Annotated in this window: 49 protein-coding genes and 1 tRNA gene (2 of these 50 cut by a window edge); 23 read left to right on the top strand and 27 right to left on the bottom strand. The window is 65.0% G+C overall.

The genetic code is table 11. The features are described from left to right. The 10 genes from ubiB to trxA all read left to right on the top strand — a co-directional run. On the top strand, nucleotides 1-1,191 hold the 3' portion of the coding sequence (gene ubiB / locus AB7535_RS36925; protein WP_085405033.1) for a 2-polyprenylphenol 6-hydroxylase. Its footprint begins 384 nt before the window's first position; 1,191 of the gene's 1,575 nt are visible here — the last part of the coding sequence; its start codon lies off the left edge, out of view; the stop codon is at nucleotides 1,189-1,191. Between the two features lie 57 nt (nucleotides 1,192-1,248). Beyond that, entirely contained in the window at nucleotides 1,249-2,700 is a 1,452-nt protein-coding gene (gene coaBC / locus AB7535_RS36920) for a bifunctional phosphopantothenoylcysteine decarboxylase/phosphopantothenate--cysteine ligase CoaBC (protein WP_354113234.1), read from the top strand. Further along, the gene (gene dut / locus AB7535_RS36915) at nucleotides 2,697-3,155 is read left to right on the top strand and encodes a dUTP diphosphatase (RefSeq protein WP_354113233.1); all 459 of its coding nucleotides are present in this window, start codon (nucleotides 2,697-2,699) and stop codon (nucleotides 3,153-3,155) included. The genes coaBC and dut overlap by 4 nt, the downstream gene beginning before the upstream one ends. Nucleotides 3,156-3,345: 190 nt before the next feature. Continuing rightward, the gene (locus tag AB7535_RS36910) at nucleotides 3,346-5,850 is read left to right on the top strand and encodes a sensor histidine kinase (RefSeq protein ID WP_063980160.1); all 2,505 of its coding nucleotides are present in this window, start codon (nucleotides 3,346-3,348) and stop codon (nucleotides 5,848-5,850) included. Next, complete coding sequence (gene tsaE / locus AB7535_RS36905; protein WP_439037536.1) at nucleotides 5,847-7,427, top strand: tRNA (adenosine(37)-N6)-threonylcarbamoyltransferase complex ATPase subunit type 1 TsaE; 1,581 nt, start codon at nucleotides 5,847-5,849, stop codon at nucleotides 7,425-7,427. Before AB7535_RS36910 ends, tsaE begins: the two co-directional genes overlap by 4 nt. 89 nt (nucleotides 7,428-7,516) lie before the next feature. Next, a complete protein-coding gene (locus AB7535_RS36900) occupies nucleotides 7,517-7,834 on the top strand; it encodes a PilZ domain-containing protein (RefSeq protein WP_014490931.1) in 318 nt (105 codons plus the stop codon). A gap of 155 nt (nucleotides 7,835-7,989) precedes the next feature. Then, nucleotides 7,990-8,712: a nucleotidyltransferase family protein gene (locus tag AB7535_RS36895; protein ID WP_304492178.1), complete on the top strand. Its 723-nt coding sequence runs from the start codon at nucleotides 7,990-7,992 to the stop codon at nucleotides 8,710-8,712. A gap of 243 nt (nucleotides 8,713-8,955) precedes the next feature. Beyond that, nucleotides 8,956-12,102, top strand: a complete 3,147-nt coding sequence (addB, locus tag AB7535_RS36890) for a double-strand break repair protein AddB (RefSeq protein WP_354113231.1) — start codon at nucleotides 8,956-8,958, stop codon at nucleotides 12,100-12,102. Beyond that, the gene (gene addA / locus AB7535_RS36885; RefSeq protein WP_354113230.1) at nucleotides 12,096-15,605 is read left to right on the top strand and encodes a double-strand break repair helicase AddA; all 3,510 of its coding nucleotides are present in this window, start codon (nucleotides 12,096-12,098) and stop codon (nucleotides 15,603-15,605) included. The genes addB and addA overlap by 7 nt, the downstream gene beginning before the upstream one ends. Before the next feature lie 67 nt (nucleotides 15,606-15,672). Beyond that, nucleotides 15,673-15,993, top strand: a complete 321-nt coding sequence (trxA, locus tag AB7535_RS36880; RefSeq protein WP_007598398.1) for a thioredoxin — start codon at nucleotides 15,673-15,675, stop codon at nucleotides 15,991-15,993. 74 nt (nucleotides 15,994-16,067) lie between these two features. Here the strand turns inward: trxA and AB7535_RS36875 are convergent, their stop codons facing one another. The 13 genes from AB7535_RS36875 to aroA all read right to left on the bottom strand — a co-directional run bounded on the left by AB7535_RS36875 (nucleotide 16,068) and on the right by aroA (nucleotide 28,897). After that, nucleotides 16,068-16,496, bottom strand: coding sequence for an SRPBCC family protein (locus AB7535_RS36875; protein ID WP_354113229.1), 429 nt, complete (start codon nucleotides 16,494-16,496; stop codon nucleotides 16,068-16,070). 80 nt (nucleotides 16,497-16,576) lie between these two features. Further along, nucleotides 16,577-17,317 (bottom strand): metallophosphoesterase family protein, encoded by a 741-nt coding sequence (locus AB7535_RS36870; protein WP_354113228.1) that lies wholly within the window; start codon nucleotides 17,315-17,317, stop codon nucleotides 16,577-16,579. A gap of 163 nt (nucleotides 17,318-17,480) precedes the next feature. Beyond that, nucleotides 17,481-18,824 carry a bifunctional folylpolyglutamate synthase/dihydrofolate synthase gene (locus tag AB7535_RS36865; protein WP_354113227.1) on the bottom strand — a complete coding sequence of 448 codons (1,344 nt, stop codon included), beginning with the start codon at nucleotides 18,822-18,824 and terminating at the stop codon, nucleotides 17,481-17,483. Beyond that, nucleotides 18,821-19,762, bottom strand: coding sequence for an acetyl-CoA carboxylase, carboxyltransferase subunit beta (gene accD, locus AB7535_RS36860; RefSeq protein WP_028149802.1), 942 nt, complete (start codon nucleotides 19,760-19,762; stop codon nucleotides 18,821-18,823). The genes AB7535_RS36865 and accD overlap by 4 nt, the downstream gene beginning before the upstream one ends. A gap of 112 nt (nucleotides 19,763-19,874) precedes the next feature. Continuing rightward, complete coding sequence (gene trpA, locus AB7535_RS36855; RefSeq protein WP_354113226.1) at nucleotides 19,875-20,711, bottom strand: tryptophan synthase subunit alpha; 837 nt, start codon at nucleotides 20,709-20,711, stop codon at nucleotides 19,875-19,877. Further along, nucleotides 20,708-21,925: a tryptophan synthase subunit beta gene (gene trpB, locus AB7535_RS36850; RefSeq protein ID WP_028149800.1), complete on the bottom strand. Its 1,218-nt coding sequence runs from the start codon at nucleotides 21,923-21,925 to the stop codon at nucleotides 20,708-20,710. The genes trpA and trpB overlap by 4 nt, the downstream gene beginning before the upstream one ends. After that, nucleotides 21,922-22,593, bottom strand: coding sequence for a phosphoribosylanthranilate isomerase (locus AB7535_RS36845; protein WP_135214039.1), 672 nt, complete (start codon nucleotides 22,591-22,593; stop codon nucleotides 21,922-21,924). The genes trpB and AB7535_RS36845 overlap by 4 nt, the downstream gene beginning before the upstream one ends. A gap of 66 nt (nucleotides 22,594-22,659) precedes the next feature. Continuing rightward, a complete protein-coding gene (locus AB7535_RS36840; RefSeq protein WP_071917042.1) occupies nucleotides 22,660-23,052 on the bottom strand; it encodes a lipopolysaccharide assembly protein LapA domain-containing protein in 393 nt (130 codons plus the stop codon). A gap of 71 nt (nucleotides 23,053-23,123) precedes the next feature. Beyond that, nucleotides 23,124-23,429, bottom strand: coding sequence for an integration host factor subunit beta (locus AB7535_RS36835; RefSeq protein WP_007598410.1), 306 nt, complete (start codon nucleotides 23,427-23,429; stop codon nucleotides 23,124-23,126). 171 nt (nucleotides 23,430-23,600) lie between these two features. Beyond that, nucleotides 23,601-24,581, bottom strand: a complete 981-nt coding sequence (sppA, locus tag AB7535_RS36830) for a signal peptide peptidase SppA (protein ID WP_354113225.1) — start codon at nucleotides 24,579-24,581, stop codon at nucleotides 23,601-23,603. Nucleotides 24,582-24,954: 373 nt separating this feature from the next. After that, nucleotides 24,955-26,658, bottom strand: a complete 1,704-nt coding sequence (rpsA, locus tag AB7535_RS36825) for a 30S ribosomal protein S1 (protein WP_063980172.1) — start codon at nucleotides 26,656-26,658, stop codon at nucleotides 24,955-24,957. A gap of 266 nt (nucleotides 26,659-26,924) precedes the next feature. Continuing rightward, nucleotides 26,925-27,563 carry a (d)CMP kinase gene (gene cmk, locus AB7535_RS36820; RefSeq protein WP_028149796.1) on the bottom strand — a complete coding sequence of 213 codons (639 nt, stop codon included), beginning with the start codon at nucleotides 27,561-27,563 and terminating at the stop codon, nucleotides 26,925-26,927. Beyond that, nucleotides 27,560-28,897: a 3-phosphoshikimate 1-carboxyvinyltransferase gene (gene aroA, locus AB7535_RS36815; RefSeq protein ID WP_354113224.1), complete on the bottom strand. Its 1,338-nt coding sequence runs from the start codon at nucleotides 28,895-28,897 to the stop codon at nucleotides 27,560-27,562. The genes cmk and aroA overlap by 4 nt, the downstream gene beginning before the upstream one ends. Nucleotides 28,898-29,067: 170 nt before the next feature. On the opposite strand from aroA, the gene AB7535_RS36810 reads away from it, so the two are divergent. The 3 genes from AB7535_RS36810 to AB7535_RS36800 all read left to right on the top strand — a co-directional run bounded on the left by AB7535_RS36810 (nucleotide 29,068) and on the right by AB7535_RS36800 (nucleotide 30,029). Continuing rightward, a complete protein-coding gene (locus AB7535_RS36810; protein ID WP_063980175.1) occupies nucleotides 29,068-29,475 on the top strand; it encodes a TIGR02300 family protein in 408 nt (135 codons plus the stop codon). A gap of 96 nt (nucleotides 29,476-29,571) precedes the next feature. After that, nucleotides 29,572-29,647 (top strand) — tRNA-Ala (locus AB7535_RS36805). 145 nt (nucleotides 29,648-29,792) lie between these two features. Beyond that, nucleotides 29,793-30,029 (top strand): GIY-YIG nuclease family protein, encoded by a 237-nt coding sequence (locus AB7535_RS36800; protein WP_166063842.1) that lies wholly within the window; start codon nucleotides 29,793-29,795, stop codon nucleotides 30,027-30,029. 47 nt (nucleotides 30,030-30,076) lie between these two features. Here the strand turns inward: AB7535_RS36800 and AB7535_RS36795 are convergent, their stop codons facing one another. Continuing rightward, entirely contained in the window at nucleotides 30,077-30,535 is a 459-nt protein-coding gene (locus AB7535_RS36795) for a MarR family winged helix-turn-helix transcriptional regulator (RefSeq protein ID WP_166063841.1), read from the bottom strand. 154 nt (nucleotides 30,536-30,689) lie between these two features. Here AB7535_RS36795 and AB7535_RS36790 point away from each other — a divergent pair, with 154 nt between their 5' ends. The 9 genes from AB7535_RS36790 to AB7535_RS36750 all read left to right on the top strand — a co-directional run bounded on the left by AB7535_RS36790 (nucleotide 30,690) and on the right by AB7535_RS36750 (nucleotide 39,500). After that, nucleotides 30,690-31,115 (top strand): organic hydroperoxide resistance protein, encoded by a 426-nt coding sequence (locus AB7535_RS36790; RefSeq protein WP_014490914.1) that lies wholly within the window; start codon nucleotides 30,690-30,692, stop codon nucleotides 31,113-31,115. Nucleotides 31,116-31,300: 185 nt separating this feature from the next. Beyond that, nucleotides 31,301-32,503: a CaiB/BaiF CoA transferase family protein gene (locus tag AB7535_RS36785; RefSeq protein WP_354113223.1), complete on the top strand. Its 1,203-nt coding sequence runs from the start codon at nucleotides 31,301-31,303 to the stop codon at nucleotides 32,501-32,503. Nucleotides 32,504-32,723: 220 nt separating this feature from the next. After that, nucleotides 32,724-34,040: a sn-glycerol-3-phosphate ABC transporter substrate-binding protein UgpB gene (ugpB, locus tag AB7535_RS36780; RefSeq protein ID WP_135214036.1), complete on the top strand. Its 1,317-nt coding sequence runs from the start codon at nucleotides 32,724-32,726 to the stop codon at nucleotides 34,038-34,040. A gap of 47 nt (nucleotides 34,041-34,087) precedes the next feature. Then, nucleotides 34,088-34,969, top strand: a complete 882-nt coding sequence (gene ugpA / locus AB7535_RS36775; RefSeq protein WP_063980179.1) for a sn-glycerol-3-phosphate ABC transporter permease UgpA — start codon at nucleotides 34,088-34,090, stop codon at nucleotides 34,967-34,969. After that, on the top strand, nucleotides 34,969-35,817 hold the full coding sequence (ugpE, locus tag AB7535_RS36770; RefSeq protein WP_063980180.1) for a sn-glycerol-3-phosphate ABC transporter permease UgpE: 849 nt from the start codon (nucleotides 34,969-34,971) through the stop codon (nucleotides 35,815-35,817). Before ugpA ends, ugpE begins: the two co-directional genes overlap by 1 nt. Before the next feature lie 20 nt (nucleotides 35,818-35,837). Then, a complete protein-coding gene (locus AB7535_RS36765) occupies nucleotides 35,838-36,923 on the top strand; it encodes a sn-glycerol-3-phosphate import ATP-binding protein UgpC (protein ID WP_135214035.1) in 1,086 nt (361 codons plus the stop codon). A gap of 308 nt (nucleotides 36,924-37,231) precedes the next feature. Beyond that, nucleotides 37,232-37,657, top strand: a complete 426-nt coding sequence (locus AB7535_RS36760; protein WP_014438749.1) for an Hsp20 family protein — start codon at nucleotides 37,232-37,234, stop codon at nucleotides 37,655-37,657. A 51-nt stretch (nucleotides 37,658-37,708) separates the two neighbouring features. Continuing rightward, nucleotides 37,709-37,981, top strand: coding sequence for a DUF1150 family protein (locus AB7535_RS36755; protein ID WP_011083553.1), 273 nt, complete (start codon nucleotides 37,709-37,711; stop codon nucleotides 37,979-37,981). A 253-nt stretch (nucleotides 37,982-38,234) separates the two neighbouring features. Further along, nucleotides 38,235-39,500 carry a tetratricopeptide repeat protein gene (locus AB7535_RS36750; RefSeq protein WP_439037535.1) on the top strand — a complete coding sequence of 422 codons (1,266 nt, stop codon included), beginning with the start codon at nucleotides 38,235-38,237 and terminating at the stop codon, nucleotides 39,498-39,500. On the opposite strand, the gene AB7535_RS36745 is transcribed toward AB7535_RS36750, so the two are convergent. The 4 genes from AB7535_RS36745 to AB7535_RS36730 all read right to left on the bottom strand — a co-directional run bounded on the left by AB7535_RS36745 (nucleotide 39,497) and on the right by AB7535_RS36730 (nucleotide 44,088). Then, nucleotides 39,497-40,348, bottom strand: a complete 852-nt coding sequence (locus AB7535_RS36745; RefSeq protein ID WP_354113221.1) for a DUF1194 domain-containing protein — start codon at nucleotides 40,346-40,348, stop codon at nucleotides 39,497-39,499. The genes AB7535_RS36750 and AB7535_RS36745 overlap by 4 nt on opposite strands. A gap of 173 nt (nucleotides 40,349-40,521) precedes the next feature. Beyond that, the gene (locus tag AB7535_RS36740; RefSeq protein WP_354113220.1) at nucleotides 40,522-42,060 is read right to left on the bottom strand and encodes an AMP-binding protein; all 1,539 of its coding nucleotides are present in this window, start codon (nucleotides 42,058-42,060) and stop codon (nucleotides 40,522-40,524) included. 57 nt (nucleotides 42,061-42,117) lie between these two features. Further along, the gene (locus tag AB7535_RS36735; protein WP_063980184.1) at nucleotides 42,118-43,248 is read right to left on the bottom strand and encodes a DUF5938 domain-containing protein; all 1,131 of its coding nucleotides are present in this window, start codon (nucleotides 43,246-43,248) and stop codon (nucleotides 42,118-42,120) included. 36 nt (nucleotides 43,249-43,284) lie between these two features. Continuing rightward, a complete protein-coding gene (locus tag AB7535_RS36730) occupies nucleotides 43,285-44,088 on the bottom strand; it encodes an SDR family NAD(P)-dependent oxidoreductase (protein ID WP_354113219.1) in 804 nt (267 codons plus the stop codon). A 281-nt stretch (nucleotides 44,089-44,369) separates the two neighbouring features. On the opposite strand from AB7535_RS36730, the gene AB7535_RS36725 reads away from it, so the two are divergent. Continuing rightward, nucleotides 44,370-45,008 carry a TetR/AcrR family transcriptional regulator gene (locus tag AB7535_RS36725; protein ID WP_085405011.1) on the top strand — a complete coding sequence of 213 codons (639 nt, stop codon included), beginning with the start codon at nucleotides 44,370-44,372 and terminating at the stop codon, nucleotides 45,006-45,008. A gap of 187 nt (nucleotides 45,009-45,195) precedes the next feature. On the opposite strand, the gene AB7535_RS36720 is transcribed toward AB7535_RS36725, so the two are convergent. The 9 genes from AB7535_RS36720 to lptC all read right to left on the bottom strand — a co-directional run. Beyond that, nucleotides 45,196-46,308 (bottom strand): tetratricopeptide repeat protein, encoded by a 1,113-nt coding sequence (locus AB7535_RS36720; RefSeq protein ID WP_354113218.1) that lies wholly within the window; start codon nucleotides 46,306-46,308, stop codon nucleotides 45,196-45,198. A 218-nt stretch (nucleotides 46,309-46,526) separates the two neighbouring features. Then, the gene (locus AB7535_RS36715; protein WP_354113217.1) at nucleotides 46,527-50,039 is read right to left on the bottom strand and encodes a two-partner secretion domain-containing protein; all 3,513 of its coding nucleotides are present in this window, start codon (nucleotides 50,037-50,039) and stop codon (nucleotides 46,527-46,529) included. 19 nt (nucleotides 50,040-50,058) lie between these two features. Beyond that, nucleotides 50,059-51,747, bottom strand: coding sequence for a ShlB/FhaC/HecB family hemolysin secretion/activation protein (locus AB7535_RS36710; RefSeq protein ID WP_439037534.1), 1,689 nt, complete (start codon nucleotides 51,745-51,747; stop codon nucleotides 50,059-50,061). A gap of 322 nt (nucleotides 51,748-52,069) precedes the next feature. After that, a complete protein-coding gene (gene ptsN, locus AB7535_RS36705) occupies nucleotides 52,070-52,531 on the bottom strand; it encodes a PTS IIA-like nitrogen regulatory protein PtsN (RefSeq protein WP_008141251.1) in 462 nt (153 codons plus the stop codon). A gap of 221 nt (nucleotides 52,532-52,752) precedes the next feature. Further along, a complete protein-coding gene (hpf, locus tag AB7535_RS36700; protein WP_063980189.1) occupies nucleotides 52,753-53,352 on the bottom strand; it encodes a ribosome hibernation-promoting factor, HPF/YfiA family in 600 nt (199 codons plus the stop codon). A gap of 84 nt (nucleotides 53,353-53,436) precedes the next feature. After that, the gene (rpoN, locus tag AB7535_RS36695; RefSeq protein WP_354113215.1) at nucleotides 53,437-55,050 is read right to left on the bottom strand and encodes an RNA polymerase factor sigma-54; all 1,614 of its coding nucleotides are present in this window, start codon (nucleotides 55,048-55,050) and stop codon (nucleotides 53,437-53,439) included. Between the two features lie 90 nt (nucleotides 55,051-55,140). After that, nucleotides 55,141-56,148 carry an LPS export ABC transporter ATP-binding protein gene (lptB, locus tag AB7535_RS36690; protein WP_354113214.1) on the bottom strand — a complete coding sequence of 336 codons (1,008 nt, stop codon included), beginning with the start codon at nucleotides 56,146-56,148 and terminating at the stop codon, nucleotides 55,141-55,143. Nucleotides 56,149-56,394: 246 nt separating this feature from the next. Continuing rightward, nucleotides 56,395-57,111: an LptA/OstA family protein gene (locus AB7535_RS36685; RefSeq protein ID WP_166347306.1), complete on the bottom strand. Its 717-nt coding sequence runs from the start codon at nucleotides 57,109-57,111 to the stop codon at nucleotides 56,395-56,397. Nucleotides 57,112-57,116: 5 nt separating this feature from the next. After that, a protein-coding gene (lptC, locus tag AB7535_RS36680; RefSeq protein WP_063985962.1) for an LPS export ABC transporter periplasmic protein LptC crosses the window boundary here: on the bottom strand, nucleotides 57,117-57,671 show its 3' portion. Its footprint extends 177 nt past the window's final position; 555 of the gene's 732 nt are visible here — the last part of the coding sequence; its start codon lies beyond the right edge, outside the window; the stop codon is at nucleotides 57,117-57,119.

Below are 57,671 nucleotides of genomic sequence, written 5' to 3'. Positions count from 1 at the left end.
GCGGCAGCCTCGATCGCGCAGGTGCATCGCGGCGAAGTCTTGCGCGACGGCATCCGCAAGCCGGTCGCCGTAAAAGTGCTGCGGCCCAACGTGGCCTCGCGATTCCGCCGCGATCTCTCCGATTTCTTCTACGTCGCGCACAAGGCCGAGACCTATTCGAGCGAGGCGCGGCGTTTGCGCCTGATCGAAGTCATCAACACCATGTCGCGCTCGGTCGCGATGGAGATGGACCTGCGGCTGGAAGCGGCTGCAATGTCGGAGATGGCGGAGAACACGGGCGACGATCCTGATTTTCGCGTGCCGACCGTCGATTGGGACCGCACCACGCACAACGTGCTGACGATGGAGTGGATCGACGGCATCGCGCTGAACGATCACAAGCGCCTGGCAGAGGCGCAGGTCGACCTGCCCGATCTCGGCCGCAAGGTGATCCAGAGTTTTCTGCGCCACGCGCTCCGCGACGGCTTCTTCCACGCCGACATGCATCCGGGCAATCTGTTCCTCGATGACGCCGGCCGTCTGGTCGCGGTCGATTTCGGCATCATGGGCCGGCTCGGGATGAAGGAGCGGCGCTTCCTCGCCGAGATCCTGCTCGGCTTCATCACGCGCGATTATCGCCGCGTCGCCGAGGTGCATTTCGAGGCGGGCTATGTGCCAGCGCACCACTCGGTCGAGAACTTTGCGCAAGCGATCCGCGCCATCGGTGAGCCCATTCACAACCGCACGGCGGAAGAGATCTCGATGGCGCGGCTGCTGACGCTGCTGCTCGAGGTCACCGGTCTGTTCGACATGACGACGCGGCCCGAGCTGATCCTGCTGCAGAAGACCATGGTGGTGGTCGAGGGCGTGGCGCGCGCCTTCGATCCCAAGCTCGACATCTGGAAGGTCGCCGACCCCGTGGTGCGCGAATGGATCGAGCGCAATCTGGGCCCGCTCGGCCGGGTGCAGGGCGCGCTCTCCGGCGGCAGCGATCTCGCCCGCGTGCTGATGCGCCTGCCCGACATCGCGCAACGCTCGGTCGCGGTGCTCGAGCAGCTCGAGACCATGACGCGGGAAGGCATCCGGCTGTCGCCGGAGAGCATCGCCGCGATGGGCCGCAGCGAAGGCCGCAAGAACCGCTGGCGCACCGTGGCGCTCTGGATCATTGCCGCCACCTTCATCGGAATCCTGATCGCCGTCCGGAATCTATGATTGCACTGCAATCACGGAAACGATAGCATCGCTATCATTCCGTGCTGGAGGGGCGTCATGGCAAGCCTGACCATCCGCAAGCTCGACGAGGGCGTCAAAACCTATTTGCGCCTTCGCTCGGCCAGAAACCGCAGGTCGGTCGAAGAAGAGGTCCGGGTCATCCTCGGGGAGCTGATCGAGGGCCGCGAGGAGCCGCTGACGCCGTTTGCGCTGCCGCCGGCCCAATCCACCGCCCCCACGCCGCAACGGACCGGCGCTCTCCCCGAGGCCAGCGTCACCCTGATCATCGGCGGCGGTATCGCGGCCTACAAGTCGCTCGACCTGATCCGCCGGCTCAAGGAACGCCGGATCGAGGTCCGTTGCGTCCTGACTAAGGCGGCGCAGCAATTCGTCACGCCGCTGGCTGTCAGCGCACTGTCGCATGAGCGCGTCTACACCGACCTGTTCGACCCCCAGAGCGAGTTCGACGCCGGGCACATTCGCCTGGCGCGCGACTGCGACCTGATCGTCGTCGCACCCGCGACCGCCGACCTCCTGGCGAAGATGGCCAATGGCCATGCCGACGATCTCGCCAGCGCCATCCTGCTTGCGACCAACCGCAAGGTGCTGCTGGCGCCGGCGATGAACCCACTGATGTGGAACAATGCCGCGACCCGCCGCAACGTCACGCAGCTTCAGCGTGACGGTGTAGTGCTGATCGGCCCGAATTCCGGCGAAATGGCCGAGGCCGGCGAAGCCGGAATCGGCCGCATGTCCGAGGCGATCGAGATCGCCACCGCCGCCGAGCGGCTGCTGCGGCCGCCGGTGCCGCGCCCGCTCGCCGGGAAGCGCGTGCTGATCACCGCAGGTCCCACCCACGAGCCGATCGACCCGGTGCGCTACATCGCCAACCGCTCGTCCGGCAAGCAGGGCTTTGCCATCGCCGCCGCCGCGCAGGCCGCCGGCGCCGAGGTGATCTTGGTCAGCGGCCCGGTCGATCTCGGTGATCCCCCCGGCGTGACGGTGAAGCGGGTGGAATCGGCCCGGCAGATGCTGGCGCAGGTGCAGGCGGCGCTTCCCGCCGACATCGCGATCTTCGCGGCCGCGGTCGCCGACTGGCGGGTCGCCAGTGAGGGCGGGCAGAAGCTGAAGAAGACCTCGGCCGGCATGCCGCCGCTTCAGCTGGTCGAGAATCCCGACATCCTCGCCACGATCTCGAAGCTGACCGACCGGCGCCCGCCGCTGGTGATCGGCTTTGCCGCCGAGACCGAGCACCTCATCGACAACGCCAAGTCCAAGCTGGCCCGCAAGGGCTGCGACTGGATTGTCGCCAACGACGTCTCGCCGGCGACCGGCGTGATGGGCGGCGACCGCAACACCGTGCATCTGATCAGTCGCAAGAATGGTGAGGAGGACGGCGAGATCGCAGTTGATTCCTGGCCGGTGATGACCAAGGAACAGGTCGCCATCGAGCTGGTCGCGCATGTCGCAAAGAGCGTGACCGACAAATCCCGGGAGCCGACATCTTGAGCACGAAAGTCACGGTCGAACTGCAGCAACTGGCCCACGCCGAAGGCCTTCCGCTGCCGGCCTATCAGACCTCCGAAGCCGCCGGCCTCGACCTGATGGCCGCAGTTCCCGACAGCGAGCCGCTGACGCTCGCCCCCGGCCAATATGCGCTGGTGCCGACGGGCCTCGCGATCGCGCTGCCGCCCGGCCACGAGGCGCAGGTGCGGCCGCGCTCGGGCCTTGCCGCCAAGCACGGCGTCACCGTGCTGAACTCGCCCGGCACGATCGATGCGGACTATCGCGGCGAGATCAAGGTGATCCTGATCAACCACGGCGCGGCGCCCTTCGTGGTCAAGCGCGGCGAGCGCATCGCGCAGATGGTGATCGCGCCGGTGGTGCAGGCCGCGCTGGTTCCCGTGGCGACATTGTCCGCGACCGATCGCGGCGCCGGCGGCTTCGGCTCGACCGGCCGCTAACACACGACAACTCCAGCCGAATCATCCCGAAGAACGACGTGGATTGGAACTGCGCGCCCGGCATTTTTGTGGGACCGCCTTTGCGTTCACGATCTGGACTCTTACCGCTGGAGTCACGGTGGGGGTATTGTCGTTTGATTCGCGCGCGACGGGGGTCGCCGCGCGCAAATTCGTGCGATCTGGGGCAACTATGTCAGGCGTGATCGTGTCGATGCGTCGGACGCTGCTGTCGTGCACATCATTGGCGCGCAACGGCTTGTTGGGAGGCGCTCTCGCGGCGCTGCTGCCGGCTGCGCCGGCTGAGGCTGCCGACCTCGTCGACACACTTTCCATAATGCTGGACTTCAACCGGCAGGAACTCGCGGTGCTGGCCACCGCGCTCGCGCTGCTCGGCTTCTCGGTCGTGGCCGCGATCCTGTTGATGCGCACGCGCGTGCGCACGGCGAACAACGAGGCGCGGCTGCGCGCGCGGATCGGGGAACTGCAACTCCAGTCCGATCGGTTCGGCGCGTTGCTGTTCGCCGAGCCGCAGATCCTGATCTCCTGGCCGGCCGGCGACAATCGCGCGCAGATTTCCGGCGACATCTCCATGGTGCTGCCGCGCGATTCCTCCCCCCAGCGCGTCCTCGCGTTCGGAACATGGCTGCCGCCGGAGCCCGCTCTCCAAATGGATCACGCGGTCGATGCGCTGCGTGACCGAGGCGACGGGTTCCAGCTGACGCTGACCACCGCACACGGCCACACGCTGGAGGCCATCGGCCGCGCCATCGGCGGCCAAGCCATTGTCAGGATTCGCGAACTCTCCGGACTCCGGCGCGATCTGGCCGAGACCAATCTGCGTTACAAGGCACTTGCCGACGAGACCGAGATGCTGCGCGGCTTTGCCGCCGCCGCCCCCTGGCCGATCTGGGCCAAGGCCGAGAACGGCGCGCTGAGCTACGCCAATCCGGCCTATGTGCGCGCGACCGAGGCAAGCAGCGTCACCGACGCCCAGCAGCGCAAGCTCGAGTTGCTCGACAGTGCCGACCGGACCGCGATGGAGCGGGGCCTGAAGGATGCGGCCAGTTTCACCTCGCGGCTGCCGATCGTGATCGGCGGTGAGCGGCGGATCTACGACGTCCGGGCGGTCAATGTCGGCAGCGGCAATGTCGGCGTCGCCATCGATGCCAGCGAGGCGGATGCGTTGAGCTCGGCGCTGGTGCGGATGGCGGAGGCGCATCGGCGCACGCTCGACCAGCTCTCCTCAGGCGTTGCCGTGTTCGACGGCCAGCGACGGCTCGCCTTCTACAACGATTCCTACCGCCGGCTGTGGGACCTCGACCGCATCTTCCTCGACGCCAATCCCGACGATTCCAGCGTGCTCGACCAACTCCGCGCAGCGCGCAAGCTGCCGGAGCAGCCGGACTTCCGCGCCTGGAAGGCCAAGCTGCACGAGGCCTATCGCGCGGTCGAGGCCGCCAAGGACACCTGGTACCTGCCCGACGGCCGCGCGCTATCCGTCGTCACCACGCCGAATCCGGAAGGCGGCGTCACCTATCTGTTCGACGACGTCACCGAAAGCCTCGAGCTCGCCCGCCGCTTCGACGGCATGATCCGCGTCCAGCGCGAGACGCTGGACAGCCTCGCCGAGGGCGTCGCGGTGTTCGGCAGCAACGGCAGGGCGCAGCTGTTCAACCCGGCCTTCGTCCGGATGTGGAAGCTGTCGAGCGACGCCATGCGCGACGAGCCGCACATCCAGACGGTCGAAGGCTGGTGCCATCAGCTGTTCGACGACCCGCAAGTCTGGCGGCAGATCCGCGAGGCCGTCACCTCGATCGAGAGCCGCGCCGACGTGCCGCTGAAGCTGGAGCGCAAGGACGGCAGCGTGCTCGACGGCATGATCCGTCCGCTGCATGACGGCGCGACCATGCTGACGTTCCAGGACATCACCGACACCGAGAATGTCGAGCGTGCGCTGCGCGAGCGCAACGAGGCACTTGAGGCCGCCGACCAGATGAAGGTGGATTTCGTCCACCACGTCTCCTACGAGCTGCGCTCGCCGCTCACCACCATCATCGGCTTCGCGCATTTCCTCAGCGATCCCTCGACCGGGCCGCTGACGCCGAAACAGGCCGAATATCTCGACTACGTCACCAAATCCACCAACGCCCTGCTGGCGCTGACCAACAACATCCTGGATCTCGCCACGATCGACGCCGGCGCCATGAAGCTGGAACTCGGCCCGGTCGACGTCAGCAAGGCCATTGAGCTCGCCGCCGAGGGCATCCAGGACCGCCTCGCCACCGACCGCATCCGTCTCAAGGTCGAGATCGCGCCCGATATCGGCAGCTTCGTCGGCGACGAGAAGCGCGTGGTGCAGGTGCTCTATAACCTCCTCGCCAACGCCGTCGGGTTTTCTCCACAGGATTCCACCGTCGGCATCAGCGCACGCCGCACCGAACGCAGCGTGGTCTTCACTGTGACAGATTCCGGGCCTGGAATACCTGCCGACATGAAGGACAAGGTGTTCAACTGGTTCGAAAGCCGCTCGCAGGGGTCGCGTCACCGCGGCGCTGGGCTCGGCCTGTCGCTGGTGCGCTCCTTCGTCGAGCTGCATGGCGGCAAGGTGCGGGTGGATTCGATCGTGGGCAGAGGCACGGTCGTGATCTGCGACTTCCCGACCGACCAGGCGGCGCATCGCGACGCCGCCGAATGACTGAACCGACCACATTATCCGTCGCGCTTGTCAACGAGACGGCCACCGCGCAATTGATGGCCGACCTCGCGCTGCTGGTCGGCCCCGGCGACGTCATCACCCTCACCGGCGATCTCGGTGCCGGCAAGACTGCGGCTGCGCGCGCCATGATCCGCTATCTCGCCGGCGACGAGGCGCTGGAAGTCCCGAGCCCCACCTTCACGCTGGTGCAGGGTTACGAGCTGCCGCCGTTTCCGGTGATGCATGCCGATCTCTACCGCGTCGAGGACGAGAGCGAACTTGAGGAGATCGGCCTGTCGCCGCTTCCCGATGCCACGCTCGTCCTGATCGAATGGCCGGAGCGCGCGCCGTCGGCGATGCCGGAAGACCGCATCGACATCGCACTGACGCACCGGCCGGCGCTGGGCTCGAATGCACGCGCCGCCGACATCACAGGTTACGGCAAGGCCGCCGCGCAAGTCGCGCGGCTGAAGGCGCTGCGGGAATTCCTCGAGGAATCCGGCTACATGGATGCAAGGCGCAAGCACATGGCCGGTGATGCCTCGACCCGCTCCTATGCGCGACTGCTGCGCGACGACGAGATCGTCATCCTCATGAACTTTCCGCAGCGGCCCGACGGCGCTGCGATGTACAACGGAAAATCCTACAGCGCGGCGGTGCATCTTGCCGAGAACATCAAGCCGTTCGTTGCCGTCGACGAAGGCCTGCGCGTGGCGGGAGTCTCAGCGCCCGCGATCCACCATTACGATCTCGACCACGGCTTCCTGATCTCCGAGGATTTCGGCAGCGACGGCGTGATCGAAGGCGATCCGCCGCGCCCGATCGCCGAACGTTACGAAGCTGCGACCGACGTGCTGGCCGTGCTGCACAGCAAGACATTGCCGGAGACGCTGCGGCTGGCGGATCAGACCTACACCATTCCTGCCTTAGACACCGAGGCGCTGCTGATCGAGATCGGGTTGATGCCGGAATGGTATCTGCCCGACCGCAATGCGCCGCTGAGCGACGAGAAGCGCGCGGAGTTTTTCGCGATGTGGCGCGAGCTGCTGAAGAAACCGCTGGCCGCGCCGAGGACGTGGATCATCCGCGACTACCACTCGCCCAATCTGATCTGGCTCGGGATGCGCACCGGCATCGCGCGCGTCGGTGTGATCGACTTCCAGGACACCGTGCTCGGACCGCGATCCTACGACGTCGTCTCGCTGCTCCAAGATGCCCGCATCGACGTGCCCGAAAACCTCGAGCTGACACTGCTGTCGCGCTACATCAAGGCGCGGCGCACGGCCGATGCGAGCTTCGATCCGGCCGGCTTCGCCGAGCTCTACGCCATCATGTCGGCGCAGCGGAACACGCGCCTGCTCGGCACCTTCGCCCGCCTCAACCGCCGCGACGGTAAGCCGCATTATCTGCGCCACCAGCCGCGGATCTGGACCTACCTCCAGCGCTCGCTGGCACATCCCGCGCTGGCTCACCTGCGCGACTGGTATCTCGCCAACGTCCCGCCGCCCCGGGGGGCGTCCCAAGAGCCGTCCGAAGAGCAGCCCCAAAATCAGCCCCAAAATCAGCCCCAAGCCTGATTCGCGGCCCGATTTACCGCCTGTTAGCCATCGCATCGGTATCATCGCCCGCAGGCAGCCGGACAAGGGCGGGGCTGGAGCAAGGGCAGATGGCGGTCAAGACGGACCATCGTGGCAACAGCCGGGTTGTTTTCGAGCGCGGGATACCGGCCCAGATGATGGGGATCGACGGCACCTGGCGGCGCGAGTGCACCATGGAGGACGTCTCCGAGAGCGGTGCCAAGCTGACCATCGACGGCTCGGTCGAGGGCCTGCATCTGAAGGAATTTTTTCTCCTGCTGTCGTCCACCGGACTTGCGTACCGTCGCTGTGAGCTGGCGTGGGTCAACGGCGACCAGATCGGCGTCAATTTTCTCAAGCTCGGCGACAAGAAGAAGAAGGCGCGTTCCACATCCGTTGGGGCGTGACGGCCACACCCGTCGTACAACCGTCACGGCAGGTGGTTAAGGCGGTTAAGACGCGGTGCGGCCAATTGCGGTCCGTGTTAGGATTGCTGCGTACGTGAACTTCAAAAGTTCTCAAGTCCAGGATTCCGGGAAAGACGAGTCTGAGAAAGCGAACGATGTCCGTCAAACCGACCAAAGCCATGGTGCTCGCTGCGGGGTTCGGGCTGCGCATGCGTCCGTTGACGGAGAAGATGCCGAAGCCGCTCGTGCCGGTGGCCGGCCAGCCGCTGCTGGACCATGTGCTCGACAAGCTCGGCGACGCCGGCGTGACCGAGGCGATCGTCAATGTGCACTATCTGCCGGACCAGATCATCAACCACACCGCATCCCGCCAGCATCCGCGCGTGACCATCTCGGACGAGCGCGACCAGGTGCTCGGCACCGGCGGTGGCGTGGTCAAGGCGCTGCCGCTGCTCGGCGACGCGCCGTTCTTCCATGTCAATTCCGACACGCTGTGGATCGACGGCGTGCGCTCGAACCTGGCGCGGCTTGCGGAAAACTTCGACCCTGAGCGCATGGACATCCTGCTCTTGATGGCGCCGACCGCGACCAGCATCGGCTATAGCGGCCGCGGCGATTACGGCATGCTGCCCGACGGCGCCCTGCGCAAGCGCAAGGAAAAAGAGGTCGTTCCGTTCGTCTATGCCGGCGCGGCGATCCTGTCGCCCTCGATCTTCGCCAACGCACCGCAGGGCGAGTTCTCGCTGACCAGGATGTTCGACCGCGCCAACGAGCAGGAGCGGCTGTTCGGCCTCCGCCTCGACGGCGTCTGGATGCATGTCGGCACGCCCGATGCCGTGCATGCGGCGGAAGAGGCGTTTCTGGAGAGCGTGGCGTAAGCCGCCTTCGTGTCCCGGACGCGGTGCGGCGCGAAGTGCCGCTCCGCAGAGCCGGGACCCAGCAAGCTCACAGATTCGACCAAGCAGCATAGGCCCCGGCTCAGCAACGCGTCATTTCATGCCGCGTTGCGTCCGGGGCACGAGAGCGGTGTAAAGCGAACAGCGGGGACTATCTCCCCTCCACCCATATCCATTTGAATCCGCCTCCCTATATTGGCGCCTGATTCCCGAATCAGGCAGCCCATGCGCGTTTTCAGCGTTCCCATCTCAGTTCCGTTCCTGCGCACGGTCGTCTCGAGCCTGCTCGACGGCCGGCTGGTCGACGGATTCGAGGCGCGCAAGGAACCGGCGCGGCTCGCGGATGCCACGCTGTACCTGCCGACAAGGCGCGCCATGCGCGTCGTGCGCGAGATCTTTCTCGAGGAGATGAAGGCAGATGCGGTGGTGCTGCCGCGCATCGTCGCGCTCGGCGACATCGACGAGGACGAACTCGCTTTCGCCGACGAGGGCGAGCAGTTCTCTGGCGGAGCGCCGCTCGACATTCCGCCACGGCTTGGCGAGCTCGAACGGCGGCTGACGCTGGCGCAGCTCGTGGCCGCCTGGGCCAAAGGCCCGGTGCTGTCCCCGCTGGTGGTCGGCGGCCCCGCCTCGACGCTCGCGCTGGCCGGCGACCTCGCACGCCTGATCGACGACATGGTGACGCGCGGCGTCGACTGGAGCGCGCTCGACGGCCTCGTGCCCGACATGCTCGACCGCTACTGGCAGCACTCGCTCGAATTTTTGCGGATCGCGCGCATCGCGTGGCCCGGTCATCTCGCGGAGATCAACCGGATCGAGCCCGCGGCACGGCGCGATCTCCTCATCGCGGCGGAAGCGAAGCGGCTGACCGCGCATCCCCATGGTCCGGTGATCGCCGCCGGCTCGACCGGCTCGATGCCGGCCACCGCAAAATTCCTGCATGCGGTCGCATCGCTGCCGCATGGTGCCGTGGTGCTGCCCGGCCTCGATACCGACCTCGACGACGACGCCTGGCGCAGCATCGGCGGCGTGCGCGATTCGCTCGGCAAGTTCGCCGAGCATCCGGCGTCGAACCATCCGCAATATGCGATGCATGCACTGCTGGAGCGCTTTGGCATCAGGCGCGGCGATGTCGAGCTGCTTCAACCGGCAGCGGACGGCGGCCGCGATCTGCTCGCCTCCGAATCGATGCGGCCATCTGCCAAGACGGAAGTCTGGCACGACCGGCTGAAGCAACCGGATGTCGCAGCGAAGATCGCCGGCGGCATGTCAAACCTCGCGGTGGTCGAGGCGCCCAATCCCGAAATGGAGGCCCTCGCGATCGCCATTGCGATGCGCGAGGCGCGGCATCTCGACAAATCGGCGGCACTGGTGACGCCGGACCGCGCGCTGGCGCGGCGGGTGATGGCCGCGCTCACGCGATGGGATCTCGCCTTCGACGATTCCGGCGGCGACGTGCTGATGGAAACGTCGGCCGGCGTTTTTGCGCGTCTGGCATCGGAAGCGGCGACCAAGGGATTGGAGCCGCCGACGCTATTGGCGATGCTGAAGCATCCGTTGTGCCGGCTTGGCCGGCTGCCTGGCGCATGGAAGGCGGCGATCGAGGGCCTCGAGCTTGCGGTCTTGCGCGGCACGCGGCCGCCTGCGGGCACCGCGGGCCTGCTGCGCGAATTCAATCGTTTCCGCGAGGAGCTGGCAAAGCTGTGGCGCAAGGAGGTCTCTGCGCTCCACCACGCGGAGCCACGTGCGCGTCTGAAGGCAGAGGACCTCGATCGCATCCAGGCGCTGATCGATGCCCTGCGACAAGCGTTGGCGCCGATCGAGAGTCTCGCGTCATCGAAACCGTACGACTTCGCCGAGCTCGCGCACCGGCACCGCGAGATCATGATCGAGCTGTCGCGCGACGAGCAGGACATCCCGCTCGCCTTCGAGGAGCGCGAGGGCCTGGCGCTCGCAGCCGCCTTTGACGACCTCCTGCGCGGCGGCACCACCAGCGGATTGATGGTGGCGCTGCCTGACTATGCCGACGTCTTCCAGACCGCGTTCAGCGACCGGGCCGTGCGGCGGCGGGACAGACCCGGCGCGCGGCTGCAGATCTACGGCCCGCTGGAATCGCGCCTGATGCAGGCCGACCGGATCATCATCGGCGGCCTGATCGAAGGCGTCTGGCCGCCGGCGCCGCGCATCGATCCCTGGCTCAGCCGGCCGATGCGGCACGAGCTTGGCCTCGATCTGCCGGAACGCCGCATCGGCCTCTCCGCACACGACTTCGCGCAACTGCTCGGCGGCGACGAGGTGATCCTCACCCATTCCGCCAAGGCCGGCGGCGCACCGGCGGTCGCCTCGCGCTTCCTGCACCGGTTAGAGGCGGTCGCAGGCGACGAGCTCTGGAAGACGGCGATTCGCGCCGGCGAGAAATACGTGCAGTTCGCGGGCGCGCTGGATCAGCCCGCCGAGGTCAGGCCGGTCAAGCAGCCCGAACCGCGGCCGCCGCGCGCGACGCGACCGCTGAAGATGTCGGTCACCGCGATCGAGGACTGGCTGCGTGATCCCTACACGATCTACGCAAAGCACATTTTGCGGCTCGATGCGCTCGACCCCGTCGACATGCCGCTGTCGGCCGCCGACCGCGGCTCGGCGATTCACGATGCGCTCGGCGAGTTCACGGAAAGCTACGCCACGCGCCTGCCCGACGATCCCGCGCGCGTGCTGCGCGCGATCGGCGAAAAGTATTTTGCGCCGCTGATGGAGCGCCCCGAAGCGCGCGCGCTGTGGTGGCCGCGTTTCCAGCGCATCGCGCGCTGGTTTGGCGAATGGGAGACGGCACGCCGCGACGTGATCGAGGTCATCACGGCAGAAACGCGTGGCGAGATCTCGATCCGGCTCGACCACGACCGCAGCTTCCAGCTCTCCGCCCGCGCCGACCGCATCGAGCGGCGCCAGGGCGGCAGCTATGCCATCCTCGACTACAAGACCGGGCAGCCGCCGACCGGCAAGCAGGTCCGCATGGGCCTGTCGCCGCAGCTGACGCTGGAAGCGGCGATCCTGCGCGAGGGCGGATTCCCTGACATCGACGCGGGTTCGTCCGTCAGCCAGCTCGTCTATGTGCGCCTGAGCGGCAACAATCCGCCCGGCGAGGAGCGCATCCTCGAGCTCAAGTATAGGCAAGGCGACGAACCGCAGCCGCCGGATACGGCCGCCGCCGAAGCACGGGCCAAGCTGGAGGCGCTGATCCGTGCCTTCGACGACGAGAATCAGGCGTACACCTCGCTGAACCTGCCGATGTGGACCAACCGCTACGGCACTTATGACGACCTCGCCCGCATCAAGGAATGGTCCGCGGCCGGCGGCCTGGGGATCGAGGAATGGTGAAGCTGCCGCGTCCCATTCCCGACGAAGTGCGTGCGCGGCAGGCGCGCGCGTCCGATCCGACAGCGTCGGCCTTCGTGTCGGCCAATGCCGGCTCGGGCAAGACCCATGTGCTGGTGCAGCGCGTGATCCGCCTGCTGCTGTCGGGCGTGCCGCCGGAAAAGATCCTCTGCATCACCTTCACCAAGGCCGCCGCCGCCAACATGGCCGAACGCGTGTTCACGACGCTCGGCCATTGGGTGACGCTGGACGACAACGCGCTCGACGCGGCGATTAAGGCGGTCGGCATTCCACATCCCGATCGAAAAATACGCCGCGAAGCGCGAAAGCTGTTTGCCTGCGCGCTGGAGACGCCGGGCGGACTGAAGGTGCAGACCATCCACGCGTTGTGCACCCGCCTGCTCCAGCAGTTTCCGTTCGAGGCCAACGTACCGGCGCGCTTTGCCGTGATCGACGAGCGCGACCAGACCGACATGATGGAGCGCGCCAATCTGAAGGTGCTGCTCGAGGCCGCGCGCGATCCGGAGACCGTCACCGGCCGCGCGCTGCTCACCGCGATGGCCAGCGCCGCCGACGTCACTTTCAAGGAGGTCGTGCGCGAGGCCTGTCTCAGCCGCGACCATTTCATGGCCTGGACCGACGAGGCCGGCAACGCAGAGGCTGCCGCTGCGCAATTGGCGTCGGTGCTGGGCGTTGATGCGAGCGATCGGATCGAGGACGTCGAAACGGAGATTCTCGACGGTCCATTCCTGCCGCGGTCGCGCTGGGACGACATCGCCTTCGCGCTGGATGACGGCACCTCTTCCGACAAGAGCCAGGCCGCTCGTTTCCGCGAGGCCAAGGTGTTTTCCGGCGCGGCACAGGTCGATGCCTATCTCGGCGTCTTCCTCACCGACGAAAAGCTGCCGCGCAAGGCGGTGCTGACGAAGAAGTTTGGCGATCACAACCCATCCGTCGCCCGCCTGTTCGAGAACGAGGGGCAGCGCCTCGGCGGATTGATCGAGAAGCGCCGCGCGGTGACCATGCGTGACCGCACCGCGGCCCTGCTGCACATCGCGACCGCGGCCGCCGCAAACTACCGCCGTGAGAAGCAGGAGCGCGGGCTGCTCGACTACGACGACCTCATCGACAAGACGCTGGCGATGCTGAACCGCGTCTCCTCGGGCTGGGTGCATTACAAGCTCGACCGCGGCGTCGATCACGTCCTGATCGACGAGGCCCAGGATACGAGCCCGCGGCAGTGGGACATCGTCGCGCATATCATTTCCGAGTTCACCGCCGGCGAAGGCGCACGCGAGGGGCTGAACCGTACCGTCTTTGCCGTCGGCGACGAAAAGCAGTCGATCTTCTCCTTTCAGGGTGCCCAGCCCCGAGAATTCGACGCACGCCGGCGCGAGCTGCACCGCAAGTTCACCGCCGCCGGGCTGAAATTCGATCCGGTCGCCTTCACCTATTCGTTCCGCTCGGGCGCGGCGATCCTGCACTCGGTCGACCACGTCTTCCGCGAGCCCCAGATCTACAAGAGCATCCATTCGGTCGAGATCGGCCATCCCCTGCACAATGCGCTCGCCGATGCGGGCCCGAGCGTGATCGAGCTGTGGGATCTCGCCGAGCCCGATGACAGGCAGGAGATCGAGGGCTGGCGCGCGCCGTTCGATGGCGTCGCCGCCACCAGCCCCGAGGTGAAGCTCGCCCGCCGCATCCAGACCGAGATCAAGCAACTGGTCGAGAGCGGCACGCTGACGGGACACGAAGGCGAGCGCCGGCCCTTGCGTTACGGCGACATGCTGATCCTGGTGCGTCGGCGCGGCAACGCGTTCGACGCCGTGATCCAGGCGCTGAAGCACGCCAATGTTCCGGTCGCCGGCGCCGACCGGCTGAAGCTGACCGAGCACATCGCGATCATCGACCTGATGAATCTCGCGGACGCGCTGCTGCTGCCGCAGGACGATCTCGCGCTCGCGGTTGCGCTGAAGAGCCCTCTGTTCGGGCTCGATGACGACGACCTGTTTCAGCTCGCCTGGGGCCGCAAGGGGTCGCTGCGCCGCGCGCTTGCCGAACATGCCGCCACAAGCGAGACGTTCGCCACGGCGCTGCGGCGGCTTGAAGCCTGCGAAGCGCGGTCGCGCGACGAGACTCCGTTCACCTTCTACGCCTGGCTGCTCGGCGGCGACGGCGGACGCGCGCGGATCCTGCGCCGGCTCGGCCATGAGGCTAACGACGCGATCGACGAGTTCCTGGAGCTGGCGCTGAACTACGAGCGCAAGGCACCGGCCTCCCTGCAGGGTTTCATGGCCTGGCTGCGCTCGGCCGACACCGAGGTCAAGCGCGACATGGAGATCTCGCGCGACGAGGTGCGGGTGATGACGGTGCACGGCGCCAAGGGCCTGGAAGCCTCCGTTGTGTTCATGGTCGACACGACATCATCGCCCGCGGATTCGCAGCGGGTCCGGCTGATCCACGTGCCGCGCGGCAATGGCGGCGAGGTCGTGGTCTGGGCCGGGCGCAAGGCCGATGATCCCAAGCCCGTCGCCGACGCACGCAAGGCGATGATCGAGGAGACCGAGGACGAGTATCGCCGCCTGCTCTATGTCGCGATGACGCGCGCGGCCGATCGGCTGATCGTCGGCGGCTGCATGCCCGGCAACATGAAGACGGTGCGCAAGCTGAGCTGGTACGACCTCATCGACACCGGGCTCACCGGCTCGGGCCTGGACAAGCAGACGATCGAGACGCCGCTCGGCAAGGTGACCCGATTCGCCCGGCCGGCGGATGTCGCGGCGCTGGGCACGCCTGCGATGTCGGTGGACCAATCGATCGCATTGCCGGACTGGCTGCGGACGCCGTTACCGCACGAGAGCGTCGATGACGATCCAGTGCGCCCCTCCGGCCAGTCGGCCGAGGACGGCCGTAGCGTGCGGTCAGGCGAATCGGTGCAGTCGCGCGCGGTGGCGCTGCAGCGCGGCACGCTGGTGCACCGGCTGCTGCAATCCCTCCCCGACATCGCCCCCGAGCGCCGGCGCGAGGCCGCGCTTGGCTTCATGGCGCGCAACGCGCCCGGCTGGACGGAGGCCGACCGGACCGCGCTGGCCGACAAGGTTCTCGCCCTGATCGCCGAACCACGCTTTGCCCCGGTGTTTGCCGCCGGCAGCCGTGCCGAGGTCTCGATCGTCGGCCGATTGGACCGGCCGGGGCGGCCGCCAGCGCTGGTGTCGGGGCAGATTGACCGGCTGGTCGTCCGTCCGGACGAGGTTTTGATCGTCGATTTCAAGACCAACCAGGCGGCGCCCAAGAGCGCCGCGGAGGCGCCCGCCGCCTATGTCCGGCAGCTTGCGCTGTACCGGGCGGTGCTGGCGCGGCTTTATGCCCAAAAGCCGATCAGGGCCGTCCTGCTCTGGACCGAGGCCCTTGAATATATGGAGATTTCAGCCCCCGCGCTGGACGCGGCGCTGGCATCCCTTCATCTCAGTGCGAGCGTCCTTGACCCGGCAAGGGGCCGTTCATAGGTTGACGGCATGATCCCGGGCGCGATTCCCATGCGCGCCGATTCTTTCAACCGAGTGAGGTACTCCCATGGCCGTTGGCAAGGTTTCCGACACCGATTTCGAAGCCGAAGTGCTCAAGGCGAACGGCCCCGTGGTCGTCGATTTCTGGGCCGAATGGTGCGGCCCCTGCCGCATGATCGCACCTGCGCTTGACGAGATCGCCGGCGCGATGGGCGACAAGGTCAAGATCGTGAAGCTCAACGTCGACGAGAGCCCGAAGACCGCGTCGAAATACGGCGTGATGTCGATCCCGACGCTGATGATCTTCAAGGGCGGCGAGATGGCCTCCCGCCAGGTTGGTGCCGCGCCGAAGGCGAAGCTTCAGCAGTGGATCACCTCCGCGGTCTGATCCGCGGCGCGTGTCACTGAGAATTCTTCAACGGCCGGCAACACGCCGGCCGTTTTATTTTTGCTCGACGGCAATCATGCCGATCTCGTTTCGGCGAGTTTGGCGAGACTGGCGAGAACATCGGGAAAGTCCGACGCGACGGCGGGACCGATCTCGGACGCTTGCGGCCCTCGCGCGTCGACGGCGTAAACGATGCGCGTGCGTCCTGCCCCAAGGGATTCGATGCGATGGGCGACCTTGATGACGAGATCGCCGACCCGCGTTTCGTCGATGAAGCACGCGTTCTCGCGGACCTCGATCAGCTGCGAGCGCAGCGCCTCCTCGCCGGGAGGCTTCATCGTGAACCAGGTCCCGGCCGCAAATGGCCCGTCAATGTCGATCTGCTCGATACCTGCGTTCCAGGTTTTCCAACCGGGCACATCGCGGAAGATGCTCCAGATCGTCTGCGGGGCTGCCGATGTCTCGACCGCGTATTCGCCCCGCCAGACATTGTCGTCGTTCATCGCACGCTGCCCTCTTTAATATGTACGGTCATAATACGCGCGCTTATTAAGGAGTCGAGGCAACCCGGGACGAAGCGCCTCTATCCGATCCACCCCGTCGCCAATGCATTCGCCAGCTCCGGCTGGCCATTGCGGCGCGCGAGTGCAGCCATCGCCTCGTGGTCATATGCGATGTGCCGGAACGTCACCTGCCATGCACTCCCGACAAGCTCGAGGATCGCGTAGCGCGCGTGCGGCGTGGCGGCTTCGACGACATGCGGGAATGGATGCACGTCGCGATAGCCGGGGCTGCCGACGCTGCCGGGATTGACGATCATCCGGCCGTCGCGCAACCGCACCGCGCGGGCAAGATGGGTGTGGGCGCAGAGGATCAGCGATTGCGTGATGCCTTGCGCGAACTGCTCGATGCGGTCGAGCGGCGATAGCGCAACGGTGCCGTCGGGATGCACGGTGTCGAGCCAATAGACCTCGTCGTCATCGGGCGTCGCGTGGCAGAGGAAGACCTGCTCGCGAAACACCCGCGTCATCGGCTGCGCGCGCAGCCAGTCGAGTTGCTCGGCGTTGAGCGCTGCATGGGCCGGACGGTCCCACGAGCCCATCTTTTCCGGCGGGCGGTCGAGCAGGTAGCGGTCGTGATTGCCGAGCACGTGCACGGCGTCGAGCTGCATCAGGATCTCGATGGTTCGTCGCGCATCGAGCGGGCCGCTCAGCATGTCGCCGAGATTGACGATGTCGGCGATGCCCTGCGCGCGGATGTCGGCAAGCACCGCCTCCAGCGCGAGATGGTTTCCGTGGACGTCGGCAATCGCGGCAAAACGCATTGGCATTCTCATCACTCTCGTGCCCCGGACGCAGCGCAGCGCTTCCCTCGCGATGCGAAGCATCGTCGAGTGCGGTGCGCTGCAGAGCCGGGGCCCATGTGGCCTCTGGGTCCCGGCTCTGCGCAGCAACGCTTACGCGTTGCAGCGCGTCCGGGACAAGAGACTATGCAGGAGGCGTGCCGTTGATGCCCAGCACATGGCCGGCAAGATAAAGCGAGCCGGTGATCAGGATGCGCGGCGGCACCTCGTAGGCGAGCTTCGCCAAGCCGCGCAGCGCGGCTTCGATGCCGGGCACGGTCTCGACGCGCATGCCGAGGCTGCGCGCCGCATCCGCGAGGCGGTCGACCGGCATCGCATTCTCGGTGTCGGGAATCGGCACCGCGATGATATGACGGGTCAGGCCGGCGAAATTGGCGAGAAATGCTCGCGCGTCCTTGTTGGCCATCATGCCCGCGATCACGACCAGCGGCCGCGATACCCGCTCCTCGAGATCGCCGAGCGCGGCTGCCGCGACGCGCCCGCCTTCGGCATTGTGGCCGCCGTCGAGCCAGATCTCCGAGCCCTGCGGTCCGAGCGCGAGCAGCTCGCCCGAGGTGATGCGCTGCATCCGCGCCGGCCATTCGGCGCCGACGATGCCCGCCTCGAACGCCGCCTGGTTGACCTTGAAAGCCGGAATCGCGCGCAGCGTCGCGATCGCAAGGCCGGCATTGTCGAACTGGTGGCGGCCGAACAGGCGCGGCGCCGCCAGATCCATCAGGCCGCGCTCGTCGGAATAGACCAGGCGCCCGTGCTCGACATTGACGTGCCAGCTCTCGCCCGCGGCAAGCAGCGGCGCGCGCATGCGCTTCGCCTGCGCCTCGATCACGGCCATCGCCTCGCCCGTCTGCTCGGCGCAAATCACGGGCACGCCGCGCTTGATGATCGCCGCCTTCTCGCCGGCGATGGAGGTCAGCGTATCGCCGAGGAAATCCATGTGGTCCATGCTGATGGGCGTAATCACGCAGGCTGCCGGTGTGTCGACCACATTGGTCGAATCGAGCCGGCCGCCGAGGCCGACCTCAAGCAGCACGACATCGGCAGGGTTCTGCGCGAACAGATGGAAGGCAGCCGCGGTCTTCAGCTCGAACACGGTCGCGGCTTCGCCGGCATTGACCCGCTCGACCTCTTCAAGCGCCGCGCGCAACTCGTCGTCGCCGACGTGCACCCCGCCGCCGACGCGGCCGAGCCGGAAGCATTCGTTGATGCGGACGAGATAGGGCGAGGTGTAGGCATGGACACGCAGGCCGGCGGCCTCCAGCGTCGCGCGCAGATAAGCGAGCGTCGAGCCCTTGCCGTTGGTGCCGGCGATGTGAATCACCGGCGGCACCTTGCGTTCGGGGTGGTCGAGCCGCTCGAGCAGGCGGTGCATCCGCTCCAGCCCGAGATCGATACGCTTCTGATGCAGGGCCGACAGCCGCCCGATCAATTCACCGAGCGGCGGCTTTGCGCTGTCAGAGGACGCGTTCACGCGTGCGGCGCGGCCGGCGCCGTCTCGGCGGCCGAGACGATCTGCGCCGGACTGACGACCGGCTGCACCGATTTCGATGCGCCTTCCTGCGCCGGCGCCTTGGTCAGCAGGCGGCACAGCCGCGCCAGGGTCGGACGCAGTTCGTGACGATGCACGACCATGTCGACCATGCCGTGATCCTTCAGATATTCGGCACGCTGGAAGCCTTCTGGCAATTTCTCGCGGATGGTCTGCTCGATCACGCGCGCGCCGGCAAAGCCGATCAGCGCGCCGGGCTCGGCGATCTGCACGTCACCCAGCATCGCATAGGACGCGGTGACGCCGCCGGTGGTCGGGTTGGTCAGCACGACAATGTAGGGCTGTTTCGCCTCGCGCAGCATCTGCACCGCAACCGTCGTGCGCGGCATCTGCATCAGCGACAGGATGCCTTCCTGCATGCGCGCGCCGCCCGATGCGGCGAACACGATGAACGGCGACTTCTTCTCGACGGCGAGCTCCAGCCCGCGCACGATCGCTTCGCCCGCGGCCATGCCGAGCGAGCCGCCCATGAAATCGAAATCCTGCACGGCAACGACGACGGCGGCGCCTTCGAGCTTGCCGTAGCCGACCTTGATCGCGTCGTTCAGATTGGTGCGCGCGCGGGCATCCTTGATGCGGTCGACATACTTTTTCTCGTCACGGAACTTGAGCGGATCGGGCGTGACGTCGGGCAGCGCGACGTCGTACCAGGTCTCGTTGTCGAAGATCGACTTCAGACGTGCCACCGCGCCCATGCGCATGTGGTAGTTCGAGCCGGGGATGACGAACTGGTTGGCCTCGACGTCCTTGTAGAACACGAGCTGTCCGGAATCCGGGCACTTGATCCACAGATTCTCCGGCGTCTCCCGCCGCAGCATGTTGCGGATCTTCGGCCGGACCACATTGGTAAGCCAGTTCATGGTTTGCTCCGATGTGCGAGCCCCGCGGAGGGGCCGCCTGAAGGATATATGGCGGCCGGGCCTCTGCCCGGCAAGCCGCCGTGTTCGCCCGCCCCCAAAGCGGAATTATGGCCTATTCGGCCGCAGCTTTCGCGCCCTTGACACCTTGGGCCAGGGCCGCCGTCAGCTCGGCCACGGCGTTAACGGTTTTGGCGGTCGCGCGACCCTCGGCATCGAGGCTGTTCTTGAGTGCATCGACCAGTGCCGTGCCGACCACCGAACCATCGGCCTTCTCGGCAATGGCGCGCGCCGCCTCTGGCGTGCGGATGCCAAAACCAACGCAGATCGGCAGCTTGGTATGCCGCTTGATGCGCGCGACAGCTTCACCAACGGCGTTGGCGTCCGCCGCCGCTGCACCGGTGATGCCGGCGATAGAGACGTAATAGACAAAGCCTGATGTGTTCGCGAGCACCGCGGGCAGGCGCTTGTCGTCGGTGGTCGGGGTCGCGAGGCGAATGAAGTTCAGGCCCGCCTTCAGCGCGGGAATGCAGAGCTCGTCGTCTTCCTCCGGCGGCAAATCGACGATGATCAGGCCGTCAACGCCGGCCGTCTTGGCATCGGCCAAAAACTTGTCGACGCCGTAAATGTAGATCGGATTGTAATAGCCCATCAGCACCAGCGGCGTGACGTTGTCGCCCTTGCGGAAGTCGCGCACCAGTTCCAGCGTCTTCTTCAAGGTCATGCCATTCTTGAGCGCGCGCAGACCTGCAGCCTGAATCGAGGGACCATCGGCCATCGGATCGGTGAAGGGAATGCCGAGCTCGATGACGTCGGCGCCTGCCTTGGGCAGCGCCTTGACGATATCGAGCGACGTCGCGAGATCGGGATCGCCGGCCATCACATAGGTGACGAAGGCCGAGCGGCCCGCTTTCTTCAGCTCGGCGAAACGGGTGTCGATACGCGTGGTCACTTGCTCTTGCCCCTCAGGATGTCGCCGACCTGCGGGACGTCCTTGTCGCCGCGGCCGGAGAGATTGACGACCATCAGGTGATCTCTCGGCCGCTTCGGCGCGAGCTCCATCACTTTGGCGATGGCATGCGCGGGCTCGAGCGCGGGGATGATGCCTTCCAGCCGCGACAGCAATTGGAATGCTGCGAGCGCCTCGTCATCGGTCGCGGAGAGATAGTTGACGCGGCCGATCTCGTGCAGCCAGGAATGCTCGGGGCCGATGCCGGGATAGTCGAGGCCGGCGGAGATCGAATGCGCGTCCTGGATCTGGCCGTCCGCATCCATCAAGAGATAAGTGCGGTTGCCGTGCAGCACGCCGGGACGGCCGCCTGCGATCGAGGCCGCATGCAGTTGCGTGAGCCCATGGCCGGCGGCTTCGACGCCAAAGATTTCGACGGAGGGATCGTCGAGGAACGGATGAAACAGGCCCATCGCGTTCGAGCCGCCGCCGATGCAGGCGACCAGCGAATCCGGCAGGCGTCCCTCGACCTCCTGCATCTGCGTCTTGGTCTCGTTGCCGATGATCGACTGGAAGTCGCGCACCAGCGTCGGATAGGGATGCGGGCCCGCCACCGTGCCGATGCAATAGAACGTGTTGTGCACGTTGGTGACCCAGTCGCGCAGCGCCTCGTTCATGGCGTCCTTCAGCGTGCGCGTGCCCGACTGCACCGGGACCACGGTTGCGCCCAGCATCTCCATGCGGATGACGTTGGGCTGCTGCCGCTCGACGTCGACGGCGCCCATATAGACCACGCATTCGAGGCCGAAGCGCGCGCACAGCGTCGCGGTAGCAACGCCGTGCTGGCCGGCGCCGGTCTCGGCGATGATGCGCTTCTTGCCCATGCGCCGTGCCAGCATGATCTGGCCGAGCACGTTGTTCACCTTGTGCGAACCGGTGTGGTTGAGCTCTTCGCGCTTGAGGTAGATCTTGGCGCCGCCAAGATGCTCGGTGAGGCGCTCGGCGAAATAGAGCGGCGAAGGCCGGCCGACATAGTTCTTGAGATAGCCGTTCATCTCGGCCTGGAACGCCGGATCGGCCTTGGCCGCGGTGTAGGCCTTCTCCAGATCCAGGATCAGCGGCATCAGGGTTTCGGCGACGAAGCGGCCGCCGAAAATGCCGAAGTGCCCGCGCTCGTCGGGACCGCTGCGGTAGGAATTTGGTTTGGCGATGTTCATCGAACGCTCAACTCTTGACTTGCATCTTGGGTGGCGCGCGCGGCGCGAATGAAGGCCTTGATCATCTCGGGATCCTTGACGCCGGAGGCGCTCTCGACACCGGAGGAGACGTCGACGCCGCCGGCGCGCGTGACCCGAAGAGCCTCGGCGACGTTGTGGGCATCAAGTCCGCCCGAGACCATATACGGCAGCTTGAGTTCCAGGTTTTCGAGCAGATGCCAATCGAAGGCCGCGCCGAGTCCGCCGGGACGTGTCGCGTCCTTTGGCGCACGCGCGTCGAACAGGATGCGATCGGCAACCTCTGCGTAGCCAGGCAGCACGGCGAGATCGGCGGCGGTTGCGACCGGCACCGCTTTCATCACCGGACGGCCAAACCGCTGCTTGATGTCGCGCAGGCGCGCGACGCTCTCCTTGCCGTGGAGCTGAAGGATATCCGGCGACAACGCGTCCATGATGTTGTCGAGCGTGGCGTCATCGGCATCGACCGTGAGCGCGACCTTGAGCGCGCGCCGCTTCACCTGGCGGCCGAGGTCGCGGCCAAGCTCCAGAGAGACATGCCGCGGCGACGGCGGAAAGAACACGAACCCCACCATGTCTGCGCCGGCGTCGAGCGCTGTTTCGAGCGTCTCGCGCGTGGACAGGCCGCAGATTTTGACGAGCAGGGACATGGTCTCAAAGCAGGTGAAGGCCGCGGGTCTGCGGCCGGAAAACCGGGTTTTCGGTTGCGGCCGCTTCTACAACGTCGCGCGCTGCTTGTCTCGCCCGATGGGCCCGTAAAGGCCAACCCCGGAGGGAACGGGGAGGCGCTGGGGCTGGGGCTTCGCTGCGGCCGCCTGGGCCCGCAGATCGGCCAATTCGGTCCTGGCAGCCCGTGCCTCCGCATCATTCCGGCGCGCCGCGCGCCGCCAGCGCCGCTGGCCGAACCAGACAGCACAGCCGCCCGCGAGGACCCCGAGGGCCGCCACCAGGATGAGGAGCAGGAACAGCGGCAACGTCACCGAGAATGACGGGTCGTTCGTAATGAAGGGATCGAATGAGACCGTGACGAAATGCCGGTTGGCGACGGCAAAGGTCACCAGGATCAGGCCCAACGGAATCACGATCAGCGCGGTCAGGAACTTTCGCATCTCGCTTCGCTCGCCTTGAATCAAGCTTCCGGCCGCATCGCTCGCGACCGCGGAAAACCCTGACGCCGGTCTCAGTCTGGCGCGCCTGGATCCGGATGGTCGCGGTTCAGCCGTTCGCGCATTTCCTTGCCGGTTTTGAAGAACGGAACGCTCTTCTGATCGACGGGTACATGGGCGCCGGTGCGCGGATTGCGCCCTGCGCGCGCAGGGCGATGCTTGACCGAGAAGGCACCGAAGCCGCGCAACTCGACGCGATCACCGCGCGCGAGAGCCGCTACGATCTCTTCGAGAATCGCATTCACAATGTTCTCGACATCCCGCTGGTACAGATGCGGGTTGTGCTCGGCGATACGCTGAACAAGTTCGGATTTGATCATCGAGAGATAGGACCCGGAAGCGTGCGGATGACCATTTCCGTGAAAATACTGTGATCTGTCAAGACGCTAAATGAAGGTTGAGCGTCGGGAAAATGCGTGACAAATGCCGAAAAAGCGGGCTGCCCCGCCACCCGCCAGACGGGAAAAGCCTCTGAAGCTCGCCCGGTTCCATCAATTTGACGCTGCCGGCTGCCACAGGGCCAGCATTCCATCCATTCCAAGCCGATCGACGGCCTGCGCGACGCCGGTTTGCCCGATCTGATGCGCAATCGAGCCTAAACCAAGCGCTTCCAGCGTGACGACAGCAGCCGTTTTGAGGAACGGCAGATCGCCAAAGCGGGGCTGGAGCTTGTAATCGCGGACGGTGAGGCCCTTCTTGACGCCCTTCTGCTCGACCAGCCAGGTCACGGCGGTCTTCTCGTCGCCGAGCTGATCGATCAGCTTGAGATCGACCGCCTGGCGTCCGGTGAAGACGCGGCCATCGGCGACTTTTTCGAGCTGCGTGTCATCCATGCCACGCCGCTCCTTCACCAATCCCTTGAACCAGGCATAGGAATCCTTCACCAGCGCATCGAGCGCGGCGCGTGCCTCGGGGCTGGTCGGCTCAAAACCGTTCGGCGCGGCCTTCAGCGGCGAGGATTTGACCTCCTCGACCTTCACACCGACGGTCTTCAGCAGCTCCGTGACGTTGGGAAACTGGAACAGCACGCCGATCGAACCGACCAGCGAGCTCTGCTGGGCAATGATGTGGTCGCTTGCGATCGCGGTGATGTAACCGCCGGACGCGGCGAGGCCTTCGACCACGACGACAAGCGGCTTCTTCGCCTTCAGCCGCACAAGCGAGTCATAAAGCTGCTCGGAGCCGGCGGTGGTGCCACCCGGCGAGTTGATGTGAATGATGACGGCGGCGGCCTGCGAGTTCTCCAGTCGCTCCAGCGCCTGGGTGCGATCGGAGTCGCTGCGGATCAGGCCATCGATCTGGACCCGCGCGATCGAGCCGGCGGATGCGAACGTGCCGCGCGCACCGGGTGTTGCGATCAGCGCGAAGCCCGCAATCGCCGCGATCGCGATCAGCGCAGCCATCACGCGCCAGAACGTCAGCTTACGACGAATCCTGCGGCGATCGACGATGATGTCCGAATCGAGCGACATCGGAATATCTCCAAATGAAAGGCTGGGCGCGTTGTGCCGTCACAGCGTGACCATTGGCTTATCTGGATACATCAATTGCGGCGTAATTTGAAGAAAACAAGGCTGCGTGAGGCCGGGATGGTAGCCAAGCACTCAGATGTCATCCCCGCCTAGTGCGCAATTGCGCACGGGGCGCGGGGACCCATAACCACAAGAAGGAGTGTGACGCGAGGCGCCCACTCCGAGTCTTCGTCAAACCACTCCCTGTGGGTATGGGTCCCCGGATCGGCGCTCCGCTTCGCTGCGCTTGTCCGGGACGACAATGGTATGCTGCCGCAACAAAAAAGCCCCGGCTCGCGCCGGGGCTTTGATGGTTGCGAAACAGGCGTTTCGCTTACTTGTCGCGGTTCTTGAGCGCGGTGCCGAGGATGTCACCGAGCGTCGCCCCCGAATCGGAGGAGCCGTACTGCGCGATGGCTTCCTTCTCTTCGGCGACTTCGAGCGCCTTGATCGACACCTGGACCTTGCGGGCCTTCTTGTCGAACTGGATCACGCGGGCATCGACCTTCTCGCCGACGGCGAAGCGCTCGGCGCGCTGGTCGTTGCGGTCACGGGCGAGCTCCGAACGCTTGATGAAGGTCGAGAAGTCGGTACCGGTGATCTTCACCTCGATGCCGCTTTCCTTCACTTCGAGCACTTCGCAGGTCACGACCGCGCCCTTCTTGACATCGCCCGGCTCGGCGAAGGGGTCGCCTTCGAGCTGCTTGATGCCGAGCGAGATACGCTCCTTCTCGACGTCCACATCGAGCACCACGGCTTTCACCACGTCGCCCTTCTTGTAGTTGTCGATCACCTGCTCGCCCGGAAGCTTCCAGTCGAGGTCGGAGAGATGGACCATGCCGTCGACGTCGCCCTCGAGGCCCAGGAACAGACCGAACTCGGTCTTGTTCTTGACCTCGCCTTCGACCACCGAACCGGTCGGGTGACCTTCGACGAAGACCTCCCAGGGGTTGCGCATGGTCTGCTTGAGGCCGAGCGAGATGCGGCGCTTGACGGAATCGACTTCCAGCACCTGCACTTCGACTTCCTGCGAGGTCGAAACGATCTTGCCGGGGTGCATGTTCTTCTTGGTCCACGACATCTCGGAGACGTGGATCAGGCCTTCGATGCCCGGCTCGAGCTCGACGAACGCACCGTAGTCAGTGATGTTGGTGACGCGGCCGGTGAAGCGGGCACCCAGCGGGTACTTGGCTTCGATGCCCTGCCACGGATCGTCCAGCAGCTGCTTCATGCCCAGCGAGATGCGGTGCGTCTCGTGGTTGATCTTGATGATCTTGACCTTCACAGTCTGGCCGATCGAGAGCACCTCGGTCGGGTGGTTGACGCGGCGCCACGCGATGTCGGTGACGTGCAGCAGACCGTCGATACCGCCGAGATCAACGAACGCACCGTAATCAGTGATGTTCTTGACCACGCCGTCGATGACCTGACCCTCTTCGAGGTTCTGCACCAGCTCCTGACGCTGCTCGGCGCGGGTCTCTTCCAGCACCGTGCGGCGGGAGACGACGATATTGCCGCGGCGGCGATCCATCTTGAGGATCTGGAACGGCTGCGAGTTGTTCATCAGCGGCGCAACGTCGCGGATCGGACGGATGTCGACCTGCGAGCGCGGCAGGAAAGCCACGGCACCGTCGAGGTCGACGGTGAAGCCGCCCTTGACCTGGTTGAAGATGACGCCGTTGACCTTCTCGTTGTTCTGGAAGGCCTTCTCGAGCTTGCCCCAGCTCTCCTCGCGGCGCGCCTTGTCGCGCGACAGCACGGCTTCGCCGAGGGCGTTCTCGATGCGATCGAGGAACACTTCGACCTCGTCGCCGACCTTGATCTCGCTCTCACGGCCGGGGCCGGAAAATTCGCGCAGGGCGACGCGGCCCTCGGTCTTCAGGCCGACGTCGATGACGGCCATGTCTTTTTCAATTGCAACCACCTTGCCCTTGACGACGGAGCTCTCCTGCAGGTTGCCACCTGCGAAGGACTCGTCGAGCATCGCGGCGAAATCGTCGCGCGACGGGCTATAGGTATCAGCAGAAATCGAAGCCATTTGTTCTCCAGTTGCGGATGTCGTGCCGGCCGTTGGGTTCATGGGCGCATCGCACACGCAGTGTCGGAAGGTCCGCGAGACCTTCGAGCGACCGCTCGTTGCTCCGGCATGGAGGCGGAACAGCGGAGGCGGGCCGGCTGAAGCCCGCGCGTTCGATACGTGGAAATCTTGGTCCGGAGCCTGGATCGCGCCGGGCCCAAACAGGGGACCGGGGTTATCGACCTCAAAGAGCGGGAGCGGGCGCTTCCTCCAATGACGGCGGCGGCTTAACCCCGCGACCGGCCCGCTCGGACGGCCTCGATAATGTCGATGGCGGCCCGGACGCCGCCTTCTATATCCAGTTGGGAGTTATCTAGCAAGTAAGCATCCGGGGCCGGTTTCAAGGGCGCAATCGGCCGGTTCTTGTCGCGCTCGTCGCGCCGGATGATGTCAGCGAGCACTGCCGCCTCGTCCGCCTCCTCGCCCCTCGCCTTGGCCTCCATGGTCCGGCGGTGGGCGCGGACCCTGGGGTCGGCCACGACGAAGATCTTCACGTCGGCATGGGGGCAGATCACGGTTCCAATGTCCCGGCCGTCGAGCACGGCGCCGGGCGGATCGGCGGCGAATTGCCGCTGGAAATTGAGCAGGACCTCGCGAACCCTGGGGATCGCCGAGACGATCGAGGCGCCCTCGCCGGCCTCCTGGGTCTTCAGGGCGGGATTGCCGAACTTTTCGGGATCAAGCTCCAGCGCAGCCTGCACCGCAGCCGCCTCGTCCCGGAGATCATGACCGGATTCCATCACGGCGTAGGCCACCGCGCGATAAATGACGCCGGTATCGAGATGACGATAACCGTAATGATGGGCGAGCCGCTTGCCGAGCGTCCCCTTGCCCGAGGCCGCGGGCCCGTCGATGGCGATGATCATGAAAACTCGGCCCCAAGCGAACGCATCATCGGGATGAAGTCCGGGAAACTGGTGGCGATGAAGGCGGTGTCGTCGACGGTTACGGGCTGGTCGGAGGCGCAGCCCATCACCAGCGCGGACATCGCGATGCGATGATCCATGTGCGTGGCGACTGTCCCGCCGCCCGGGACGTGGCCGCGCCCCTCGACGATCAGATCGTCGCCGGAGACCTCGACCTTCACGCCGTTGACACGGAGCATGGCGGCGGTGGCCTCCAGGCGGTCGGACTCCTTGACGCGCAGCTCGTGCAGGCCGCGCATGATCGTCGTGCCCTCGGCGAAGGAAGCCGCCACCGCCAGCACCAGATATTCGTCGATCATCGAGGGCGCCCGTTCCGGCGGCACCTCGACGCCGCGCAGTTTCGACGCGCGCACGCGCAGCTGCGCCATCGGCTCGCCGGCATCGTCGCGGACTTGGCTTTCCTCGATCGAGGCGCCCATTTCGCGCAGCGTGGTGAACAGGCCGGTGCGCAGCGGATTGGTCATGACGTCGGACAGGAGGACATCCGAGCCTTCGACGATCAGCGCCGCGACGACCGGAAAGGCCGCCGAAGAGGGATCGGCGGGCACCACGACGGTGGCGCCATGCAACTCGGGCTGGCCAATGAGCGTGATGCGGCGGCCGTGCTGACCCTCCTGCGCGGAGGTGATGTCGGCGCCAAAGTGCTTCAGCATCAGCTCGGTATGGTCGCGGCTAGCCTCAGTCTCAATCACAGTGGTGGTGCCTGGCGCAGCCAGGCCCGCCAGCAGCACGGCCGATTTGATCTGGGCCGAGGCGACCGGGGTCTTGTAGGTGATCGGCAGCGGATCGCGCGCGCCCTGGACGGTCAGCGGCAGACGGCCGCCCTCGTCGCCGGACACCACTTTGGCGCCCATCTTCTCGAGCGGATCGAGGATCCGGCGCATGGGGCGGCTGCGCAGAGAGGCATCGCCGTCGAAAACCGCCGAAATCGGGCAGCCGGCGACGGCGCCCATGACGAGCCGGCAGCCGGTGCCGGAGTTGCCGAAATCAAGCGGCGCCCTGGGCTCGGCAAAGCCGGCGACGCCCACGCCGTTCACCTTCCAGGCGAAATCGCCGGTGCGCTCGACCCTGGCGCCCAGCGCCTGCATGGATTTGGCGGTGTTGAGGACGTCCTCGCCCTCGAGCAGGCCCGAAATCCGGGTCTCGCCGACCGCGAGCGCGCCCAGGATGAGGGCGCGGTGGGAGATCGACTTGTCCCCGGGGACCCGTACTTTCCCGGTCAGGGGACCGCTCGCGCGCGACTGAAGCGGCGTCGGCTTGTCGGAATCAGTCAAGTTTGTGTCCTTGGATAGGCCCGAAACGTCCCTGCGGGGCTCGCGGGGCAGGTACCACAAGGTCTGCCCGCCGTCACGGGCATGTCTTTCTCCCGTAATGCGCTATTGACAGCGGGCCGCCAACTAGCCAAGTGAAACACCGCTTTTCAGACATTCCCAGGATTCCTGCCGTGGCCAAGTCCGAACTCGGAACCAAACGTATTTGCCCGACCACGGGCAAGAAGTTCTATGACCTCAACAAGAATCCGGTGATCTCGCCCTATACCGGCGAAGTCGTCCCGATCGCGCCTGTGGCGCCGGCCCGCGCGACTCGCGGCGCCGAACCTCGCCACACGCCGGCTGCCGACACCACGCCGGAGCCGGCAGAAGTCGAAGAGGTCTCGCTCGAGGAGGCCGACGCCGAGGAAAACACCGGCAAGGTCAAGGCCGCGGTGCCCGAATCCGAGGACGACATCGAGGTCGACGAGACCATCGAGGACGATGACGACGATGATTCGACCTTTATCGCCGACGACGAAGAGGGCGATGAGGACGTCACGGACATCATTGGTGATGTCGGAGGTGATGAAGAGACTTGAGATCAGCCCTGATCTGTGAAAAAGGGTGCACCGCGCGAGTCACCAGGCTCGGCGGTCGGGAGTGATCCACCAGGATCCTCCCAACTGGAAGACTAAGGGGCCATAGCTCAGCTGGGAGAGCGCTTGCATGGCATGCAAGAGGTCGGCGGTTCGATCCCGCCTGGCTCCACCAGCCTTCGCTGGCTTCGCCAGCTTCGGCTCGGCAAGCCCTATCGTAGCGAAGGCTGCCGCGGCGTAGCCCGAAGGGCGAAGCCGGGCCTCGGCAAAAGCTGATCCTGAGAGATACTGTCCATCCACTGCGCAAGGCGGGGGATAGGATGAAGTACGTCTACATTCTCGAAAGCCTCGATTCCGGCCATTTCTACATCGGCATCACTGATGATCTGCGAGCCCGGCTCGCAAAGCACAACGCCGGCGAAGTGCCACATACATCAAAGTATGGCCCATGGCGCATCAAGACCTACATCGCTTTCAGCGATGAGGCTAAGGCTGTTGCGTTCGAGAAATATCTGAAATCAGCTTCGGGCCGCGCATTTGCAAAGAAGCGGCTTTGAGGAGAGAAACTCGCGGCGAGGTACGAGAGGATTGAGCTCGCCGCCCCCTACTCCCCGATCACCGCATTCAACCGATCCCGCAGCGCCACGATCTCGTCCTTCATCGCGACCAGTTCCGAGACCGAGCAATCCGACGCCGCCAGGATCGATTGCGGCACGGCGCGCGCTTTTTCCTTCAACGCGTGGCCCTGCGGGGTCAGCGCGATCAGCACCTGACGTTCGTCCTCGCGCGAGCGCGTGCGCCTGACGAGGTGGGCGGCCTCGAGGCGCTTGAGCAGCGGCGTCAGCGTGCCCGAATCCAGGAACAGCTTTTCGCCGATGTCCTTCACCGGCACGTCGTCGCGCTCCCACAGCACCAGCATCACCAGATATTGCGGATAGGTCAGGCTGAGCCGGTCGAGCAGCGGCTTGTAGACCCGGTTGAAGGCATGCGCGGCCGAATAGACCGCGAAGCAGATCTGATTGTCGAGGCGCTGCGGGTCCAGCGCCGATAGTTTCCGGGGCATCGAGAATCTCACGCGGTTTCCTCCATTCTGGGACCGGGCGGCCGTACATTCAATTGCGAACAATTAAATGTGAGGCATGCAAATTTCAATTGCGCGCAATCTAATTGTTTGCGATGCAGGTTCCACCCCAACCCGAAGACCTGAGGAGACGAAAATGTCGGTAAACGTCCTGTACAAGACCAGCGCAAAGGCCACCGGCGGCCGCGACGGCCATGCCGCGACCCTCGACGGCGCGCTCGACGTCAAGCTCACCACGCCGAAGGAACTCGGCGGCGGAGGCGGCGCCGGCAACAATCCCGAGCAGCTGTTTGCGGCCGGCTATGCCGCCTGCTTCATCGGCGCGATGAAGTTCGTGGCCTCGCAGGGCGGCCCGAAGGTTCCGGCTGACGCCTCGGTCACCTCCACCGTCGGCATCGGCCCGCGCTCGGCCGGCGGCTTCGGTCTCGACATCGATCTCGCCGTCTCGCTGCCGGGCCTTGCCCGGGCGGAAGCCGAGGCGCTGGTCGAGAAGGCCCACCAGGTGTGCCCCTACTCCAATGCCACGCGCGGCAATGTCGACGTTCGCCTGACGGTCGTCTGATCAAACGGCGGATTGGCTGGCCCGAGATCCCCCTCGGGCCGGCCGCTTCCCTTTAGTCTAGTTGTTTTGCCACGTTGCGGGATTGCACGGCGGCACCGCATACGCCCCCACGCACCAAGCCATTGCTGGCGCAAAAAAACCTCGCTAGGCCTGTGATCAATCATCGACACAGGGGAAGCGAAGGCATGACTGAAGCCGTTTTGGGCGCAATGAGCGGACTGCGCGTCATCGATCTCACGCGCGTGCTTGGCGGTCCCTACTGCACCCAGATCCTCGCCGACCACGGCGCCGACGTGATCAAGGTCGAGCCGCCCGCCGGCGACGAGGTGCGCGACTGGGGCCCTCCGTTCCACGACGAAGACGCTGCCTATTTCATCGGCATCAACCGTAACAAGCGCTCGATCGGCCTCGACCTCGCCTCCGAGGGCGGCCGCCTCGTGCTGCTCAAGATGCTGGAGACCGCCGACGTCCTGATCGAGAATTTCAAGCCGGGCACGCTGGAGAAATGGGGCATCGGCAACGATGTGCTCAGCAAGAAATTCCCGCGCCTCGTGCATTGCCGGATCTGCGGCTTCGGCGCCGACGGACCGCGCGGCGGCAATCCCGGCTATGACGCCATCATCCAGGCGATGACCGGCATGATCGCGGCGACCGGTTCGCCGGAGAGCGGGCCGATGCGGATCGGCGTGCCGCTGGTCGACATCACCACCGGCCTCTATGCGGCGATCGGCATCCTGATGGCGCTGTCGGAGCGGCAGCGCTCGGGCCAGGGCCAGTTCCTGGAGACGACGCTGTACGAGACCGGCCTTGCCATCATGCATCCGCACACCGCGAATTATTTCATGCACGGCAAGCCGCCATCGCTCACCGGCAACGAGCATCCCAACCTCGTGCCTTACGCGATCTTCCCGACCAGGACCGACGATATCTTCATCGGTGTCGGCAATGACGGCACCTTCCGCAAGCTCGCCAAGGAGATCGGCAAGCCCGAGCTCGGCACCGATCCGCGCTTTGCCCGCAACAAGGACCGCATCGCCAATCGCGAGGCGCTGCGGGCCGAGCTCGCCGCCGTGTTCAGCCAGCACGAGGCCGAGCCGCTGTGCAATCGTCTGCTCGCCGCCGGCCTGCCCGCAGGTCCCGTGCAGAAGATCGACCAGGCCTTGACCAACGCGCACACGATCGCCCGCGGCGATGTCATCGAGAAGGACTGGTACAAGGGCGTGGCCTCGCCGATCCGGCTCGATCGCAGCAAGCCGAGCCTGCGCCGCCTGCCGCCGAAATTCAGTCAGCACTCCCAGGAGGTGCTGGGCGAGTTCGGCTACTCCAAATCGGAGATCGACGCGATGGTCGAAAAGGGCACCGTCTGCGGCCCCGAGCGCAAGCGCTAGACGCCCTCGCCGCCTCACCCGAGCAAATGCCGCACTGCGGCGCGGGCACGCATGTGCGCCGCGAACGGAGGAGGCTGCGCGCTCGGCATTCGCCTATTTGACGGCTTCCCTTTTGGCCGCGCTTGCTGCTTTCGTTTCTCCCGCTTACACAGTCATGTGAACGTCATATGGCGCTGCTAGCGCAAGCGCTTCTTTTTGACGGCCAAGGGAGGTTTACTTGATGGCTCTTCGACACTTTGGGGCGGCTGCCGCAGTTGCGATCACGATCGGCATGGGCGCATCGCCGGCCTTGGCCGTGACCGAAATCCAGTGGTGGCACGCGATGACCGGCGCCAACAACGACGTCATCGTTAAGCTCGCCACCGACTTCAACGCCTCGCAGACCGACTACAAGGTGATCCCGACCTACAAGGGCAACTATCCCGATACGATGAACGCCGGCATCGCAGCGTTCCGCGCCGGCAACGCCCCGCACATCATGCAGGTGTTCGAAGTCGGCACCGCGACCATGATGGCCGCGACCGGCGCCGTAAAACCCGTCTACAAGCTGATGGCCGAGGCCGGCGAGAAGTTCGACCCCAAGATCTATCTGCCCGCCATCACCGGCTACTACTCGACCTCGAAGGGCGAGATGCTGTCGTTCCCGTTCAACTCGTCGTCGACCGTCATGTGGGTCAACCTCGACGAGCTCAAGAAGGCGAACGTCGAGATCCCCAAGACCTGGCCGGAAACGTTCGAGGCCGCCAAGAAGCTGAAGGCTGCGGGTCATGACACCTGCGGCTTCTCCGGCTCCTGGGTCACCTGGGTCAATCTCGAGCAGCTCTCCGCCTGGCACAACGTGCCGCTCGCCAGCAAGGCCAACGGCCTCGACGGCTTCGACACCGTGCTGGAGTTCAACGGCCCGCTTCAGGTCAAGCATCTCGAAACCCTGGTCGAGCTCCAGAAGACCAAGACCTACGACTATGCCGGCCGCACCAACACCGGCGAAGGCCGCTTCACCTCCGGCGAATGCCCGATCTACCTGACCTCGTCGGCGTTCTTCGGCAACGTCAAGGCGCAGGCCAAGTTCAACTTCACCGCCGTGCCGATGCCATACTATCCGGACGTCAAGGGCGCGCCGCAGAACTCGATCATCGGCGGCGCTTCGCTCTGGGTGATGGGCGGCAAGTCGGCCGACGAATACAAGGGCGTGGCGAAGTTCCTGACCTTCCTCTCCGACACCGATCGCCAGGTCTACATCCACAAGGCCTCGGGCTATCTGCCGATCACCAAGGCGGCCTACGCCAAGGCGAAGGAAGAGGGCTTCTACAAGGATCAGCCCTATCTCGAGACCCCGCTGATCGAGCTGACCAACAAGGAGCCGACCGACAATTCGCGCGGTCTGCGCCTCGGCAACATGGTTCAGCTGCGTGACGTCTGGTCGGAAGAGATCGAGCAGGCGCTGGCCGGCAAGAAGACCGCCAAGCAGGCGCTGGATGCTGCCGTCGAGCGCGGCAACACTATGCTGCGTCAGTTCGAAAAGACCGCCGTCAAGTGAGGCGATGAGCGGCAGGCCGCAAGCCGGCCTGCCGCTCACCTGACATCATGCAAAAGCAAGCCATTTTCCAAGCAAAACTATTGCCCTACGCGCTGGTTGCGCCCCAGCTCGCGATCGTCTTGATTTTTTTCTACTGGCCGGCCGCGCAGGCAGTGATCCAATCCTTCCTGCTCCAGGACGCCTTCGGTCTGTCGACAAGCTTCGTCTGGTTCGAGAATTATCAGGACCTGTTCAAGGACCCGGCCTATTTCGAGGCGGTTGTCCGTACGTTCGTCTTTTCGTTCGCCATCGCCGTCTCGTCGCTGTCCTTCGCGCTCTTGCTCGCCGTGATGGCCGACAAGCCGCTGCGCGGCTCGATGCTCTACCGCACGCTGCTGATCTGGCCCTATGCAGTGGCGCCGCCCGTGGTCGGCGTGCTCTGGATCTTCATGCTGCATCCTTCGCTCGGCGTGCTGTCGCGCTATCTGCGCAACCTGGGCGTCGACTGGAATCCGCTGCTTGACGGCAACCAGGCGGCTGGGCTGATCATCCTCGCCGCGGCGTGGAAGCAGATCTCCTATAATTTCCTGTTCTTCCTCGCCGGCCTGCAAGCCATCCCCCGAAGCGTGTTCGAGGCCGCCGCGATCGACGGCGCCCGCCCGATGCGGCGGTTCTGGACCGTGACCTTCCCACTGCTGTCGCCCACGATCTTCTTCCTGCTGGTCGTCAACATCGTCTACGCCTTCTTCGACACCTTCGGCATCATCGACACCATGACCCGCGGCGGTCCCGGAACATCGACGGTCACGCTGGTCTACAAGGTCTATTCCGACGGCCTGCTCGGCGGCAATCTCGGCAGCTCGGCGGCGCAGTCGGTGATCCTGATGGTCATGGTCATCGTGCTGACGGGAATCCAGTTCCGCTTCGTCGAACGCAAGGTGACCTACTGATGGTCGAGGAAGAGGGCTTTCGACGCTACGTCGCCCACGCCATTCTCTGGATCGGGATCGCGATCGTCGCATTCCCGGTCTACATCGCGATCGTCGCCTCGACCCAGGACAACGCCCTGATCGCGAACGGGCAGATGTCGCTGCTGCCGGGCGGCCATTTCTTCGAGGTCTACTACAAGACCATCTTCGTCGGCACGAGCGGCTCGACCCGCGAGCCCGTCGGCAACATGATGCTGAACTCGCTGGTGATGGCGCTGGCAATCGCGATCGGCAAGATCGCGATCTCGATCATCTCGGCCTATGCGATCGTGTATTTCCGCTTTCCGTTCCGGATGGCGATCTTCTGGATCATCTTCATCACGTTGATGCTGCCGGTCGAGGTGCGCATCTATCCGACCTACAAGATCGTCGCCGATCTGCACATGCTCGACAGCTATGCCGGCCTCGCGCTGCCGCTGATCGCGTCGGCCACCGCGACGCTGCTGTTCCGCCAGTTCTTCATGACCGTGCCAGACGAGCTGCTGGAGGCCTCGCGCATCGACGGCGCCGGCCCCTTGCGCTTCTTCTGGGATACGCTGCTGCCGCTGTCGCGCACCAACATGGCGGCGCTGTTCGTGATCCTCTTCATCCTCGGCTGGAATCAATATCTCTGGCCGCTGCTGATCACCACGCGCGACGACATGCAGACCATCCAGGTCGGCATCCGCAAGATGATCACCACCACCGATGCGCTGACCGAATGGCCGATCGTGATGGCCACGGCCGTGCTCGCCATGCTGCCGCCGGTGTTCGTCGTCGTCGCCATGCAGAAATTGTTCGTGCGCGGCCTGGTCGAGACCGAGAAGTAGGTTTTTGGGAATGAGTTTTCATGGCTAACGTCACCCTGCGCAACGTCCGCAAGACCTACCCCGGCGGCTTCGAGGCCATCAAGGGCGTCAACGTCGATGTCGGCGACGGTCAGTTCTGCGTGCTGGTCGGTCCCTCCGGCTGCGGCAAGTCCACGCTGCTGCGCATGGTCGCAGGTCTCGAGACCGTCACCGGCGGCGAGATCGACATCGGCGGCCGCGTCGTCAACCAGATCGAGCCCGCCGATCGCGACATCGCGATGGTGTTCCAGAACTACGCGCTCTATCCGCATATGAGCGTCTTCAACAACATGGCCTACGGCCTGCGCAACCGCGGCATGAAGGAGGCCGAGGTCAAGACCCGCGTCGAGGAAGCCGCGCGCGTGCTCGAACTCGCGCCGATGCTGGAGCGCAAGCCGCGCCAGCTCTCCGGCGGCCAGCGCCAGCGCGTCGCCATGGGCCGCGCCATCGTGCGCCAGCCGAAGGTGTTTCTGTTCGACGAGCCGCTGTCGAACCTCGATGCAAAGCTGCGCATCGCGATGCGGGTCGAGATCCGCAAATTGCAGCGCCGGCTCAACACGACCTCGATCTACGTCACCCACGACCAGCTCGAGGCGATGACGCTCGCCGATATTCTCGTGGTCATGAATGGCGGCCAGGTCGAGCAGGTCGGCAATCCGCTGGCGATCTACGAGAAGCCGGCGACGACCTTCGTCGCCTCCTTCATCGGGGCACCGCCGATGAACCTGATGTCGACGCGCGCCGATGAGATCAAATCGCAGCTCGGCGGCGGCGCCACCGAGGCTGGCATCCTCGGCATCCGCCCGGAAGATTTCGTCATCACCGACCAGACCCCGGCCGGCGGTGTCGCATTGCCGCTGACCGTGGAAGCGATCGAGCGCGTCGGTGCGGAAACCTTCGTCTACGGCACGCGGGCCCAGGACGAGCAGCGGGTTGCCGCCACGCCCGGCGAGCTGCCGCCCGGCGAGGTCATCGTCCGCATTCCCGGAACCGAGGCCCCCGCCATCGGTGAGAGGATCCGCGTCGCCGCGGTACGGCCGAAGCTGCACCTTTTCAGCGGCGACGGGCGGACGCGGATCGAGGCCTGACCGGTTCCGAGGGCCGGCCGATCAAAAACGCGAAAAACAACCCCATGCACAGTAGCCGGGGGTTTGATTTCATTGAGATAAATCGTCGGCCGATTCGTCATGCCCGGGCTTGCCTGAGCATTTGCGTTCCCGGTGACGAATTGGGCGCTTCCGCGCGACCGCGGGCGGGGTCAGGCGCGAAAATGGGCAATCCACAGGCCCCCGCTACGTCCTTGAACCCCCAAGGGGTTATGACCATATTGCTGACCAAGGGGCGCCGCTTCCGGGCCCTGAAATGCCAAAGTCGCTTCGAGAGGACTTTGTAAACTATGTCTCGTGTTCCCACGCTTTCCAGTCCGTTCCTTCTGGGCTTCGACGAGATCGAGCGCGTGCTCGACCGCGTCGTCAAAGGCGCCGACGGTTACCCTCCCTACAATATCGAGAGGTGCGACCGGTCGGACGGCCAGCCCGAGCGGCTGCGGATCACGCTGGCGGTCGCCGGATTCACCCGCGACCAACTCGATGTAACCATTGAGGAAAACCAGCTCGTGATTCGCGGGCGGCAGCAGGACGACAAGACCCGGCAATACATCCATCGCGGCATCGCCGCGCGCCACTTCCAGCGCACCTTCGTGCTGGCGGAGGGGATGCTCGTGCTGGGAGCGGATCTGAAGAACGGGCTGCTGTCGGTCGATCTTGCCCGGCCTGAACCGGAGAGGATCGTTAAGACAATCGCTATCAATGAGCACGAATAATGGAACGAGTAGCGGACTCGACCGCTTAGTTTCTGTGAAGGAGTCGAGACCATGAGTGAAGGTCACGTTGCGTTCGAATACGAAGCCAAGAACGTCTCGCCCGAGACGCTGGCAACCCTCGGCGAAGGTCATATCGCCTATGTGAAGCAGATCCGCTCCGAGGATGTGCCGGGCCTGTTTCCCGAAGCGCCAAAGATCGCGCCGGGCCTCAAGCTCTTCGCGCTCCACGCCGCCGACGGCACGCCGATCATGCTGACCGACAGCCGCGAAGCCGCGGTCGCCAACGCCTGGAGCAACGAGCTGCAAGCCGTGAGCGTGCACTGACGCACGCTTAGCGCGACATCTGCGAATTCAAATGCGCGGGCATGCCTCAAGGCGGCCCGCGCATTTTTTATGGGCCATCTGGCGAAGCGTCGACGTTCCGGCCTAGCATCGGGCTCAACGCCGAAGCGGGTGCTCTGAGAAGAGAATCGAGAATGACGTCGGACGGTCCAAGTGCGGTGCTCTCATCCGATGAGATCGAGGCGATTGCGCGCGATGCCATTGCGGAAGCTCAGGCGGGAGAACACAGGCCGCGTTGCACAAGCTGATGCCGCTGCGAAAAGCGCAGGCCCGGCAGCCCGAAGCCGCCATGGCATTGCTGCGGGTTGTCCATGATCGATGCTTGCAAAGAGAAGCCGCGATAGACGTTCTGTCAGAGGTCGCACAATCTCACGATCAGGACTTCTGGTTTCTCTCGACTGTAGGGCTCTGCCTTGAAGCAGCGCGCGACATTGACGATCTCAATGCACCGCCGCCCGATATTGCATTGTTCCGTTTGGTCGTCGAAAAACTGAGCGGGTTGGCCAAGGTCCACGAGGGGCAACCCGAACAGGAACCGATTCTCGAAGGTCTGGCCACTGCGGCGCGAATGCTGTCGCGCCAGCAAGATGCGATTGCCGAGAGCAGCTATCGGAAACTCACCGAACTCAATCCGCAAAACAGCACCCACCATTACAATCTGGGTCTTTTCTACAAGACACGCGGCAGATTCGCAGATGGCGCGACCGCAAACCAGATCGCAGCCAGCCTCGCGGACGAAGTCACCGAGAGTTACGAGTGGAATCTTGGTATCTGCGCCACCGGCGCAAAGAATGCCTCTCTGGCACTGGATGTCTGGAGGCGCATGGGGCTTGCGATCGAGATCGGGCGCTTTGGCTTGCCGGAATGCTCATTGTCTCAATGCAAGGTCAAGCTGGCGGAGCGGCCCCTGGCGGAGCGCACGGCCGATCAGGACGATCCGGGCGCGGAGGAAACCATCTGGATCGAACGGTTGAGCCCGTGCCACGGCATCGTCCGCAGTGTGCTCTACCAGAAGCTCGGCGTGGACTATGGCGACGTCATCCTGATCGACGGCGCGCCGATTACACATCACACGTATGGTGAGGTGCAGGTCCCGGTTTTTCCACATTTGGCGACGCTGGAGCGGCGGAACTATCAGCTATTCGACTTCGCCGGCACACAGGATTCGGCACGGCAACTGGCGGACTTGACCGCAGAGCTGGATGAGGACGCCGTCGTCTATTCGCATTCCGAGAGCTTCGTGATGATATGCGCGAATTGCTGGCGCGACCCCGATCTCGATCACGACCGTCACGAGGGAATAGAAAAGCACGTCGTCACGGGGCGAATTGCCGCTCCCGCGGGAATGGCCCCCGCACGACTGCTGGAGTTGATCGACAAGGCTATCGAGAAGCAGGAACGGCGCTGCCAACTCTATGCGCCAGATCTTTGCAAGGCGGCAGGGCTGGTGGCGCGTGAGGCGATCGACCGACGTCGGTTCGCTTTGCTGACGGGCAACTAGCGCATGATCCGTCGCCCGCGCTCCCGCCATTTTTCTTCGCCGACCAGACAGGACACCCGGGGCTCATTCTCGGCAGTTGGGACGATCCTCCCCTCCGGCGCGAGGCCCGCAACTTCGAGAACAAGCTTGGTCCGGATCGCTTCCTGGAATTTTTCGCGATCCTTGATTGTCATGATGAAGGCACCCGGCCCTCCGATCACGCAGTCCTCGTAATAGAGATCGAGATTCTCGATATCGGTCGTCAAATAGGACGGCTCCTTCACCATGATCGGCAGGCCGTTGATGATGATGCCTTTCTCAACGGCAGCGTCGCGCGCGCCGGTGACGGGGGCTCCGTCGTTGTTCGGCCCATCGCCGGAAATGTCGATGACGCGCCGCGACCCGCGATAGGGATTCTCTTCGAACAGCTGCACTGCGAAATTGATCGCGCCGGAAATCGAGGTGCTCGAACCTCGGCGAATCGGCGTTTTCATGATCTCGGCGGCCACGGCGTCCGCCGATTCCGGGCCGTCGATCACGCGCCACGGAATGATGATCCTGTCGTCGCCCGACATCGACCACTCGAAATAGGTCAGAGCCACCTTGCTGGCCGGACGGGCCCTTAGCGCCTGAAGAAAGTCTTTCGAGACGATGGCCTGTGCATAGCCCTCGCGCTGAATGGCGAGTTCGTCCAGATCCATCGAATAGGAGACGTCGACGGCGATAACGAGCTCGACATTGACGGACAGTGCGCTGTACCTGGCGTCGGCTATCCCTGATTTCGGGCTCGGCGCGGCAATGCTGGCAACGTCACCTCCGACGATCGCCCCCGCAACAAGCACCGCCCCGACCGAGACACACCAGCGCATGGCGGCCCTCCCGTCCGTTCAAAAGCATGGTGACACCCAAAACGCGCATCGAAAAGCGGAAACATGCCTTTGCCTGCCCGGACACGGATGAGAGTTCCAGGCCCGCGCGAATGTCCGCGTCAGCGCGTCTCGCGGATATCTTCGAAGCGATGGGCGCTGCAATAAGATGCGCCTCAGCCGCCTGAACGCTCCGCCAGCCGCGCGCGGATGTCCGGCTTCAAGACCTTGCCGACCTTGGAACGCGGCAGGTCGTCCCAGACTTCGATCTGCTTTGGTGTCTTGACGCTGCCGATCCGCTGCTTGACGAAGGCCGCCAGCGCCGTCGCATCGACGCTTTGGCCGGCGCGGGGCTGCACCACGGCGACGATCCGCTCACCCCATTTCTCGTCCGCCAACCCGATCACGGCGCAATCCTGTACCGCCTCATGCGCCCGCAGCGCGTTCTCGACCTCGATCGAGTAGACGTTGAACCCGCCGGTGATGATCATGTCCTTGGCGCGATCGACGATATAGAGGTAGCCGTCGGCGTCGATGTAGCCGATGTCGCCGGTGTGGTGCCAGCCATGCGCGGAGGCTTCCGCCGTAGCCTCGGGATTTTTGTAATAGCCCTCCATCACCAGCGAACCGCGGACCACGATCTCGCCGCGGGCGCCGGTCGGCAGCAAATTGCCGTCGCCATCCATGATGCCGGCCTGCACCAGCGGGCTGATCCGCCCGGCCGAGGCGAGACGCTCCATCGCGATCGTGCCGTCCGCATTGTAATGCTCGCTAGGTGCCATCATCGAGATCATCATCGGCGCTTCGGTCTGACCGAACAACTGCGCCATCGGCCCGATACGCTGGAGCGCTTCCGCAAGCCGCGCGGCCGAGATCGGCGCCGCGCCGTACCAGAAACATTGCAGAGACCCGAGCCTCGCGGAGTCGAGCTTCGGATGATCGAGCAGCATGTAGATCACGGTCGGCGGCAGGAAGGTGTGCGTGACGCGATAGCGCTCGATCAGATCGAGAAATTCTGCGATGTCGGGGTGATGCATGATCACGATGCGGCCGCCGAGCGCCATGATCGGGAAACACAGCACGCCGGCCGCGTGGGTCAGCGGCGCAAGCGCGAGGTAGATCGGGCGGCCCTTGAAGGGATAGCCCATCAGCGTCAGTGCCGTCATCGCCTCGATGTTGCGGCCCGACAGCATGACCCCCTTCGGCTTGCCGGTGGTGCCGCCGGTGCCCGGGATCATCGCAAGATCGTCGATCGTCTCGCGTTGATAGTGGTCGTCTGCAAGGCCGGCGAGCCAGCTGTCGAACGAGGGCGCGAAGGACAACTCAGCATCGAGGCAGACGACGGCGCGCAGCTTTGGCAGCTCTGCACGCACCGCCTCGACCATCGCCGCGAAACTTGAATGAAACAACAGCAGGCTGCAGTCAAATTGCTCGAGGATGAGCCGATTTTCGGCCGCCTCGTTACGCGGATTGATCGGGCACCAGACCGCGCCCGCGCGGGAAATGCCGAACACGCAGGCAAACGCGACCGGATCGTTGCCGGAAAGGATTGCGACCTTCTCGCCGGCAGCAATCCCCGATCGCGCGAGCCCGCGCGCGACGCGGTAGCTCAGCAACTGTACGTCGCGATAGCTGAGGTCGCGTCCATCCATGGTGAGGCATGGCGCGTCGGCGCCGAGCGAGGCACCTTTGTCCAGGTAATCGATGAAGCGCATGATCAACACCCGAAGCAGCAGCGGGTGACGCGGAGGACCGCGCCACCCGCGATTGACCTAATCGTGCACGGTCAGAACAGGCTTGCTGACGAGCCCGAAGCTGCGCAACTGCCCGAGCAGCTCGTGATGGCCGAACGCCTGGCAGCCGGAGGCGAAGCCTACGCGCTTGGGCGGCTGCTGCAACAGATGGGCCGCAGCATAGGCCTGCAACATGCCGGTCTGCTTGTAGTTGCTGTTGCCGTTGATGACGCAGTGCGCGCGCCCCAACGGGCCGGAGGCATGCACCGAATCCATCGACTTGTTGACGCGCGGGTTCTCGCGCGGCGGCATGGTGTTCATCACACCGGCGGCGGTCTGCGCCAATGCGGCGTAGCGGTCGTCGGGATTCATATCCTTGGTCGCCTCCAGCGCGGCCGCGACGATCTGCGGCACGCCCAGCATCAGCGCGCGATTGAACACGCCGCCCAGCACCTTCACGTTGGCCACGCGCGGATCGCGCTTGAACCACACCGGGTGCGAGGTGCCTCCCCAGGGCAACGCCAGCGCCAGCTCGTGCTGACCGGGGATGGCGAGGTTGTAGAGGCCGGCATCGGGCTGATGCTCGACGTACTTGTTCTGCTCCAGGTAGTAGGCCTTGGCCATCGCGGCGTTGACCAGGATGGTCTGCGTCGATGCGATGGTCGGGCTGCCACCCCAGAACACGGCAATGTCCAGCGTGTCAAGGCCGGGCGTCTCCAGGCACAGCTGCGCGGCGATCTCGCCGGTGGTGTACATCTGCGCGATGCCTGGCGCCAACAGCAGCCCGGCATTGGCGAACTTCGTGCCCCACTCCTGCTCGAGCGTGATCAGCCAGTCCTGCTCACCGGTGGTGTCGGTGTAATGACACTTGGAAGCGAGGCAAGCCTGCACCACTTCGCCGCCGAACTTGGCGAAGGGACCCACGGTGTTGAGCACCACCGAGGCGCCCTTAAACAATTCAGTCAGCGCAGCCACGGTGTGCGGCACCTTGACCACCTCGTAGTCGGCGGTCTCGATGCCCGCTACATTCGACTTCATCGCGGCGTTGAGCTTCTCATTGCTGCGGCCGGCGGCGATGAAGGGGATGTTGTATTCGCGTAAGTATTCACAGACTAGCCGGCCGGTATAGCCGGAAGCGCCATAGACGATGACGGGCTTCTTCTCGCTCATTGCGTTCCTCCGAAATGCTTGTTGTCGGCTTTGTTGTTACATGCCCATGCCGCCATCGACCGGCAGTCCGATGCCGGTGATGAAGCGCGCCTCGTTCGAGCACAGGAACACCGCGGCATCGCCAATGTCCGTGACCTCGGCGAGACGGCCGAGCGGGGTTTGCTCCACCACCGAGCCGACTGCGGCGTTGACGTCAGCCGCGAGCCCGACCTTGACGATGTCGTTGGCGAGCTGCATGCCCATGTCGGTCGGGATCAGGCCCGGATAGATGCAGTTTACGCGCACGCCGAAACCGAGCTTGCCGGCTTCCATCGCTCCGACCCGCGTCATGCGGTCAACCGCGGATTTGGTGCCCGAATAGACCGCGATGCTCGGGAAGGCGATTGTTGCCGCAACCGAGGCGATGTTGACGACGGCGCCGCCCTTGCCGGCCGGCCCGCCCGGGCGCATGGCACGGAAGGCGTGCTTCATGCCGAGCACGGTGCCAACGATATTGACGTCGCACATCCGCCGCGCGTCCTCGGCCTTGACCTCGGAGATCAGCGACGTGATCTCGATGCCGGCATTGTTGATCAGAATGTCGTAGCCGCCGAGGGTTTCGACGGTCTTGGCAACCGCCCGCTCCCATTGAGCGTCGTCGGTGACGTCGAGCTGGACGAAGCCCGTGGCGACGTCTTCCTTCGCGATGGCGGCTGCGCTGGCACGGCCAGTCTCTTCCAGGATGTCGGCGATCATGATCGAGGCGCCGGCTCGCGCCAACGCTTGCGCGATGGCCGCGCCGATTCCTCTAGCACCGCCGGTGACCAGGGCTTTCCTGCCTGCAAGGCTCTTCCCACTCATGACGCACTCCTCCGTTGCTGGTGATCGATTCGTGCTGCGCCCAATCGGCGCGCACCAGGTCGACGGGCGCAGGCCTTTCGGCGGCACCCAGCGAAGCGTTCCTCCATGGTCGGACGTCTTGACGACTGTCCAAATTCTTGGTGCGAACCTCCGCCAATATCTTGACACTTGTCAAGAACGAATTTGACAGTTGTCAAAGGAAGTGGTTGTGAGGGGATGGAGCATTCCGCGGTCGACGCGGTATAAGTCCTTGAAAGAACGGGACTGAGGATAAGGACAAGATGGCGCGGCAGGTGACGGGAGCGGCCCGGCGTGTGGCTGATGCGGCCGAGGTGCTGCGCGACGAGAAGTTCAACGCGCGGCGCGTCGAGCTTGCCGAGGCCGCGCTCGAAACGCTTGGAGAGCTCGGCTTCGCACGCACCAGCCTGCGCGAAATCGCGCAGAACTCGGCGTTCACGCACGGCGTGTTCCACTATTATTTCAGCGACAAGCTCGACCTGATCTGCTGCTGCGTCCGCCACTACAAGGCGAAGTGCGTGACGCGATATGACGATGTCGTCGCGACAGCAACGAGCCGCGACGAATTGACGGAGGGTTTCCTCGCCAAGCTCGCAGCAACGCTGCAGAACGAAGCCCGTATGCACCGCCTTTGGTACGACCTGCGCTCGCAGGCGATGTTCGAGGCGGCGTTTCGCAAGGATGTACTCGAGATCGACAAGAGCCTGGAAGCGATGATCTGGCGCATCGCCTCCCGTTATGCCGAGCTCGGCGGCAAGCGGCCGGCGTCGTCGCCCGCCGCGCTCTATGCGCTGTTCGACGGTCTATTCCAAAGTGCGCTGCTCAAGCACCTCGCGGGTGACAAGACGGCGATTCCCGAACTGCTCGACGAAGTCCGGCGCCTGCTGCCGACGGTCTGCTGACGCGCACGAGCGGCGCCGGCGAAGGCGTGGCGCTTTCATTCGGGTGATAGATCGCCTGCGCTCTCCTCGTCATTGCGAGCGCAGCGAAGCAATCCAGAATCGTTCCGCGGGGAGATTCTGGATTGCTTCGTCGCTTCGCTCCTCGCAATGACGGAGACTAGGGTTGCAGCGCAGCCCTGCTCTCGCATCACTTCAAAAAGCCAAGCCCTTCGCGCGCCGTGTCCACGGCCCATTGGTCGCCCGGCGGCAGCGCGAGCACGCTATTGAAATCGGCGCGCGCATGTTTGGCGTCGGACAGTTTCATATAGAGGATACCCCGATTGACGAGGGCGATCTGATTGCCGGGATCGAGCCGGATCGCCTCATTGTAGTCGGCGAGCGCACGGGCGTGCTCTCCGATGTCGCGCAGCGTGCTGGCGCGATTGCTGTAGGCCATCGAATTTCCCGGCTGCAGCCGGATGCCCTCGTCGAAATCGGCAATGGCGCGACGATCATCACCATTCTTGCGCCAGGCGGTTGCACGAACGAAGTAGGCCTTCTCGAAGGAAGGCATGATCCTGGTGACGTCATCAAGCTCGCGGATGGCGTTGTCGGTGTCGTCCTTTTTCAGGAGAACGATGGCCCGGCAATAATGACCGCCAGCACTCCCAGGCTCCAGACGGACGGCGGTGTTGCAGTCGTCGAGAGCCTCGTCGATCTTGCCCTTGTCGAAATGGACGGTGCTTCGCAGCTCGTAGGGCCATGCGGCGGCGGGATTGCGCCGCATCGCCTCGTTGTAATCGGCGACGGCATGATCGGAGTCGCGCTTCGCCGCATACGCTTCCCCTCTCTTGATAAGAGCAAAGTAGGCTTGCTTGGGATTGCGTTCGATGGCCTCGGTAAACGCGCCGATCGCCAGATCGAAGTCGCGCTGGTTGAAATATTCGAGGGCACGGGAGGTGTAGGACGGACCGTAGCCGGGATCGAGGCGAATGGCCTCGTTGTAATCGGCCAAAGCGTGATCCCGTTCACCCCTCGCCGAATAGGCGCGGCCGCGGCAGTTATAAGCCCGCCCGAAATTCGGATCGATCCGTATCGCGGCGCTGCAATCCTCGAAGGCGCGATCCCTGTCCCGCTTGATGTACCAGGCTTCGCCGCGCAGCTCGTAAGCAACCGCGTTTGTCGGATCAGCCGCAATGATCTCGGTCTTTTCGGCGATGACGCGGTCGTTGGACGTATCATCGGCATGAACGGCAACCGTCACGGCAATGGTGGCCGAGCAAAACAGACCGAAAATCCGGACGATCGAACCGCAATTCATGGCTCAAAAAACCCTGCATCGAAGCCGCGCCGGGACGCGCAACCGGGCGACGATCGAATCCGGCGGAGAAACATCACAGCGCCCCGGCTGCGAAAATAAGTCGCAGACCGCGGGGCTTCGGTTCGAACGGATGAGGGCCGCCTCTACGGCCTCACCAGGCGTAGGTAGCGCAGGACGCCCTTGCCGGCGTAGCTGCGATTGTGCCGCTACCGGGTGCTCTAACGCAGCACGACCTCGATCGGCGCCTGGTCGTTCAACCCGAGCGGCGCGGCGGGATCGGGCGGAGTGGCGCCGCAGATCGGGTTGCCGCCGGCCCCAAGCGAACAGGCGCCTGCGTCGCGCGGAATGATCGCGAGCCGGCCGTCGACATAGGTGATGTCGTAGTTCGCGGATGTCAGCCCCGAGGCGGCGATGCTGTAGACCCCGGGATTGCGCGTGCCCTCGGCCGAGCCGCCGTAGACGAGCGTGCCGGACAGTGCGGACAGCCCCTCCCCGTTCACGAAGCCGGAATAGATCGCGCTGCCGCCGGAGAACGGCACGCCGTCGTAATTCTTCGTGACGCCGTTGACTGCAATGGTGAGCGGCGCCTTGTTGACGGTCAGCGAACCGTCGACATAGGTGATCACATAATTGGCCGAGGAGAGGCCCGACGCCGTCAGGCTGTAGCGGCCGGCATTCACCGCGCCCTGCGCCGTGCCGCCATAAAGAAGCGTGCCCGACAGCACGGATGCAGTCTCGCCATTCATGAAGCCGGAATAAGCGGCGCTGCCGCCGGAGAAGGCGAGGCCGTCATAGGTCTTGGACGCGTTGGCGCTGATGGTGAGCGGCGCCCTGTCGATGGTGAGGCCGACCGCGACCGAGCCGACATAGACCGCGCCGCCCGAGCCGGTCGCGCTGAGAACGTCGGGGCCGCTGAGATTGTAGCTGCCCGCGCCCAATGCGGTGGTGACTGCGCTGCCCCAGCCGAGCGTGACACGATTGGCGTTCACGCCGGTCATCGTCAAGCCGCCGAGCGAGGCCAGCGTGCCATAGGTGGTGCTGGCCGAGCCCGCGACGTTGACATAGGCATCGTAGACGGTGTCGCCGAACGCGCGCAGCACCGGCATGCCGTTATTGGCGCCGCTGACGGACTTGCCCCAGACAGCGGCGAAGTCATAGCCGTTGTTGATGAAGATGAAGGGATCGCGCAGCTGCGCCGTGGTGAGCATGCCGCCATCGCAGATGCCGCCGCCGAAGGATGCGCCACAGGCGGCGCTCTGCCCCGATGTCTCCCTGTTCGCATAGCTTTGGGTGACATCGCCGCCATCCCAGTTCATCCCCACGATCGCGCCGACATTGCTGGTTCCCGACACGGTGCCCGCGAAGTAGCTTCGGCTCACATGGCTTTCCTGATTCACCCCCACCAGCCCGCCGACCTCGGAATTTCCTGAAACCGTTCCCGTGGCGTAGGAATCGAGCACTGAAACGGCTTCATTGCTGTGCCCGACCAGCCCGCCAATCGAACGCGTTCCCGACACATTGCCGGTTGCGTAAGACTGGCTTACCACGGCGCCGTACCAGCTGCCTCCCACCAGCCCGCCGACCGCATCGACACCGGACACGTTGCCGGTGGCGTAAGATCGCTCCACCCGGCTGTACTGTTGGAACCCCACCAGTCCGCCGGCAGCTGTGCCTGTGCCGCCAACTGCGCCGGTGCCTGATACATTGCCGGTGGCGTAACTGTCGGTGACGAGACCGAGGTTGCTGTACCCCAACAAGCCACCGACATTGATGCCGCCAGATACGGTACCCGTGGCATAAGAGTGGCTCACCGTCCCGATAGCATAATCCGCGGGGCCCGGTCCCATCCACGTGCCGATATTGTACCCTATCAGCCCGCCAGCACCTTCCCAGCTAGCGGACACGTTGCCGGTCGCATACGAGTTGGAGACGAACGAGGCGACGACGCGCCCTCCCAGCCCGCCGGCGGCGCCATAGCCCGCGACCGTGCCGGTGGCATATGAGTTGCTGATCGTCGTGATATAGGCGTCGCCGACCAGCCCGCCGACCATGGCGCCGCTGCCGGTCACATTGCCGGTGTTGTAAACGTTGCTGATGGTGTTGTAAGCGACGCTGCTCGTGCCGCCGTAGACCCAGAGGCCGCTCGACCCCACCAGCCCGCCGACGGAATTGTTGCCCGTCACGCTGCCGCCTTCCAATCCGACATTGCGGATGGTCCCGCCATCGATGTAGCCGAACAGGCCGATGTTATCGCTGGACGGCCGGTTGATGGTCAGGTTGCTGATGCGGTGACCGAGCCCGTCGAAAATGCCGGAAAAATATTTGCTGATATCGCCGATGCCGCCGATCGGTGTGAAGCCGGCGCCACCATTCCAACCCGCCGTCGCGCTGGCATCGATGTTCGCGCCGAGCACATAGTTGCCGGACCGGTTGGTGTTGATGTCCTGCAGGGCATTCACGTCGGTGATCACCGCATAGGTGATGGCGGCATCAGTTCCTTTCCGGGTCTGGAACAGGCTACCCGCCGCCAGGTTGACCGGCGCGTTGATGGTGTAGCCACCGGTGGCCGTGGTCTGTGCGTATTGCAGGACCAGGCCGTCACTGCTCGTCGTGCCGGTCGACGTCAGCGGCGCATTGATGACGATGTTGTTGTCGGCCCGCAGCGTCAGGATATGCGAGCCCCAGGTGACGGCGGAGTTGACCGTGACGTTGCCTTCATCGGTGCCGCTGCCCGAGGTCGTCACCGTCACGTCGCCGCTCGCAAGCGCCGTCTGCAAGACGCCAGCGTAGTTCGCGTCGATGGTGATGTTGACGGGATCGATCAGCCAATGCCCGCCGAGCGTATCGACCTTCAGATCGGCAGCGAGATTGACCTTGGCGGCGGAGGTTTCGACCGAGCGCGCCCGCAGCGTGCCGCCGGCATTGACCTCGCCGTGCTTGGCATCGCCGAGCAGCAGGATGCGGCCGTTTTTGCTGCCGATGCTCGCGGCCTGCACCACGCCGGTGTTGTTGACGACGCCCTTCATGGCGTCGCTCGCGCCCTTGGCGGTGAGGATGGCGAGCCCACCATCGGCGCGGATCAATCCCTTGTTCTCGACCAGGGTCTTGACGGTAGAGGCCTTGACCTCGACCGAGAGCAGGCCATCGCCGTTGAAGTCCAGCAGCACGTCGGTGCCGGCGGCGAGCGCCGTGCTGCCGGTGATGGCGCCGGAATTGCTGACGCTCGGCGAGATCAGCGCCACCACCTTGCCGGAGATGCTGCCCTCATTGGTGATCGCGCCGCCGCTGCCTGTGAAGTTGTAGCGACCTGCCAGAAAATCAGCGTTGCTGATGCCGAGCGTCGAGGCGACAAAGCCGCCGGTCTGCACGCTGCCGGTCTTGCCGATGGCGATGCCGTTCGGATTGATCAGGAACACTTGTCCATTGGCGCTGAGGCTGCCGAGGATTTTTGACGGGTCCTGGCCGACGACGCGGTTCAGCGCGACCGAGGATGCGCCGGGCTGATTGAAGGTCACGGAGTTGCCGGCGCCGATCGAAAAACTCTGCCAGTTGGCGATCATCCGGTCGCTCGACTGGTTGATCGTCATGGCGTTGCCGGACTGACTGATCGTGGCCTGTCCCGACACGACCTGGCCGCCGGTCGGCAGCGTCTGCGCCAGCGCCGGCGGCGTCAGCATCGTGGTCGCGGACAGCGCGATTGCGAGTCGCATCCGCGGCAGGGTCGATGTCATCGCGTGCCCCCTCGAAACATCAGAAGCGAATGCCGGCTTGCAGCCAGAACTGATCGTTGGCCTTGACGCCATCGGCATTGGCGCCGGTGATGATGGAACGGCCGGGATTGTCGCCCAGCGTATGGGCCCAGCTCGCCGAGACGTTCAGCCACTCGCGCGTCCAGCGCGCGGCGAGGCCGGCGCTGGCGAGCCCGTAATCGTTGCAGCCGCAGACAGTGACCGGCGCGATGCCGTTCGGCGACACGTTGATCTTGACGTAGCCGCCGTCCAGGAAGCTCGCGAGTTGCAGGCTGCCGAAGCGCACAGGCACCGGCGCGTTGTAGCGAAGCTCCAGCGTGCCGAGCACGCCCATATCGCCGCGCGCCTCGCCGACGGGATAGCCGCGCACGCCGAACGGGCCGCCCAGCGCAAAATCTTCCGAGGAATCGAGATTCTTGTCGGCCCATTGCCCGTAGAGGCGACCGAACAGTGCGAAGTCGCCGGGCAAGGCCTGAAGCCGGGCAACCGAGGCATTGATCCGATTGAACTGCCCTAGCGTCCGGAGCCCAGCCTGGTCCGCCGCGAGCGCGCTCGCCACGCGCGAGAGATCGAGGTGGCCAAAAGTCCAGCTCACCGACCAGTTGGTGATGCCGCCGCCGAGCAGCGCGTCGCGCCGGTCGCCGTTGAGGCTGAGCGTGCCGGAGGTCGACCGCTTGTCCTGAAGCGTTCCGACGATGCTGTCGTCGACCAGCGCCTTCCAGGTCACGGTGCCGCCAAGCTGGAGGTTGAAATCGCGCGAGCGGATCAGGCTGTAGTCGATGCCGCCATTGGCGAAATGGGCAAAACCGGTGAGACCGAGGGCGCGGCCGATGGCGTCGATATTGTGGTAGTCGAGATAGCCGTAGCTCGCATTGGCTATGAAGCCGCTGGCGCCGAGCGGCACACTCGTCACCAGCGAGCCGTACTCCTGCCCTTGCGACACCGTGCCGGAGAGCCGCGTCAGGTCGCCGTAGCCGGACACGTCGGTGAGCGAGATGAGCCCGTTGCCCTGCGCCTTGCCCACGTTGGAGCTGCCGTAATTATCGGCCCAAATACCGCCCCCGAGAATGGGCGCCTGCGCGACGCCGACGACGAGCTTGCTGGTGTTCGGCGCATCGCCCGGCGCGAGCTTGGCATGCACCGACACGCCCGGCAGGTCGTTCATCCGCAACAGCGCGTCTTCCAGATCCTGCCGCGTCACGCCGTCCGGCTTGAGACGACCCTCGATGATCGCGCGCAACAGGTCCTCACGCACGCGCACGCCCTTGGCGCGATCGAGCGTGATGGTCTTGAGCGCGCCCTCGGCGATCTCGATCGTGACGATGCCGTTGGTGATGTCCTGAGGCGGCAGCAGCGCGCGCGCCAGCAACCGGCCGCGGCCCTGGAGCACGGCCGTCACCTGATCGGCCAGCGCATAGAGCCCTTTGATGCCGAGGCGCTTGCCGCGCACCGAGGCAACGAGTTGCTCGCGCTCGGCCTGTGGCAGCAGCTCCACCTTGCCGGTGAAGCGAACGCCCTTCACGATGATGCGCTCGCCCCGGTCGGGGATTGCGGCGGGCGCCTGCTGCGGTCGAATCTCGCCAGGGGCCGGCAGCCTTTCCTGCCGCTGCATCTCCCGCTGCCGCTGCATCTCGCGGAGCAGCGATCCGGCATCCTGCGCGACGGCCGGGACTGCGGTACCTGCTATCACTAGCCCCACCACAACAGCCCTGCTCTGCACCGCGCCAACCACTTTCATCCTACGGGCCCGACCTTCGGGCGATAGGTAACGACCTCGGCGAAAGCGCAGGACGGCGCGTCGATCCTAGCGCCACTTGCGTTCGTGGGCGTCTTTAGCGGACTCCGACAAGGCGCGATGTGCCGGACGTCTCAAGCGGGGAAATTTTTCGCGTTCTCTTGCCGGCTATTGCGAGATCACGACATCCCGCGCGCATGCCACGGGGATGGCCGGCCTACATTGGCAATTGCGTGGATCGATTCCGCTTCTCAGCGGACGACTAGGACAGGCGACGTTACGCCGCGGTCGCGGGCGGCAGCGCCAGCACCGAATAGATCGCCTGGGCATCGCGCGAGGCGCGGAGCTTCTTGGCGATGTCCTGGTCGCGCAGGAGGCGGGCGATGCGGGCGAGCGCCTTGAGGTGATCGGCGCCGGCGCCTTCGGGGGCGAGCAGCAGGAAGACCAGATCGACCGGCTGGCCGTCCATCGCCTCGAAATCGATCGGACGATCGAGGCGCGCGAACAGGCCGAAGATCTTTTCCAGCTTGGGCAGCTTGCCGTGCGGAATGGCGACGCCGTAGCCCACCGCGGTGGTGCCGAGCTTCTCACGCTGCAGCAGCACCTCGAACACGGAGCGTTCGTTCTGCCCGGTCAACTCGGCGGCCTTGGCCGCGAGCTCCTGAAGCGCCTGCTTCTTGCTGTTGACCTTCAATGCCGGGAGAATCGCCTCGGGTGCGACCAGATCGGTAATCGGCATGGAAGGTTTCCGAGGTGAATTAAACCGTCAGGTTCCGAATTGGCCAGCTTGGTCAAACCATGCCTGGCCGGCATCAAGAAGGTGAAGCAGGAGGGGGACTTAGCCCCGATCCTGATGTGGGGCGCTTCTACTCCAACGCAATCCCGGTGCCAACTGCTGCGTGCGGCTTTGCCCCGCTCATTGTTAAGGGCTGCGGTTGGTACGGGGGCCGGTTCCAGCCCTTAACCGTCCGGTTTGGGCCCCGGCGGGTCGATCCAGCCGACATTGCCGTCGGCCCGGCGGTAAATGATGTTCACCCGGCCGCTGGAGCCGTGCTGGAATACCAGGCAGGGCGCTCCGCTGAGGTCCAGCTCCATCACGGCCTCGCTCACCGACAGCTGCTTCAGCGAGGTGGTGGCCTCGGCGATGATGACCGGACTGTAGCCGGTGACCTCGTCCTCGTCCTCACCCTCGCCCGGCGCCTCCAGCACGTAGCTCGTGGCGTCCATGGCGGCCAGCGCCGCGGAGGCGACATGGGCCTTGCGGGCCGAGCGGTCCTTGAGCCGGCTCTTGTAGCGCTTGAGCCGCTTCTCGATCATCAGGAGCGCCTGGTCGGCGCTGGCATAGGCATCCGGCGCGTTCGAATCGGCCTCCAGCGTAATTCCCGTATCAAGATGCAGGGCACAGTCGGTGCGGAAGCCGAAGCCATCCTTGCTCAGGGTGATGTGGCCGGAATAGTTCCCGTCGAAATATTTACGCAGGACCTCGTCGGTCCGATCGGTCACGCGGCCGCGCAGGGCGTCGCCGACGCTGACGCTCTTTCCCGAGATTCTGAGGGTCATGTGATGCCTCGCTTGGTTTTAAGTGCCCAGCTTGGATCGGTCTCGATGGGGGATCGAGAGTAGCGCGATTTCGCGCCAGCGCAATCAGGCCGGCTCGGTGTTGCGGGAGCGATCGGGCATTGCGGTGGAGAGGACGTTACCAAGAGCGCTCTGCTTGTCACGGCGGCGTTGCACCGAAGAGGGAATGCGCATGGCTTCGCGGTACTTTGCGACCGTGCGGCGGGCAATATCAATTCCCGAGGCGCGTAAGCGTTCCACGATGGTGTCATCCGACAGGATCGCCGACGGCGCTTCCGAATCGATCAGCTGCTTGATGTGGTGGCGCACGGCCTCGGCGGAATGCGCCTCGCCGCCGTCGGCGGAGGCGATCGAAGCCGTGAAGAAATATTTCAATTCGAATGTGCCGCGATTTGTCGCCATGTACTTGTTGGCGGTGACGCGCGACACCGTGGATTCATGCATCTGGATGGCGTCGGCAACGGCCTTCAGATTCAGCGGCCGCAGATGCGCCACGCCATGGGTGAAGAAGCCGTCCTGCTGGCGCACGATCTCCGTCGCAACTTTCAGGATAGTGCGGGCGCGCTGATCGAGCGCGCGCACCAGCCAGGTCGCGTTCTGGAGCGCGTCGGTGAAATAGGACTTGTCGCCGACCTTGCCGATCTTCTTCGACAGCTCGGAATAATAGGTCTGGTTGACCAGCACGCGCGGCAAGGTGTCGCTGTTGAGCTCGACATGCCAGCCGCCATCCGGGCCCGGGCGGACATAGACGTCCGGCACCATGGTCTGGAGCCGCGCCGAGCCGAACTTCATGCCGGGCTTGGGATTGAGGCGGCGGATCTCGCCGATCATGTCGGCGATGTCCTCGTCGTCGACGCCGCAGAGCTTGCGCAGCGAAGCGATGTCGCGCTTCGCCAGCAGATCGAGGTGCTCGACGAGGGCCTGCATCGCCGGATCGTAGCGGTCGAGCTCGCGGAGCTGGATCGCCAGGCATTCGCTCAAATTGCGCGCACAGACGCCGGGCGGGTCGAATTTTTGCAGCACGGCAAGGACGTCCTCGACGTCGGCTTGCGATGCGCCAAGGCGCTCGGCGGCCTGGCCGAGATCCGGCGGCAGATAGCCGGCCTCGTCGACGAGGTCGATCAGGTACTGACCGATCATGCGCTGCGCCGGGCCGGTGAAGGCGACCGAGAGCTGCTCGGCAAGATGGTCGCCGAGCGTGATCTCCGCGGCGACGAAGGCTTCGAGATTGTAGTCCTCGTCGCCGGAGGCACCGCCGCCCCATTCGGTATAGGTGGTCGGCGCCGCATCCTGGGCGTTGCGCGCGGCGGCCTCTGCCGGTTCCTCGGAGAAGACGTTGTCCAGGCCCGTGTCCAGGGTCTGCTCGATCTCGGCGCGGGTGCCGAGATCCTTGCTCATCCATTCTTCCTGGCCCGGCTCGAACGCCTCGCCCGGACCGCCGCCCGGCTCGTCGTTGTGGCCCCCGTCGGAATCGCTGAATTGGCCGGTCTCGGCCGGGGCTTCACCCGCGGGCGGCTCGTCGTTGGCCCGCTCCAGCAGGGGGTTCCGCTCGAGCTCCTCTTCCACGAAGGTCGTGAGATCGAGATTGGACAATTGCAGCAGCTTGATCGCCTGCATCAGCTGCGGCGTCATGACCAGCGACTGCGATTGCCGGAACTCTAATCTCTGCGTGAGCGCCATGAAGCAAGAACCGATCCCAAAAGTTGGTCCGATTTTTGCTTATCCTAGTCTTGGCACGATGTACACGGCTTGACGAACGGGAAAAAAGGGCTAGAGGCGGAATTCCTCGCCAAGGTAAAGCCGGCGAACGTCGGGATCGGCGACGATCTCATCCGGGCTACCCTCGGTCAAGATTTCACCGGCATAGACGATATAGGCGCGATCGGTCAGGCCGAGCGTCTCGCGCACATTGTGGTCGGTGATCAGCACGCCGATGCCGCGGTTGGTGAGATGGCGGACGAGGTCCTGAATGTCGCCGACCGCGATCGGATCGATGCCCGCGAAAGGCTCGTCGAGCAGCATGTAGTTCGGACGCGTCGCCAGCGCGCGCGCGATCTCGACGCGGCGGCGCTCGCCGCCCGACAGCGCGATCGACGGCGATTTCCGCAAGCGCGTGATGTTGAATTCGTCGAGCAGCGAATCGAGCTGCTGCTCGCGCTTCTTGCGCGAGGGCTCGACCACTTCGAGCACGGCGCGGATGTTCTGCTCGACGGTGAGGCCGCGAAAGATCGAGGCTTCCTGCGGCAGATAGCCGATGCCGAGCCGCGCGCGCTGATACATCGGCAGCTTGGTGACGTCGTGGCCGTCGAGCTCGATCGCGCCGCGATCGGGCTTGATCAGGCCGGTAATCATGTAGAACACGGTGGTCTTGCCGGCGCCGTTCGGGCCGAGCAGGCCGACCGCTTCGCCGCGGCGCACATAGATGCTGACGCCGCGCACCACCTGGCGGCTGCCGAAACTCTTTTCCACGCTATGCACAGCCAGGAAGCCCGGCCGCTTCAGAAGCTGCGGTCCGCCGGCGCCGTTAGACCTGCTGGCGGCTCTGACAGGGTGAACCGCCTGGGCACGCGGCGGCTCGGTCTCGTAGTCGGCTTGGTAGTCGGCCTGGAAATGGTCGGGCGCGCGCATCTGGTCGCGGGCGATCGGCGATGCATCCCGCACCGGGCTGGGCACGAGACCGCCGACGCTGTCACCGAGGGCGGTGATGTCCTGGCGCGCAAATCCTGGCCGGCCGCGCTTGGCGGGGCGCCGACGGAACATGCTGAAGAGATCGACCATCCCGCCTTCTAGCCTTTCACGACAATCCTGCGCGATGATCCGCGCGTGATCCCGCGATCTGCCGCACCGGCCTTGCGATTCGCCAGCACAGCATGAGTGAAGGGATGTCTCATGCCCAGTGAAACACGCCCGAAAAGCGGCGAACCCCGCTTGGAAAGCCCTTCGCGCTAGATACAGCCTCGCCGGGCAAGCTTCAACCTCGGATCGGGAGAATCTGGCCCAAGCGCTTGAAGTTACTTCAGGAATTTACTTTTGTTTGCCTGCGCCGGGCAATTGGAGAGGCGGCGCCGGAGCGGGCTTGCCCGGGCTCCCCGATCCGCAATCATTGCTGCCGCCCTGCGGCAGCAATGCCTGCACCCTGCCGCTGTCGGATTCCACCCGCGAGACGCCGGTGGTCATGTCGACCGCCAGACGGTCGCCGCGCAGCACGTTCCTGCACTGCGTGAGGACGACGCCGCCGAGCATGGTGATGAGGTTGGTTTTGGTGTCGAACACGGCGGTCTCGCCTGTTACCACCTGGTCCTTCTGGGTGACGACGACATTGCCGCGCGCTTCCAGCCGCTTGATCGAGGAGCTGCCGCCCGGCCCCGGCTGCGCCGACTGCATCGGCGCACCCTTGGTCCCCTTCGCCGCGGGCTGCGGCGCGGCCGGCTTGTCGCCGCCGCCGGAGTCGTAAAACACCACGAGCGTCTTCGAGGTCATGGTGGTGTCGCCCTGGATGACCTTCACATTGCCGGAGAAGGTCGCCTCCTTCTTCTTGTCACGCATCTCGAGCGAGGCGGCTTCGATCTGGATCGGCTGGTCGCGGTTCTGCGAAAAGCCCTGCATTGCGTTGGGCACGCCTTGCATCGTGCTCTGCGCGACGGCCGCACCGGTTGCGACCAGCGCGACGGTGACGGCGAGCGCGGCCACACCGAGAATGGCGCACCGCTTGTCTTCGTTGCGCGAAAAGAATCTCACCATGAAAATCACTTTGAATTGGCAGACTTGTTCTGAGGCGTGCGTGTCTTCACCGGTGGCGCGGGCTGCTCGGCCGGCGCAGGCTGGGCAGCGGCGGGGTCATCCAGCTTGTCCAGATGCATCACCACATTGCCCTCGAAGCGGATGACGTCGCCGCCTTCCGTGATCCGCAGCCGGTCGGCGGTCAGCGTTCCGTTGGTCAGCTTGACGTCGACATGCTCATCCGAGGAGACCGTTCCCTTGCCCATGTCGACGAAGGCCGAGTTCAGCCGCGCCTCATAGCCGGACGAGGTGCGCAGGAAGATGTCCTTGTGCAGGTCGAGCTGCTGCTGCTTGTTGTCGAAGCGGCCGGTGCGCGCATCGAGCAGCAAAGTGGATTTGTCTTCCATCAGCACCTTTGCGCGCAAATCGTTGAGATCGACATGATCGGGGTCGGTGATGTCCTGCGTCGCGGTCTTGGCCCAGAGCTCGTAGGGCCGCTGGTCCGGGGTGAAGCCGGACATATGCGGCGTTTCCATCGTGATCTTGGTGCCCGTCACCACGAGATTTCCGGAGTCGAGCTT

The sequence above is a fragment of the Bradyrhizobium sp. 956_D2_N1_4 genome (genome assembly GCF_052076025.1).
In the GTDB taxonomy this organism is placed as follows: Bacteria; Pseudomonadota; Alphaproteobacteria; order Rhizobiales; family Xanthobacteraceae; genus Bradyrhizobium; species Bradyrhizobium barranii.
This window is presented reverse-complemented; position numbering and strand designations above follow the sequence as displayed.

Bases quoted from the DNA above. Each gene is read 5' to 3' on its own strand.
- rpsA (WP_063980172.1), bottom strand. From the start codon at position 26,658: ATGGCTTCGATTTCTGCTGATACCTATAGCCCGTCGCGCGACGATTTC.
- AB7535_RS36745 (WP_354113221.1), bottom strand. From the start codon at position 40,348: ATGCGCTGGTGTGTCTCGGTCGGGGCGGTGCTTGTTGCGGGGGCGATC.
- cmk (WP_028149796.1), bottom strand. From the start codon at position 27,563: ATGATCATCGCCATCGACGGGCCCGCGGCCTCGGGCAAGGGGACGCTC.
- AB7535_RS36790 (WP_014490914.1), top strand. From the start codon at position 30,690: ATGTCGGTAAACGTCCTGTACAAGACCAGCGCAAAGGCCACCGGCGGC.
- AB7535_RS36840 (WP_071917042.1), bottom strand. From the start codon at position 23,052: ATGCGAAAGTTCCTGACCGCGCTGATCGTGATTCCGTTGGGCCTGATC.
- AB7535_RS36735 (WP_063980184.1), bottom strand. From the start codon at position 43,248: ATGAGCGAGAAGAAGCCCGTCATCGTCTATGGCGCTTCCGGCTATACC.
- AB7535_RS36845 (WP_135214039.1), bottom strand. From the start codon at position 22,593: ATGTCCCTGCTCGTCAAAATCTGCGGCCTGTCCACGCGCGAGACGCTC.
- AB7535_RS36800 (WP_166063842.1), top strand. From the start codon at position 29,793: ATGAAGTACGTCTACATTCTCGAAAGCCTCGATTCCGGCCATTTCTAC.
- AB7535_RS36720 (WP_354113218.1), bottom strand. From the start codon at position 46,308: ATGAATTGCGGTTCGATCGTCCGGATTTTCGGTCTGTTTTGCTCGGCC.
- AB7535_RS36835 (WP_007598410.1), bottom strand. From the start codon at position 23,429: ATGATCAAATCCGAACTTGTTCAGCGTATCGCCGAGCACAACCCGCAT.
- ptsN (WP_008141251.1), bottom strand. From the start codon at position 52,531: ATGCCGATTACCGATCTGGTCGCACCCGAGGCGATTCTCCCGGCATTG.
- AB7535_RS36685 (WP_166347306.1), bottom strand. From the start codon at position 57,111: ATGGTGAGATTCTTTTCGCGCAACGAAGACAAGCGGTGCGCCATTCTC.
- AB7535_RS36785 (WP_354113223.1), top strand. From the start codon at position 31,301: ATGACTGAAGCCGTTTTGGGCGCAATGAGCGGACTGCGCGTCATCGAT.
- addA (WP_354113230.1), top strand. From the start codon at position 12,096: ATGGTGAAGCTGCCGCGTCCCATTCCCGACGAAGTGCGTGCGCGGCAG.
- AB7535_RS36730 (WP_354113219.1), bottom strand. From the start codon at position 44,088: ATGAGTGGGAAGAGCCTTGCAGGCAGGAAAGCCCTGGTCACCGGCGGT.
- AB7535_RS36760 (WP_014438749.1), top strand. From the start codon at position 37,232: ATGTCTCGTGTTCCCACGCTTTCCAGTCCGTTCCTTCTGGGCTTCGAC.
- AB7535_RS36715 (WP_354113217.1), bottom strand. From the start codon at position 50,039: ATGACATCGACCCTGCCGCGGATGCGACTCGCAATCGCGCTGTCCGCG.
- ugpB (WP_135214036.1), top strand. From the start codon at position 32,724: ATGGCTCTTCGACACTTTGGGGCGGCTGCCGCAGTTGCGATCACGATC.
- trpB (WP_028149800.1), bottom strand. From the start codon at position 21,925: ATGAACATCGCCAAACCAAATTCCTACCGCAGCGGTCCCGACGAGCGC.
- ugpE (WP_063980180.1), top strand. From the start codon at position 34,969: ATGGTCGAGGAAGAGGGCTTTCGACGCTACGTCGCCCACGCCATTCTC.
- hpf (WP_063980189.1), bottom strand. From the start codon at position 53,352: ATGACCCTCAGAATCTCGGGAAAGAGCGTCAGCGTCGGCGACGCCCTG.
- tsaE (WP_439037536.1), top strand. From the start codon at position 5,847: ATGACTGAACCGACCACATTATCCGTCGCGCTTGTCAACGAGACGGCC.
- AB7535_RS36795 (WP_166063841.1), bottom strand. From the start codon at position 30,535: ATGCCCCGGAAACTATCGGCGCTGGACCCGCAGCGCCTCGACAATCAG.
- AB7535_RS36725 (WP_085405011.1), top strand. From the start codon at position 44,370: ATGGCGCGGCAGGTGACGGGAGCGGCCCGGCGTGTGGCTGATGCGGCC.
- AB7535_RS36900 (WP_014490931.1), top strand. From the start codon at position 7,517: ATGGCGGTCAAGACGGACCATCGTGGCAACAGCCGGGTTGTTTTCGAG.
- trxA (WP_007598398.1), top strand. From the start codon at position 15,673: ATGGCCGTTGGCAAGGTTTCCGACACCGATTTCGAAGCCGAAGTGCTC.
- rpoN (WP_354113215.1), bottom strand. From the start codon at position 55,050: ATGGCGCTCACGCAGAGATTAGAGTTCCGGCAATCGCAGTCGCTGGTC.
- coaBC (WP_354113234.1), top strand. From the start codon at position 1,249: ATGGCAAGCCTGACCATCCGCAAGCTCGACGAGGGCGTCAAAACCTAT.
- AB7535_RS36870 (WP_354113228.1), bottom strand. From the start codon at position 17,317: ATGCGTTTTGCCGCGATTGCCGACGTCCACGGAAACCATCTCGCGCTG.
- sppA (WP_354113225.1), bottom strand. From the start codon at position 24,581: ATGTCGCTCGATTCGGACATCATCGTCGATCGCCGCAGGATTCGTCGT.
- accD (WP_028149802.1), bottom strand. From the start codon at position 19,762: ATGAACTGGCTTACCAATGTGGTCCGGCCGAAGATCCGCAACATGCTG.
- lptB (WP_354113214.1), bottom strand. From the start codon at position 56,148: ATGGTCGATCTCTTCAGCATGTTCCGTCGGCGCCCCGCCAAGCGCGGC.
- AB7535_RS36910 (WP_063980160.1), top strand. From the start codon at position 3,346: ATGTCAGGCGTGATCGTGTCGATGCGTCGGACGCTGCTGTCGTGCACA.
- AB7535_RS36740 (WP_354113220.1), bottom strand. From the start codon at position 42,060: ATGCGCTTCATCGATTACCTGGACAAAGGTGCCTCGCTCGGCGCCGAC.
- AB7535_RS36895 (WP_304492178.1), top strand. From the start codon at position 7,990: ATGTCCGTCAAACCGACCAAAGCCATGGTGCTCGCTGCGGGGTTCGGG.
- addB (WP_354113231.1), top strand. From the start codon at position 8,956: ATGCGCGTTTTCAGCGTTCCCATCTCAGTTCCGTTCCTGCGCACGGTC.
- AB7535_RS36755 (WP_011083553.1), top strand. From the start codon at position 37,709: ATGAGTGAAGGTCACGTTGCGTTCGAATACGAAGCCAAGAACGTCTCG.
- AB7535_RS36875 (WP_354113229.1), bottom strand. From the start codon at position 16,496: ATGAACGACGACAATGTCTGGCGGGGCGAATACGCGGTCGAGACATCG.
- AB7535_RS36765 (WP_135214035.1), top strand. From the start codon at position 35,838: ATGGCTAACGTCACCCTGCGCAACGTCCGCAAGACCTACCCCGGCGGC.
- ugpA (WP_063980179.1), top strand. From the start codon at position 34,088: ATGCAAAAGCAAGCCATTTTCCAAGCAAAACTATTGCCCTACGCGCTG.